The sequence below is a fragment of the Mycolicibacterium stellerae genome (assembly GCF_003719305.1).
GTDB lineage: Bacteria > Actinomycetota > Actinomycetes > Mycobacteriales > Mycobacteriaceae > Mycobacterium > Mycobacterium stellerae.
Map to the genome: position 1 here is coordinate 1 of NZ_RARC01000013.1, position 57,671 is coordinate 57,671.

The 57,671-nt window shown below is 61.9% G+C and carries 57 protein-coding genes and 2 pseudogenes (1 of these 59 running past the window's edge); 43 read left to right on the forward strand and 16 right to left on the reverse strand.

Translation table 11 applies throughout. The features are described 5' to 3' along the window. Positions 1-116 precede the first annotated feature (116 nt). From D6M19_RS17310 to D6M19_RS17370, 12 genes are all read left to right on the forward strand, one after another. Complete coding sequence (locus tag D6M19_RS17310) at positions 117-1,145, forward strand: MCE family protein (RefSeq protein WP_123026478.1); 1,029 nt, start codon at positions 117-119, stop codon at positions 1,143-1,145. Further along, positions 1,142-2,503, forward strand: a complete 1,362-nt coding sequence (locus tag D6M19_RS17315) for an MCE family protein (RefSeq protein WP_123026479.1) — start codon at positions 1,142-1,144, stop codon at positions 2,501-2,503. The genes D6M19_RS17310 and D6M19_RS17315 overlap by 4 nt, the downstream gene beginning before the upstream one ends. Beyond that, positions 2,503-3,846, forward strand: a complete 1,344-nt coding sequence (locus D6M19_RS17320) for an MCE family protein (protein WP_123026480.1) — start codon at positions 2,503-2,505, stop codon at positions 3,844-3,846. The genes D6M19_RS17315 and D6M19_RS17320 overlap by 1 nt, the downstream gene beginning before the upstream one ends. 11 nt (positions 3,847-3,857) lie before the next feature. Next, positions 3,858-5,036 carry an MCE family protein gene (locus tag D6M19_RS17325; protein ID WP_123026607.1) on the forward strand — a complete coding sequence of 393 codons (1,179 nt, stop codon included), beginning with the start codon at positions 3,858-3,860 and terminating at the stop codon, positions 5,034-5,036. A gap of 3 nt (positions 5,037-5,039) precedes the next feature. Continuing rightward, positions 5,040-6,497 carry an MCE family protein gene (locus tag D6M19_RS17330; protein WP_123026481.1) on the forward strand — a complete coding sequence of 486 codons (1,458 nt, stop codon included), beginning with the start codon at positions 5,040-5,042 and terminating at the stop codon, positions 6,495-6,497. 48 nt (positions 6,498-6,545) lie between these two features. Beyond that, complete coding sequence (locus D6M19_RS17335) at positions 6,546-7,157, forward strand: Rv1363c family protein (RefSeq protein ID WP_164478534.1); 612 nt, start codon at positions 6,546-6,548, stop codon at positions 7,155-7,157. After that, positions 7,154-7,939 carry a hypothetical protein gene (locus tag D6M19_RS17340; protein ID WP_123026483.1) on the forward strand — a complete coding sequence of 262 codons (786 nt, stop codon included), beginning with the start codon at positions 7,154-7,156 and terminating at the stop codon, positions 7,937-7,939. The genes D6M19_RS17335 and D6M19_RS17340 overlap by 4 nt, the downstream gene beginning before the upstream one ends. Then, a complete protein-coding gene (locus tag D6M19_RS17345) occupies positions 7,936-8,175 on the forward strand; it encodes a DUF732 domain-containing protein (RefSeq protein ID WP_123026484.1) in 240 nt (79 codons plus the stop codon). Before D6M19_RS17340 ends, D6M19_RS17345 begins: the two co-directional genes overlap by 4 nt. Before the next feature lie 40 nt (positions 8,176-8,215). Further along, a complete protein-coding gene (locus D6M19_RS17350; RefSeq protein ID WP_123026485.1) occupies positions 8,216-8,731 on the forward strand; it encodes a CAP domain-containing protein in 516 nt (171 codons plus the stop codon). A 283-nt stretch (positions 8,732-9,014) separates the two neighbouring features. Beyond that, the gene (locus D6M19_RS17360; protein WP_407665359.1) at positions 9,015-9,869 is read left to right on the forward strand and encodes an esterase family protein; all 855 of its coding nucleotides are present in this window, start codon (positions 9,015-9,017) and stop codon (positions 9,867-9,869) included. 29 nt (positions 9,870-9,898) lie between these two features. After that, entirely contained in the window at positions 9,899-10,777 is an 879-nt protein-coding gene (locus D6M19_RS17365; RefSeq protein WP_123026488.1) for an NAD(P)-dependent oxidoreductase, read from the forward strand. An 83-nt stretch (positions 10,778-10,860) separates the two neighbouring features. Continuing rightward, positions 10,861-11,346: a flavin reductase family protein gene (locus D6M19_RS17370; RefSeq protein ID WP_123026489.1), complete on the forward strand. Its 486-nt coding sequence runs from the start codon at positions 10,861-10,863 to the stop codon at positions 11,344-11,346. Between the two features lie 52 nt (positions 11,347-11,398). On the opposite strand, the gene D6M19_RS17375 is transcribed toward D6M19_RS17370, so the two are convergent. Then, positions 11,399-12,631: a cytochrome P450 gene (locus D6M19_RS17375; RefSeq protein WP_123026490.1), complete on the reverse strand. Its 1,233-nt coding sequence runs from the start codon at positions 12,629-12,631 to the stop codon at positions 11,399-11,401. A 220-nt stretch (positions 12,632-12,851) separates the two neighbouring features. Here D6M19_RS17375 and D6M19_RS17380 point away from each other — a divergent pair, with 220 nt between their 5' ends. Both D6M19_RS17380 and D6M19_RS17385 read left to right on the forward strand, forming a co-directional pair. After that, positions 12,852-13,793, forward strand: coding sequence for an SMP-30/gluconolactonase/LRE family protein (locus tag D6M19_RS17380; protein ID WP_123026491.1), 942 nt, complete (start codon positions 12,852-12,854; stop codon positions 13,791-13,793). 296 nt (positions 13,794-14,089) lie between these two features. Then, positions 14,090-15,709 (forward strand): long-chain fatty acid--CoA ligase, encoded by a 1,620-nt coding sequence (locus D6M19_RS17385; protein WP_268812321.1) that lies wholly within the window; start codon positions 14,090-14,092, stop codon positions 15,707-15,709. A 221-nt stretch (positions 15,710-15,930) separates the two neighbouring features. On the opposite strand, the gene D6M19_RS17390 is transcribed toward D6M19_RS17385, so the two are convergent. Both D6M19_RS17390 and D6M19_RS17395 read right to left on the reverse strand, forming a co-directional pair. Next, a complete protein-coding gene (locus tag D6M19_RS17390; RefSeq protein WP_123026492.1) occupies positions 15,931-17,091 on the reverse strand; it encodes an acyl-CoA dehydrogenase family protein in 1,161 nt (386 codons plus the stop codon). 336 nt (positions 17,092-17,427) lie between these two features. Then, entirely contained in the window at positions 17,428-18,108 is a 681-nt protein-coding gene (locus D6M19_RS17395) for a TetR/AcrR family transcriptional regulator (protein ID WP_164478535.1), read from the reverse strand. Between the two features lie 190 nt (positions 18,109-18,298). Here D6M19_RS17395 and D6M19_RS35280 point away from each other — a divergent pair. The 6 genes and pseudogenes from D6M19_RS35280 to D6M19_RS17420 form a co-directional block, all read left to right on the forward strand. Then, positions 18,299-18,721: pseudogene (locus D6M19_RS35280) on the forward strand (AAA family ATPase); the annotation flags it as partial. Positions 18,722-18,886: 165 nt separating this feature from the next. Then, entirely contained in the window at positions 18,887-20,713 is a 1,827-nt protein-coding gene (locus D6M19_RS17400; RefSeq protein WP_234834905.1) for an ATP-binding protein, read from the forward strand. Positions 20,714-20,998: 285 nt separating this feature from the next. Beyond that, complete coding sequence (locus tag D6M19_RS17405) at positions 20,999-22,555, forward strand: sigma-54-dependent Fis family transcriptional regulator (RefSeq protein WP_234834920.1); 1,557 nt, start codon at positions 20,999-21,001, stop codon at positions 22,553-22,555. A 112-nt stretch (positions 22,556-22,667) separates the two neighbouring features. Further along, entirely contained in the window at positions 22,668-24,305 is a 1,638-nt protein-coding gene (locus tag D6M19_RS17410; protein WP_123026496.1) for a flavin-containing monooxygenase, read from the forward strand. Positions 24,306-24,387: 82 nt separating this feature from the next. Then, complete coding sequence (locus D6M19_RS17415) at positions 24,388-25,686, forward strand: homogentisate 1,2-dioxygenase (RefSeq protein ID WP_164478537.1); 1,299 nt, start codon at positions 24,388-24,390, stop codon at positions 25,684-25,686. Positions 25,687-25,725: 39 nt separating this feature from the next. Next, positions 25,726-26,901, forward strand: a complete 1,176-nt coding sequence (locus tag D6M19_RS17420; RefSeq protein WP_206428552.1) for an alpha/beta hydrolase — start codon at positions 25,726-25,728, stop codon at positions 26,899-26,901. A gap of 13 nt (positions 26,902-26,914) precedes the next feature. Here the strand turns inward: D6M19_RS17420 and D6M19_RS17425 are convergent, their stop codons facing one another. Beyond that, positions 26,915-27,130 carry an aldehyde dehydrogenase family protein gene (locus tag D6M19_RS17425; protein WP_123026610.1) on the reverse strand — a complete coding sequence of 72 codons (216 nt, stop codon included), beginning with the start codon at positions 27,128-27,130 and terminating at the stop codon, positions 26,915-26,917. An 88-nt stretch (positions 27,131-27,218) separates the two neighbouring features. On the opposite strand from D6M19_RS17425, the pseudogene D6M19_RS17430 reads away from it, so the two are divergent. The 8 genes and pseudogenes from D6M19_RS17430 to D6M19_RS17465 all read left to right on the forward strand — a co-directional run. Further along, positions 27,219-27,410: pseudogene (locus D6M19_RS17430) on the forward strand (alpha/beta hydrolase-fold protein); the annotation flags it as partial. A gap of 56 nt (positions 27,411-27,466) precedes the next feature. Then, complete coding sequence (locus tag D6M19_RS17435) at positions 27,467-27,694, forward strand: fibronectin-binding protein (RefSeq protein ID WP_164478538.1); 228 nt, start codon at positions 27,467-27,469, stop codon at positions 27,692-27,694. A 67-nt stretch (positions 27,695-27,761) separates the two neighbouring features. Beyond that, on the forward strand, positions 27,762-28,793 hold the full coding sequence (locus tag D6M19_RS17440; protein ID WP_123026499.1) for an ABC transporter ATP-binding protein: 1,032 nt from the start codon (positions 27,762-27,764) through the stop codon (positions 28,791-28,793). Continuing rightward, positions 28,790-29,134 (forward strand): hypothetical protein, encoded by a 345-nt coding sequence (locus D6M19_RS17445; protein ID WP_123026500.1) that lies wholly within the window; start codon positions 28,790-28,792, stop codon positions 29,132-29,134. Before D6M19_RS17440 ends, D6M19_RS17445 begins: the two co-directional genes overlap by 4 nt. 75 nt (positions 29,135-29,209) lie before the next feature. Continuing rightward, positions 29,210-29,710, forward strand: a complete 501-nt coding sequence (locus tag D6M19_RS17450; protein WP_234834906.1) for a DUF732 domain-containing protein — start codon at positions 29,210-29,212, stop codon at positions 29,708-29,710. Positions 29,711-29,981: 271 nt separating this feature from the next. Further along, a complete protein-coding gene (locus D6M19_RS17455; protein ID WP_123026501.1) occupies positions 29,982-30,320 on the forward strand; it encodes a hypothetical protein in 339 nt (112 codons plus the stop codon). Positions 30,321-30,850: 530 nt separating this feature from the next. Continuing rightward, a complete protein-coding gene (locus D6M19_RS17460; protein ID WP_268812320.1) occupies positions 30,851-31,870 on the forward strand; it encodes an LLM class flavin-dependent oxidoreductase in 1,020 nt (339 codons plus the stop codon). 167 nt (positions 31,871-32,037) lie between these two features. Beyond that, entirely contained in the window at positions 32,038-32,496 is a 459-nt protein-coding gene (locus D6M19_RS17465; protein ID WP_123026503.1) for a nuclear transport factor 2 family protein, read from the forward strand. 50 nt (positions 32,497-32,546) lie between these two features. Here the strand turns inward: D6M19_RS17465 and D6M19_RS17470 are convergent, their stop codons facing one another. The 4 genes from D6M19_RS17470 to D6M19_RS17485 form a co-directional block, all read right to left on the reverse strand. After that, a complete protein-coding gene (locus D6M19_RS17470; RefSeq protein ID WP_206428553.1) occupies positions 32,547-33,377 on the reverse strand; it encodes an AraC family transcriptional regulator in 831 nt (276 codons plus the stop codon). Between the two features lie 23 nt (positions 33,378-33,400). After that, the gene (locus D6M19_RS17475; RefSeq protein WP_164478540.1) at positions 33,401-34,606 is read right to left on the reverse strand and encodes an FAD-dependent monooxygenase; all 1,206 of its coding nucleotides are present in this window, start codon (positions 34,604-34,606) and stop codon (positions 33,401-33,403) included. A 100-nt stretch (positions 34,607-34,706) separates the two neighbouring features. Beyond that, complete coding sequence (locus tag D6M19_RS17480; protein ID WP_123026505.1) at positions 34,707-36,509, reverse strand: acyl-CoA dehydrogenase; 1,803 nt, start codon at positions 36,507-36,509, stop codon at positions 34,707-34,709. 25 nt (positions 36,510-36,534) lie between these two features. Next, on the reverse strand, positions 36,535-37,266 hold the full coding sequence (locus D6M19_RS17485) for an SDR family oxidoreductase (RefSeq protein ID WP_123026506.1): 732 nt from the start codon (positions 37,264-37,266) through the stop codon (positions 36,535-36,537). A gap of 230 nt (positions 37,267-37,496) precedes the next feature. On the opposite strand from D6M19_RS17485, the gene D6M19_RS17490 reads away from it, so the two are divergent. After that, positions 37,497-38,153, forward strand: coding sequence for a TetR/AcrR family transcriptional regulator (locus D6M19_RS17490; RefSeq protein WP_123026507.1), 657 nt, complete (start codon positions 37,497-37,499; stop codon positions 38,151-38,153). Between the two features lie 99 nt (positions 38,154-38,252). Further along, complete coding sequence (locus D6M19_RS17495; RefSeq protein ID WP_123026508.1) at positions 38,253-38,642, forward strand: PPOX class F420-dependent oxidoreductase; 390 nt, start codon at positions 38,253-38,255, stop codon at positions 38,640-38,642. Between the two features lie 240 nt (positions 38,643-38,882). On the opposite strand, the gene D6M19_RS17500 is transcribed toward D6M19_RS17495, so the two are convergent. After that, entirely contained in the window at positions 38,883-39,851 is a 969-nt protein-coding gene (locus D6M19_RS17500; RefSeq protein ID WP_123026509.1) for a hypothetical protein, read from the reverse strand. 403 nt (positions 39,852-40,254) lie between these two features. Here D6M19_RS17500 and D6M19_RS17505 point away from each other — a divergent pair, with 403 nt between their 5' ends. After that, positions 40,255-41,154, forward strand: a complete 900-nt coding sequence (locus D6M19_RS17505) for a LysR family transcriptional regulator ArgP (RefSeq protein WP_123026510.1) — start codon at positions 40,255-40,257, stop codon at positions 41,152-41,154. 249 nt (positions 41,155-41,403) lie between these two features. On the opposite strand, the gene D6M19_RS17510 is transcribed toward D6M19_RS17505, so the two are convergent. Then, positions 41,404-41,769: a ferredoxin reductase domain-containing protein gene (locus D6M19_RS17510; protein ID WP_123026511.1), complete on the reverse strand. Its 366-nt coding sequence runs from the start codon at positions 41,767-41,769 to the stop codon at positions 41,404-41,406. A gap of 193 nt (positions 41,770-41,962) precedes the next feature. Between D6M19_RS17510 and D6M19_RS17515 the strand changes: the two genes are divergently transcribed. From D6M19_RS17515 to D6M19_RS17540, 5 genes are all read left to right on the forward strand, one after another. After that, a complete protein-coding gene (locus tag D6M19_RS17515) occupies positions 41,963-43,159 on the forward strand; it encodes a cytochrome P450 (RefSeq protein ID WP_123026512.1) in 1,197 nt (398 codons plus the stop codon). Positions 43,160-43,287: 128 nt separating this feature from the next. Next, positions 43,288-43,479 (forward strand): ferredoxin, encoded by a 192-nt coding sequence (locus tag D6M19_RS17520; RefSeq protein WP_123026513.1) that lies wholly within the window; start codon positions 43,288-43,290, stop codon positions 43,477-43,479. A gap of 148 nt (positions 43,480-43,627) precedes the next feature. Beyond that, on the forward strand, positions 43,628-44,881 hold the full coding sequence (locus D6M19_RS17525) for a M24 family metallopeptidase (RefSeq protein WP_123026514.1): 1,254 nt from the start codon (positions 43,628-43,630) through the stop codon (positions 44,879-44,881). Between the two features lie 234 nt (positions 44,882-45,115). Further along, positions 45,116-45,856 (forward strand): dienelactone hydrolase family protein, encoded by a 741-nt coding sequence (locus D6M19_RS17535; RefSeq protein WP_206428554.1) that lies wholly within the window; start codon positions 45,116-45,118, stop codon positions 45,854-45,856. Positions 45,857-45,967: 111 nt separating this feature from the next. After that, a complete protein-coding gene (locus D6M19_RS17540) occupies positions 45,968-46,666 on the forward strand; it encodes a GntR family transcriptional regulator (RefSeq protein WP_164478541.1) in 699 nt (232 codons plus the stop codon). A 17-nt stretch (positions 46,667-46,683) separates the two neighbouring features. Here D6M19_RS17540 and D6M19_RS17545 read toward each other — a convergent pair whose 3' ends face one another. The 3 genes from D6M19_RS17545 to D6M19_RS17555 form a co-directional block, all read right to left on the reverse strand. Beyond that, on the reverse strand, positions 46,684-47,043 hold the full coding sequence (locus D6M19_RS17545) for a nuclear transport factor 2 family protein (protein WP_164478542.1): 360 nt from the start codon (positions 47,041-47,043) through the stop codon (positions 46,684-46,686). Between the two features lie 67 nt (positions 47,044-47,110). Then, positions 47,111-48,022, reverse strand: a complete 912-nt coding sequence (locus D6M19_RS17550) for a phosphotransferase family protein (RefSeq protein ID WP_164478543.1) — start codon at positions 48,020-48,022, stop codon at positions 47,111-47,113. A 170-nt stretch (positions 48,023-48,192) separates the two neighbouring features. Next, entirely contained in the window at positions 48,193-49,068 is an 876-nt protein-coding gene (locus D6M19_RS17555) for an SDR family oxidoreductase (RefSeq protein WP_123026520.1), read from the reverse strand. A gap of 139 nt (positions 49,069-49,207) precedes the next feature. Between D6M19_RS17555 and D6M19_RS17560 the strand changes: the two genes are divergently transcribed. Beyond that, positions 49,208-49,642 carry a winged helix-turn-helix transcriptional regulator gene (locus D6M19_RS17560; RefSeq protein WP_123026521.1) on the forward strand — a complete coding sequence of 145 codons (435 nt, stop codon included), beginning with the start codon at positions 49,208-49,210 and terminating at the stop codon, positions 49,640-49,642. A gap of 185 nt (positions 49,643-49,827) precedes the next feature. On the opposite strand, the gene D6M19_RS34270 is transcribed toward D6M19_RS17560, so the two are convergent. Further along, positions 49,828-50,172, reverse strand: coding sequence for a hypothetical protein (locus D6M19_RS34270; protein WP_164478544.1), 345 nt, complete (start codon positions 50,170-50,172; stop codon positions 49,828-49,830). 168 nt (positions 50,173-50,340) lie between these two features. On the opposite strand from D6M19_RS34270, the gene D6M19_RS34275 reads away from it, so the two are divergent. From D6M19_RS34275 to D6M19_RS17590, 6 genes are all read left to right on the forward strand, one after another. After that, the gene (locus D6M19_RS34275) at positions 50,341-51,279 is read left to right on the forward strand and encodes a phosphotransferase family protein (RefSeq protein ID WP_164478545.1); all 939 of its coding nucleotides are present in this window, start codon (positions 50,341-50,343) and stop codon (positions 51,277-51,279) included. A gap of 366 nt (positions 51,280-51,645) precedes the next feature. Next, positions 51,646-51,963: a 2Fe-2S iron-sulfur cluster-binding protein gene (locus D6M19_RS17570; protein WP_123026523.1), complete on the forward strand. Its 318-nt coding sequence runs from the start codon at positions 51,646-51,648 to the stop codon at positions 51,961-51,963. Beyond that, positions 51,960-52,817, forward strand: coding sequence for an NAD(P)/FAD-dependent oxidoreductase (locus D6M19_RS17575; RefSeq protein WP_164478546.1), 858 nt, complete (start codon positions 51,960-51,962; stop codon positions 52,815-52,817). The genes D6M19_RS17570 and D6M19_RS17575 overlap by 4 nt, the downstream gene beginning before the upstream one ends. Next, positions 52,802-53,203: an oxidoreductase C-terminal domain-containing protein gene (locus D6M19_RS17580; RefSeq protein ID WP_164478547.1), complete on the forward strand. Its 402-nt coding sequence runs from the start codon at positions 52,802-52,804 to the stop codon at positions 53,201-53,203. Before D6M19_RS17575 ends, D6M19_RS17580 begins: the two co-directional genes overlap by 16 nt. 207 nt (positions 53,204-53,410) lie before the next feature. Then, positions 53,411-54,607: a cytochrome P450 gene (locus tag D6M19_RS17585; RefSeq protein ID WP_123026526.1), complete on the forward strand. Its 1,197-nt coding sequence runs from the start codon at positions 53,411-53,413 to the stop codon at positions 54,605-54,607. Between the two features lie 215 nt (positions 54,608-54,822). Continuing rightward, on the forward strand, positions 54,823-55,233 hold the full coding sequence (locus D6M19_RS17590) for a cupin domain-containing protein (RefSeq protein WP_164478548.1): 411 nt from the start codon (positions 54,823-54,825) through the stop codon (positions 55,231-55,233). Between the two features lie 487 nt (positions 55,234-55,720). On the opposite strand, the gene D6M19_RS17595 is transcribed toward D6M19_RS17590, so the two are convergent. Continuing rightward, positions 55,721-56,698 (reverse strand): quinone oxidoreductase family protein, encoded by a 978-nt coding sequence (locus tag D6M19_RS17595; RefSeq protein WP_123026613.1) that lies wholly within the window; start codon positions 56,696-56,698, stop codon positions 55,721-55,723. Positions 56,699-56,832: 134 nt separating this feature from the next. Continuing rightward, positions 56,833-57,671 carry the 3' portion of a VOC family protein gene (locus tag D6M19_RS17600; protein ID WP_123026528.1) on the reverse strand. 52 nt of this gene lie beyond the right edge of the window, so only the last 839 of its 891 coding nucleotides appear in the window; its start codon lies off the right edge, out of view; its stop codon occupies positions 56,833-56,835.

Consider the following 57,671-nt stretch of genomic DNA (forward strand, 5'->3'; position numbering starts at 1 on the left):
CCGCCGCCGAGCCAACCCGGAGCCGCACCCCCCGATGCCTCGGCGGCTCCACCGCCGTGACCCGCACACCAACCCACCCATAGTCGACCAGTACTGCAGACAGAAAGGCGATCACGTTGCGCAACAACGCCTTCGGACTCTTTTGGCGCTTTGCGATTTACGCCGGGGTTTGCCTGCTCGGGACGGCGGCGATGTTCGTGATCTTCGGCCAACTGAGGTTCCAAGAGGCGCAAACCTACGACGCCATTTTCAGCAACGTCAGCAACCTGAAGGGTGGAAACTTCGTCCGCATCGCCGGAGTCGAGGTGGGCAAGATCAAGTCGATCAAGATCCAGGATGACGCCACGGCCAGGGTGACGTTCAGCGCCGATGATTCGGTCGTGCTCACCGAGGGCACCAGGGCAGTGATTCGCTACGACGATCTCATCGGCGGGCGATTCCTAGCTCTGGAGGAAGGCGCGGGCGGCACCACCCGGCTAGCGCCAGGTGCGACCATTGCCGTCGACCACACCGCTCCGGCACTGGACCTCGACGCGTTGATCGGAGGCTTCCGCCCTCTTTTTCGTGCCTTGGATCCCGACCAGGTCAACGCGTTGAGCGGCGAACTGATCGCGGCGTTTCAGGGCCAGGGGCCCACCATCGGATCGATCTTGTCTCAGACGGCCGCGTTGACCAGCACCCTGGCAGACCGCGACGAGCTCATCGGCCAGGTGGTTGTCAACCTCAACATTGTGCTGGGGTCCCTGGGTGACAACAGCGACAAGTTCGGCGAGGCCATCGACTCTCTTTCCGAGCTAGTGCACGGGCTGGCGGGTCGCGCGGACGACATCGCCAATTCGGTCGCCTACGCCAACGAGGCAGCGGGCGGGGTCGCCGAACTGCTTGCGCAAGCAAGACCACCTCTGCAGAAGGTTGTCCACGAAACCGACCGGACAGCGGGCAACGTGCTGGCCGATCACGATTACTTCGACAACCTCATCAAGACCCTTCCCGACGCCTACCGGGTCCTCGGCCGTCAAGGGCTGCAGGGCGACTTCTTCAACTTCTACCTGTGCGACATCATCCTCAAGGTCAACGGCAAAGGGGGACAACCGGTGTACGTCAAGATGGCCGGCCAGGACTCGGGTAGGTGCACTCCGCAATGAAGACGTTCCGCGAACGCAATCCGGTCATCATCGCCGTCGTCGTGATCGCACTGCTCGCCGTGGTCGTCGTCGGAACATTCAATTTCGGCCGTCTACCGTTCATCCACGCAGTCAAGACGTACTCCGCGTATTTCGAGGAATCGGGCGGATTGGACACCGGCGCGCCGGTGCAGGTCTCCGGACTCAAAGCCGGGCAGGTGCAGGAAATCACGCTGGATCCGCAGGGAGTGTTGGTGACGTTCACTGTCGCCGACGACATCCGTTTGGGTACCGATACCGAAGCGGCGATTAAGACGCTCACCGTACTAGGGAACAAGGTCTTGGAGGTCACACCGCGCGGCGCAGGGCACCTAAAGGATACGATCCCAATGGCACGCACCGCTTCGCCGTATCAATTGCCGGATGCCATCGGCGATCTCACCGCCACCATCAGCGGTCTGAACACCGACCAACTGTCGACCGCGCTGCAAACGCTGGCCACGACGCTGCAGGACACCCCGCCGCAGCTGAAAGTTGCCGTGGAGGGTGTGTCTCGGTTCTCGCAGACCCTGAGTCAACGCGATGCCCAGTTGCGCGGTCTGCTGTCGAACGCGCGCAAGGCGACGACAGTGCTGGCCGACCGTACCGACAAGATCGTGCTGCTCATCCGTGACACGGATACGCTGCTTGCTGCTCTGCGGGAGCAAAGTTCGGCGCTTGACCAGATCTCGCAACATGTATCGACGCTGGCTCAGCAGATCAAGGGTCTGATCGGGGAAAACCGCGCGACACTCAAACCTGCGCTGGACAAGCTCAACGGTGTATTGGCCACCCTCGACAATCGCAAGGCTGAACTCCAAAAGGCGTTCAAGGGCTTCAACGACTACGCGCTGTCGTTCGGCGAAGCCATCGGGTCGGGCCCGTTCTTCAAGGCCTACGTTTCCAACCTGCTGCCGGGCCAGTGGCTGCAACCGTTTGTCGACGCGGCGTTCTCGGACCTGGGGGTGGATCCGAACACGCTGTTGCCCTCCCAACGCACCGACCCACAGATCGGTCAGCCCGGCACGCCTGCGCTGCCGATTCCGTACCCGCGGACCGGACAAGCCGGTGAACCCCGAACCACGTTGCCGGACGCTATTACCGGCAACCCCGGCGATCAGGCGTGCGGGCCACCGGGCGTGCCGCTGCCCGGACCCGGGTGCTATCCCTATCGTGACCCCGGACCTGCGCCAGCCCCGGGTGGTCCGCCGCCGGGCCCGCCCGCGCTGCCTGCCGGTCAGTCGGAGCCCGTGCAGCCCGTGCCGACCCCGGTGTTCGTACCGGCCCCCGGTGAACCTGGTCCTGCGCCGATCGAGGTCAGTCCGAGTGGGGGTCAGTGATGAGGCGCGCCAATGTGGTCCGTATCGGTCTGGCGGCGGTACTTGTTGCCGTCCTCGTGGCCGGCGTGCTTGTCGCAGTGCGGGCGATGCGTGACAGCAACCGCGTCCACGTCACCGCCTACTTCGACAACAGCAACGGCCTCTTCGCCGGCGACGATATCTGGATTAGGGGCGTCAAGGTCGGCAAGATCGACACCATCGAGCCGCAGCCGAAGCGGGTGAAAGTCAACTTTTGGTTCGACGGGAAGTACAAAGTCCCGGCCGACGCCAATGCGGTCATTCTTTCGCCAACTTTGGTGACCGCCAGGGTAATTCAGTTGACGCCCGCGTACACCGAGGGTCCTGCGATCGCCGATGACGCGGTGATCCCTCAGGATCGGACCGCGGTGCCGATGGAGTGGGACGACTTCCGCCAGCAGTTGCAGCGACTGACCGAGACGCTGCAACCCACCGAGCCGGGCGGGGTCAGCACCCTGGGCGCGCTCATCAACTCGACCGCCGAGAATCTGCGCGGCCAAGGCAGCAACATCCACGATGCGATCGTCAGACTCTCGGAAACGATTTCGGCTCTCGGGGACCACAGCAATGACACGTTCACCACTGTCAAGAATCTGTCGTTGCTGGTGTCGGGTCTCAAAGACAGCACCGACTTGTTACGCGAACTCAACCAGAACCTGGCCTCGGTGACCGGGCTGCTCGCCAACAACCCGAACGAGGTCGGAAACGCCGTCAGGGATCTCGACGATGTAGTAGGGGAGGTGCAAAGCTTCGTCGCCGACAACAAGGAGACGGTCGGCACGACTTCGGACAAAGCGGCCGCAGTCTCGCAGATCTTGACCGATAACCTTGATCAGATCAAGCAGCTTCTGCATGTCCTGCCGACGGTGTCCGCCAACGGTCAAAACATCTACCAACCCGCGCAGGGAACGCTCAGCGGTGTGGCGGCCGTCAACAATTTCGCCAATCCGCTCACATTCCTTTGTGGAGCCATCCAGGCAGCATCACGCCTGGGCGGCGAGGAGTCTGCCAAACTGTGCGTGCAATATCTTGCACCGATCATCAAGAACCGCCAGTACAACTTCCCACCAATCGGTGAGAACCTGTTTGTCGGCACCACCGCGCGGCCCAATGAGGTGACCTACAGCGAAGACTGGCTACGGCCGGATTACGTTCCACCGCAGCCGAATACGGCGACCGCGTCAGCGGATGGGGCGGTTGGGCCGCCGCCCCCGGGGGGCCCTCTGCCAGCTGAGGCGGCCGATCCGGCAATTCCGGCGGCGCGCTCAACCGATCCGGCTGCCGGATTACCCGGACTGATGGTGCCCCCGGGAGAAGGCTCGTGATGAGGTTCGTGATGAGAACGGTGCGGCGACGGGCCGTGGTGATTTGTCTCGCGGTGTTGTTGGTGTCGGTGTCCGGATGTGGCTGGCGTGGCTTGAATTCGCTGCCCCTGCCCGGCACCGAGGGCAAGGGTTTGGGCGCGTTCACCATTCAGGCGCAAATGCCCGACGTCAACAACATTCAACAGAACTCCCGGGTGCGCGTCGGCGATGTCAACGTCGGGACCGTGACCAAGATCGAACGCCAAGGTTGGCACGCGCTGTTGACGATCAGGCTGAACGGTGACGTGAAGCTGCCCGCCAACAGCACAGTCACCTTGGGTCAGACCAGCCTGCTGGGCTCGCTGCACATCGAGCTGGCACCCCCGACCGATGTCGCGCCCCAGGGGCGTTTGCGGGAGGGCTCGCTGATCCCGTTGACTTCTGGGAGGCAATACCCCTCGACCGAGCAGACCCTCGCGGCGGTATCGCTGGTGCTCAACGGTGGAGGTCTCGGCCAGGTGCAAGACATCACCAGGGCGTTGGCTACCGCGTACGGTGGTCGCACAGACGAATTACGAAGCCTGCTCACACAGCTGGACATCGCTGTCGGCCATATCAACGACCAAACCGGCGATATCATCGCGGCTGCCGACAGCCTCAATAGGCTGGTCGGTCAGTTCGCTGCGCAGAAACCCGTCGTCGACAAAGCGCTCGACACCATCCCGGATGCGCTTGCTGTGGTCAACCGTGAACATGACTCGTTGATCGATGCTGTCGACCAACTCGGCAAGTTCAGTGCATTGACTGCCGACTCGGTGCGCCAGACCAGGGATGCGATTGTCGCAGAACTGAAAGACCTTGGTCCGGTACTGGAATCGCTGGCCAATGCGGGGCGGTCACTGACCCGGTCGTTGAGTCTATTCGCCACCTTTCCCTTCCCGAAGGACACCTTGGCGAAATGGTTCCGCGGTGACTACGCCAACGTGTCGTTGGTGGTGGACATGACGCTGAGTCGACTCGACTCGGCACTGTTCACCGGGACACGCTTCGAATGCAACCTGACCGAACTCGAATTGCAATGGGGCCGCACTGTTGGGCAGCTGCCAAGTCCATGCACCGGTGGCGGCCCACCACGTCCAGGGCACCGCCCCAAACCTTTCGTTCCCGGCAACCCGCTTCTGGCGCCTTACCACTTCGACCAGGGGAACTGACCGATGTATCTCAGCCGTCGAGTCCGGCTTCAACTGGCCATCTTCGCGGTGGTCACGCTCCTCGCCGGCAGTGTGATGGCCATCGGTCTGCTCGGCGTTCCGAACCTTTGGTTCGGAGTCGGGCACTATCGGGTGACAATCGATCTGCCGGAGGCCGCCGGGCTGTACAAGAACGCGAACGTCACCTATCGAGGCACCGAGGTCGGACGCGTCGACGATGTCCATCTCACCGACTCCGGTGTGGCCGTTGCGATGTCGTTGGAGTCCGGTATCGACATTCCGGCTGACCTGAAGGCTGAGGTGCACAGCCAGACCGCTGTGGGCGAACAGTTCGTCGGCTTGATCCCCCAGAGCGCCGATGGTCCGGTGCTTCGCGACGGTGACGTGATTCCCGTCGACCGCGCAGTGGTTCCGCCCAACCTCAACGCGCTGCTGTCGGCGGCCAACACCGGCTTGCTGGCCATTCCGCACGACAACCTGCAGACCGTTATCGACGAGGCGTACACCGGTGTCGGTGGGCTGGGTCCCGAAATCTCGCGCTTGGTCAAGGGGACAACAACGTTGACCGCTGATGCGCGCAAGAATCTGGACGCGCTGACCAATGTCGTCGACAACTCCAAGCCCATCCTGGACTCCCAGATCGACACCTCGGACTCGATTCAAGCGTGGGCAGCCAACCTGGACCAGATCAGCGGTGAACTCAGGGATCAGGATCCCGCTGTCCGGGGTGTGCTCCAGAAGGGACCGGGCGCCACCGACGAGGTGCGTGCGCTGCTGGACCGCGTACAACCGACGCTGCCTGTGCTGCTGGCCAACCTGGTGAGTATCGGGCAGGTCGCCCTCACCTATCACGCGAATATTGAACAGGTGCTCGTGCTAACCCCTGCGCAGGTAGCTGGCCTCCAGGGAGCGAATATGGCCAACCGCGATACCAAGGGGCCGTATCCGGGCACGTATCTGTCGTTCAACCTGAACGTGAACGCGCCGCCACCGTGCACCACCGGCTTTTTGCCCGCCAACCAGATTCGCTCACCCAGCGAAGTCGATTACCCCGACCGCCCAGCGGGCGACCTGTATTGCCGGGTGCCGCAGGACTCGCAGCTCAATGTCAGGGGCGCGCGAAATCTGCCTTGTGAGACTCGGCCCGGTAAGCGAGCGCCGACGGTCAAGATGTGTGAGAGCGATGAGCAATACGTTCCGCTCAACGACGGCTACAACTGGAAGGGCGACCCGAACGCCACGTTGTCGGGACAGCCCGTCCCGCAGCTGCCGCCGGGAGAGGCACCCGCTCCCGCGGCGCCTGCGGCGCCTCCACCCCCGCTTGCCGTAGCGAACTATGACCCGGCGACGGGCAGCTACATCGGCCCCGATGGGCGCCAGTACACCCAGTCCGACCTCGCCGCCGGCGCCGCCGAGGACAAGAACTGGCAGGACATGCTGATGCCGCCGAAAGGAAACTGATCTGTGAGCGTGCATACCGCGCAAAGTGACACATCACCCGGTGACACGTTGTCTGACACTGCAATCGATGACGACGTCGCCGACGAGACACTCGAACCGAAAGCGGACACGGCCGAGGCCACCAGCGACACCGACGTCGTTGGCGGTCAACGCCGGCACCGCGGCTCTCGACAGCAGATGTCATCGCGCAGATTGATGCTCGTGGTCGGGTCGCTGATGATCGCGGCCTTGACGGGACTGACGGCGTGGTTGGGATGGAACGTCCATCAGCAACGGCTGATAGCTGACCAACGCGCGGAGTTCCTCCAAGCCGCTCGCCAGGGTGCGTTGAATCTGACCACCATCGACTGGCAGCATGCCGAGCCCGACGTGCAACGGATCGTGAACTCCGCCACCGGGACGTTCTACGACGAATTCTCCAAGCGTTCTCAGCCGTTCATCGACGTCGTCAAGCAATCGCAGACGAAATCGGAGGGCACCATCATCGCCGCGGGACTGGAGTCGGAGTCCGACAGCGACGCGCAGGTCCTGGTGGCGATGAACGTCAAGATCCTTGATGCCGCGGCAGCTGACCAGCCGCTGCGGTCATGGCGGATGCGCATCTCGGTGCACAAGGTGGACGATCAAGTGAAGGTGTCGAACGTGGAGTTTGTGCCATGAGCGCTTCGACGGACTCGGCCAGCGCGGAACTGCCGTACCTCCAGCCAGGGGAGGTTGACGACGAGAAGGCCGATATGCCGGTCGCTGCGGTCACACGAAAGAAGAAGCGAGCGTGGTGGCCTCGGCGACCGCGGCGCAGCGACGGCCCCGTCGAGACAGTGGTTGATGCCTCGGATGACGCAAGCTCGACGGTGGCAGACCCCGATACCGAGAGACCAGCTGTTCACGCAGCGATAGACGACGTGACAACCGGTGAGGCGAGAGGCACCGAATCTGAAAAGCCCACGGGGCGCCGGACATCCATCGCGCAATTGGCGATTTTCGGTGGCATACCCCTTGTGGTTGTGATGTTGGCGCTGGGCGCCGGGTATCTGAAATTCGTGAGCGCCTCGGCGCGGGGCGCCGAAGTCGCGGTCGTCGAATCAGTGCAGGCGGCCAAGGACGGCGCAGTCGCGATGCTGTCTTACACCCCCGACACGGCCGACAAGAGCCTATCGGCGGCCCGCGAGCGAATGACGGGGCCGTTCCGGGATTCGTATGCCTCTCTCATCAAGGACGTGGTCATTCCCGGCGCCCAGCAGAAGAAGGTGACGGCTGTTGCCACGGTGGCGGCTGCCGCGTCCGTCTCGGCCACTACCCCCACCCACGCAGTGGTCCTGTTGTACGTCAACCAAGCCATCACGATGGCAGACGGTGCACCGACACAGACGAACTCGATCGTCGAGGTGACATTGGATAAGTCCGCAGATACCTGGCTGATATCCGGTTTCGATCCAAAATGACCATCCGCCGCAGCGTTTCAGTCGCCTTCGTCGCTGCGTGCTCGGGTGACAAATTGCGCTCAGGTCGCGGCTACGGTCAGCTCATCGGCGACCTCAAGAGCGACTTGAACACCGACGACGAGTATCAAGCGTCGTACCTCATCGCCCAAACTGCCAATGAGCTGTGCCCCGCAATGATTTGGCAACTGCGCAACTTTGCGGCCGGCTACCGGCCCGCACCGCCTTCGCACGGGTGACCAACACGTCCGCACGACCGAATCCGATGGGAGCCAAGCGATGAACGCACAATCACACCGAACGGCGCCGTCGCGGCATTCTGCGGCGGTGGTCGGCTTGGCGGTCATTCTGACTGCCGCTGCGGTTCTCGATGCTGCGCCTGCGCGAGCTGACAACAAACGCCTCAACGCTGGTGTGGTGTCCAACGTCTACACCCTGCAGCGGCAGGCCGGATGTACCGGGGACCTCACCGTCAGCCCGCAGCTACGACTGGCCGCAGAATGGCACACCGACGACGTTCTGAACAACCGTTCATTAGACGGCGACATCGGCACTGACGGCACCAGCCCCCAGGACCGCGCCCGCGCCGCAGGATACCCAGGGCGGGTCGCTGAGACAGTCGCGATCAATCCCGCGTTGGCGATTAGCGGAATTGAGCTGATCAACCAGTGGTACTACAACCCCGACTATCTGGCGATCATGCGCAACTGTGCCTACACCCAAATCGGGGTGTGGTCAGAAAACACCCTGGACCGAACCGTTGTGGTCGCGGTCTACGGATCTAAGGAAGCGTGAGCCTATGGACCCCAACCCAGACTATGACCTCAGTGATGAACTCGAGTACGGCATGAATTGGTTCGCCTGGATTCTGCGTGGTGTCTACCCGCCGCCGGCTTACCCTCCGGTTTAAGGCGCTGGGCCCATGACCAATGATTCTCATCCCAGGCTGCTGACCCCAATGCCTTTGTCCCGCAGCCAGTTCAGCTCAGAACGCGCTGGTTGCGATCACGACGTGCGGCGAAGGCGAGGGTCTTCGTTCCATCGCGGTCGTCTCGCCGTTGCGATCCTGCGCCTGTCACTGCTGATCCTTCTGCTGGTAAGCCTGTGGACGGCCGCGCGGGCCAACGCGCAACCCTCGGTGGAGTACCTGATGGTGCCATCCGCGGCGATGGGTCGCGACATCCCTGTCGCCTTCCAGGGCGGCGGCCCGCACGCGGTGATCTTGCTCGACGCCTTCGATGCAGCGCCGGATGTCAGCAACTGGGTATCTGCGGGCAATGCGATGAATGCCCTTGCCGGCAAGGGCATCTCAGTGGCTGCGCCGGCGGGCGGTGCATGGAGTCTGTACACAGATTGGGAGCAGGACGGCAGTCGTCAATGGGAGACTTTCCTCTCCCAAGAGCTGCCCGACTGGCTGGCCGCCAACAAGGGCTTGGCGCCTGGCGGTCATGCCATTGTCGGCGCAGCGCAGGGAGGCACTGGGGCGCTGATGTTGGCCGAATTCCATCCCGACCGGTACCGCTACGCGGGATCGCTGTCGGGATTCTTGACACCATCAAACACCACGCTCAACGGTGCGATCACCGCGGGCCTTGCGCAGTTCGGGGGAGTGGACACCCGCAACATGTGGGGAGCTGCCCAGCTAGGCCGCTGGAAGTGGCACGACCCCTCTGTCCACGCGCACTTGCTGGTGGACAACGGCACACGATTGTGGATCTTCAGCCCGGGCACTCTGACGTGTAGTAACCCCGCCGCGATGATCGGGTACTGCGATCAGGCCCAAGGTAGCAACAGGACGTTCTATGCCCAGTATCGCGCCGTGGGCGGCCACAACGGTCATTTCGACATCCCGGTTGGTGGCCAACATGACTGGAGTGATTGGGGCCCTCAGCTTGCGTCCATGTCGGCTGACCTGGCGGCCACGATCAGATAGTCGCATCACGCAGCAGTTAGGAGTGGACGTTGACCACACTCGCCGTTGGCTTCATTGGGGGTGGCCCTCTGGGTCCGGCGTTGTCACGCGGCTTGATTGACGGTGGATTTGATCTGATCGCGTTCGACGGGGACCGCTCAGCGAAGCTCACCAGCGAGATGGGCGACGCGCACTGGTGCGCTTGCGCGCGTGACGTGGCGGAATCAGCCGATGTGGTCGTTACATCGACATCTGGCAGCGATTTCCGCGAGGTGTTCCAGGCCGCAGACGGGATCCTGCGAGCGAAGAGGTTGCCGCCGGTCATCGAGACCACAGCCATGCCCCTTTCGATGAAGCAGGTCGTCCGGAAGGACTTCGCGGAGAGGGGATCTCAGTTTCTCGACGCCGCGGTCGATGGCACGCCGTCCATGGTGGCTGCCAGGACGGCGATGATCTATGTCAGCGGCGACCGTGATACGTACCTGCAATATCAATCAGTACTGAAGGCGATGTGCCCCCAGTTGAACTACGTCGGCACTGCCCTGAATGGGTCGAAGGTAAGGTTGGTCGGGCAGTTGCTTGCAACGATTCAGACCACGGCCGCCATCGAGGCCATGTTGTATGCCAAGCGGTCGGGCCTCAGCGTCGAAGACGTCATCGCCCTCATTTCGAATCGGCACAGCGCCGTACGTGGGCTGTTCGGGGATCGCGCGGCCTCGGCCCCTGCCGGTTCTGCCGGGCCAGAATCCGCGACCGTGGATGCGACGTTGAGAGATGCCGACGAGATCATCTCCTACGCAACGGAAATCGGTGCGCCGGTAGAGTTGACCAGTGCTGCTGCTGAGTATTACCAACGGCTCAGCGCCGCGGGATGGGGCGGCGCGGATCCGACCGCCCTCTTCACCGAATTGATCGGTACCGAGGAGTGAACGTGTTCGACATGGTGCCGAATCAGCAGCGCACGCGCTAAAACTCGCGTCGTCACCCACTCAATCTGTGAAGGTAGAACGAATTGGCAACCAGCGATCTGACTCCAGCCACGCTGCGGGCAGCGTTCGGGCATTTCCCCTCTGGTGTCGTCGCGGTCGCCGCGGAGGTAGACGGCACCCTGGTGGGCCTGACGGCCAGCACGTTCGTGCCCGTCTCGCTTGACCCGCCGCTGGTGTCGTTCTGCGTTCAAAACACCTCACAAACATGGCCGAAGCTGAAGGACCTGCCATCCCTGGGGATCAGCCTGCTCGGAGAAGCCCATCATGAGGCTGCCCGCACGCTGGCCGCCAAGACCGGCGACAGATTCGCCGATGTTGAGACTGTCTCGCGGGAATCTGGAGCGGTATTCGTGGTAGGCACATGTGTCTGGCTCGAGACCTCGATCGAACAGCTAGTGGCTGCGGGCGACCACACGATCGTGATTCTGCGGATCAGGGACATCACCGTCCACGACGAGGTACCACCGATCGTCTTCCACCGCAGCAGATTCCGTCACCTAAGCGCCTAACCACAGACCATCGCCGATTTGTCACCCACGGGTCGATGCAGAACTGTTTGGCTCACCAAACGGCGAGAACTTGCTCGGGGCTACGGAAGAAGTAGCTGGCAGCGTAGGTTGGCTGGTAATCGGAGGCCAGCTGAAGCTGAGGCAGGCGGCTGCGCAACACTTGCAGTGCAACGAATACTTCCTGGCGAGCCATCGGGGCACCGGGGCATCGATGGATTCCATCGCCGAACGCCAGATGGTCTCGCACGTTTTCGCGGTTGATGTCGAAGAGGTCGGGATCCGGGAAATGTTGCTCATCACGATTGCCCGACCCGAAGAGCAGCAGAAGGCGCGCTCCCTTCGGCAACTGCTCGCCACCGAGTGTCACCGCACGTGTGGTCACGCGCATGAGACCGCGGTGCGGCGCCTCCGCTCGAAGGGTTTCTTCGATCACGTGCCTGAGCGTGCGGTCGTCGTCCACGGAGGCATCCCACAGCGCCCGGTGTTCCATCAGCTTCAGTACCGCACTAGCAATGGTGTCTCGCGTCGTGTCGAAACCGGCGCTGAGACTGCCACGCAGCAGGTACAGCGCATCCTCGAAACGAAGCGGAGGTAAACCGTGACCGCCATTGATCAGATATGACGCGAGATCATCACGAGGTTCTGCCGCGCGGGAACGCAAGAGCTCGCTCAAGTACTCCTCGTACGGCCGGTAGTGCTTGGCCGCTTCAACCTTTATCTCCACCGGCAGAAGGGGATTCATCACCTTCATGAATTCCTCATTCCACTGATGGACTGAAGCGATATCATCGTCAGGTATTCCGGCCGCCCAGCTCAGTACATGACGTACAAAGGGGGCGGCATATTGCGCCACGACGTCCGCCCGTCCGGCCTCAATGAAGCTGTCAATAAGTCGGTTGGCTTCACGGAGCATCGCGGGCTTCAGCTCGCGGACTCGGCGCCCCGTAAAAGCAGGATTGAAGACCCGCCGCATCGGCGCGTGCACAGGCTCATCGGCATTGATCATGCTGTTGGCTTCAGGAATACAGCCCTGCAGAACCTCCAGCACCTCAGCAGGATTTGCCCACACGCTCGGTAGCGCAGGCGCCGATGAGTACGTGACGGGATCTGACACTATCGCCTTGAGGTCGGCATACCGGGTTACCAGCCACGCCTGCAGCGACTGGCTGTATGCCACCGGTCGCTCTCGCCTGGCCCAGTCGTAGAAAAGATGCGGGTCCTGTCGATGCGGTTCGACCATCGGGTTGAACTCATGATGCAATTCGCCCACCGAATCCAAAGTCATACCAGCCCTCTCTCCATCCCGGCGGCACTGACGCCATCACCGCTACTCACTTACGATCGTGCGGGTATGCCTTCGCCGACACATCGGTAGAAACGCGGCAGTGACTACTTACGCGCCATCGTGCACTCGCTCTGCGAAGGGCTCGACACGTCTGCCGGGTTATCACGCTGGAAACTCGACCTATGCACCGTCGGCTGGCCGCATCCGGTTATGGACCGATATGAGACAGCAACCCGACGACGACCGGGCATACGCTCGCCGCGTGACACGCACTCCAGAGGCATTGGATCGGACATTCGCCGTCGTCGTCGAAGGCTATTCGTATCTGGAGAGCCCACGGTGGCACGGCGGTCGACTCTGGTTTTCAGATTTCTATACCCACCGGGTGGTCTCGACCGATGAAAACGGCGCCGACAGTCGTGTCGAGGCGTGGGTGCCCCATCAACCGTCGGGGCTCGGCTGGCTGCCCGACGGACGACTGCTAATCGTGTCGATGCGTGATCACACCCTGCTTCGCCGAGAATCGGACGGCGAACTGGTCGTCCACGCTGATCTGAGTAGTCTGGCCGCCGGTCCGCTCAACGATCTTGTCGTAGATGACCGCGGGCGGGCCTACGTCGGGAACTTCGGATTCGATCTCATGGGTGGGGCAGAGATGGCTGGTGCGCCGCTAATCTGCGTTGACATGGACGGTGGCGCGTCAGTCGTCAGCGAGCCCCTGCACTTTCCAAACGGTGCCGTGATCGCCGACGGCACTTTGTTTGTCGGCGAGACTTTTGGCAATCGCATCAGCGCGTTTGACATTCACGACAACGGGTCGCTGTCGGAACGCCGCGACTGGGCCAAGTTCGGCCCGTTGCCCGACACCGCCGACGTGACATCTGCGTTAAGCGCGCTCGCCCTGGGTCCGGACGGGATGTGCCGGGACAGCGAAGGCGCGGTGTGGGTGGCAGATGCCCTGTGCCAGCGTGCGGTCCGTGTCGTCGAAAGCGGTGAGATATCCCATGCTATCCACCCTGGCACAGGCGTTTTCGCTGTCGCCCTGGGAGGTAGCGACGGTAGAACGCTATTCATTTGTACCGCACCGTCGTTTGCCGAGCACGAACGACGCAACACCCGTGAATCACAGATCATCACTACGCGGGTGGACATTGCCGCGTGAGGGGCAACGCGATCGGCTGAACGCGACCGCGATTGGTTTCTCAATCGCTGCCGTGCTGTCACGTGGCCTTGAGCCCGCGCCGCAGATCCGCGATCGGCCCGGCGGGTACCGGCAGGCTGGGTCGCCCGGCGATGCCTACAGCCCAAATACATTGTCAGAGTCCTGTTCTCGGACAGCTGGCAGCCTAGGCGCCCTTCTAGTCTCGACACGGTTTCCTTAGATGTCTGATATCACAACACCGGAGGCTCACCGTAGTGGACCGAGATCACGTCACCGAACATCAGATGTACGGAATGATGCAAGACCGCCCACTGACCATTTCGATGCTGTGGCGTCGACTGGAGAAGCAGTTCGGGCATAAGCGGGTCGTCACCGGTCTGGTGGACGGGGAAAGTGAGCTGACATGGTCGGACGTGTCGATCAGGGCACGAAAGTTGGCCTCAGCCTTCGAGTATCTGGGCGTGCCCACTGGCGCATGCGTGGCCACCTTCGCATGGAACAGTCACCGCCACGTGGAGTTGTACCTGGCTGCGCCGAGCACCGGACGAATACTGCACACGGTCAACCACCGATCGTTCCGCGAGCAAATCACCTACATGGTCAACACCGCCAAGGACGACGTCGTGTTCGTCGATCGCTCCTTGCTGCCGACGATTTGGCCGATGGCGGACACGTTCACGACAGTTCGTCACTTCGTCGTCATGGACGACGGGGCAGATACGCCGATTCCGGCCGACCCACGCGTGATCGATTACGAAGACCTACTCGCGAAGTCCGTCCCTGTAGAAGCGATTCCCACGGTCCACAACGAAAACAGTGCAGCAACATTGTGTTTCACGTCTGGCACCACGGGCGACCCGAAAGGGGTCCTCTACAGTCATCATTCGGTCGTATTACATGCGCTGCTGCTGCTCACAGCGGACGTCTTCGGTATCCGCGAGAAAGATGTCGTGATGCCTGTGGTGCCGATGTTTCATGTGAACGCGTGGGGGCTGCCGTATGCCGCGATGCTGGCAGGCGCAGACCTCGTTCTACCCGGGCCAGGGATGCAGCCTGAGCGCATCATCTCCCAATTGCAGCGCCACAAAGTAACATTCTCGGCTGCGGTGGCCACCGTCTGGCGCTCGCTGATTCCGCTGCTTTCTGAGAGCGATCTGTCGGCCCTTCGCATGACGATCTGCGGGGGCGGTCCACTTGACCGAGCTCTGGCAGCCGCGTACGAGGAGATGGCCGATGTAACGCTTACCAACGCGTGGGGAATGACCGAGACGAGTCCGGTAGTCACGGTGGCTCGTACATCGTCAGTCCACTGTCAGTTGGGAACGACTGAACGTCGCGCGGTGCTGGCCACCGCCGGCGTTGCAGCCCCCCTTACCGAAATCCGGATTGTCGACGACGACGCCGCCGAAATCTGTTGGGACGGAGTCACCCCCGGCGAACTTCAGGTGGCCGGGCCGACGATCGCGGCGCGTTACCTGGGCAGGGGGCCCAGCACCGACTCGTTCAGTGCCGACGGTTGGTTGAGAACCGGTGACGTCGCGACGATCGACCGATATGGATACGTCCGAATCGTCGATAGGACAAAGGATCTCATCAAGTCCGGCGGTGAGTGGATCTCGTCGATCGAACTGGAGAATGCGATAATGACGCATCCACACGTTTCGGAGGCCGCCGTCATTGGTAGGCCCGATGCGCGCTGGGGTGAGAGGCCTATCGTCTTCGTCGTGCCTAGCGGCTCCGACCGAGTCGAACTGGATGAGCTTCGTGAGCATCTGGTTTCACAGGTGGCCTCGTGGTGGGTTCCTGATGAAGTCGTCGTCGTCGATTCCATCGCCAAAACTGCGACGGGCAAGTTCGCGAAACAACAGCTACGCAATGAGTACCACGTGATCTCCGAGAAGCGCGGAAGATCCTGAACAAAGGTCAGCCACGCGCGACCGCCCGTCACCGTTCGGCGTCATAACCGCGAGACGAATCTAGCTGCCGCGACCCCGGCGTGTTTGCCGTCGATGTGCACTGGCCATTCCCGCGCCCGACACCATTACGGGGCTGTCGCGCAAAGACGGTCGAGCACTCCGGCTGACATCATCGAACGATCGCGCCATGAGCGCCTTCACTAAAATCCGGGCTGCGGCAATCAGATCGGTGATTCAGGCGGCAGGCCGAAGAGAAGCCTGCCGTAGGTTTCACTCGCATTCTCCAAGTCGAGATACGCGTGAACACGCAACATGCTGATATCGCGGAAGAAGCGCTGCAGGGGGGATTTCGAGCGGAAAGCCTCTGCCCCTGCGGCCTGAACCACCACGTCGATTCCCTCGGCGCAGAAGTCGGTAATCGTGGCGACCCGCGCCTTCAGTCCCGCGCGCGTTACTGGATCACGCAAAATCTCCGACGGTGTCGTCGTGAGCACTCGCAGGTAGTCATCCAACATCGCATCCGCCAAATCGGCGCCCGCTTTCCCACGTCCCACCTTGATCTGTGTCAGCTGCTTGCCCGGCGTCCTCGTGGTGAAGCGAGGGCCCTGGCGCGACTCGACGAACGCTGTGTACTCGTCGACTACCGCCCGATAGGCGCCCACGATGATTGGCAGAACCTCGGCGAGCAGAAGCGGCATGACGGGCATCGAGTACATCGCGTTGCTGTGTAGCCGCGATCCCGGCGAATCACCACTCATCACGCGAGTCGCGTCCGCGGTGCGGTATTCCGGCACGAAGACATTGTCGAGGACCATGTCGTCGCTTGACGTGCCGCGCATCGCGGCGACATCCCAGTTATCGACCGCCTTCGCATCGGATGCCGGCACCAGGAACAGCACGTGGTTACGCGCACCGGCCTCAGTACTGGCGAACCCCCCGGCTAAGTACCATTCAGCCGCGGCCGAACCCGAATTCCAGCTGCTGCGACCCGTGACGAGATAGCCGCCGTCGACGGGTTCCATTTTGAACTGCGGCGCGGCTGTGCCAGGCGACAGCGCGAAGGACCGATCGGCGAACACCTCCTGCTGCGATCGTTCCGGAAACAGTGAGTGCAGGAAATTGTGTCCAATGTAGAAGGCCAAGACCCACGCCGTCGAACTGCAGCTCGGTGCAATGGCGCGCACGATTCGAGACATCGTGTCGACGCCAAGCTCATATCCCCCATAGCATTTCGGGACGAGCACTTTCATGAAGCCGGCGCTGCAAAACTGGTCGATCAGTACGCGAGGAACCTCGCCGAGCTGCTCGGTCTTCTCCGCCTCACTCGCCACCAGAGGTGCGAGTTCGTGCGCTCGTTCGACCAATTTCGTACTCAGGTCCATGTTGTTCGTCGATCTCCATCTTTTTGTGCGCGACGTCTGTGCCTTGTGGTTTGGGTCCCGCCGACCGAAGTTTTTGCAGAATCCATCGCTGTACACCGCAGGCCCCGTTCGTACAGGGGTCGATTGCGGCCGCGACGGACTGGCTTCGGTTCAGCTAAGGCCACCATTGCTATTGGACAATGCGCCCCGGCGCGACCGCTGTCCGAATGTGCGACAAGGCTTGCAGTTTCGTATCGGCGGAAGAACACCACCGCCTGTCGAAGGGCGCCCAGCGCGATCGCGGGCAAACCACCGGCTCGGTTTTTCGACGAGCTCGGCTCCGGCAGTGCTGGTCGGTCAGTCATCTACAGATTCCGATGTTCTGTCGGACAGCAGGATTGCCTCCACGGCGTCACAATCGAGGGTCGGGTCTAGCTGGGCGGCAGCGCGTATTGCCGCCAAAGCGATGTGGGCCAAACTGTCGACTACCGCGTCAACGTCGAAGGGCTGTCCGCTTTCCAGCCAGTGGACTGCGGTGGCATCGATAGCGCCGGCAAACGCACGGCCCATCATGCGCATCGCGTCGCCGGCGGGGTCTATGTCGAGCAGCTGCAGCAGCCACTCCACTGCGTGCCTTCGGCGGTCTTCGAACACTTCCCACGTCTCGGGATCGACCCCGCGTCCTGCCAGTACGAGCCGCAGGGCAAAGCCTCGGTGGGCCGCAAGGTACTCGAAGTGATTCTTCAGCGCCTCACGCACCTGGCGGCCGGGCGGCACGCCAGGACGGAGCGTGAAGTTGGCGCTCATCTGGTCGGCGGCAACACGCATCGCCTCGAGGTAAATGCCGCGCTTACTGCCGAAGTAATGGAACAGCAGTCCGTGAGCTACGCCCACTGATCGTGCAATGTCGGCGGCTGCGACGTCGTCGAAGTTCCGCTCGGAAAACAGCTCTACCGCGGCTTCGAGCAGGCGGCGGCGCGTCTCTGCAGCCTGCTCTGATCGCGCTGTCATACGACCGTTCTCCGGCTCTGCCTTCACCTGTGCTTCTTTCCCCGAACCATCGCCCGAAAGGTCACGATCAATAGTACCCTTATTGATTGTGAGTCATTGACCAATTATCAACAAGAAGCACGCTGCGCACCAGCAACGGCGAACCGGACCGTCGTTTGCGGCCAACCGGACGCTGGCCAGGTTCTCAGTGCTCGGCTTCCACGAGGAACGGTGGGTGATGCGAAGACGCGCCCTGGGTAATCTTCCCGCAGAAGTAAGCAGTTTTGTCGGTCGTCGGGACGCCATTGCCTATGTCAGACGAACGTTGGGTGGCGCTCGCCTAGTAACCCTGACTGGCCCAGGTGGCGTGGGTAAAACCCGCCTCGCGACACAAGTTGCTCGAAGCGTCGCGCGGGCTTACCCGGACGGCGTTTGGCTCGTCGAGTGCGCAGACCTACGCGAACCCGCACTTTTGGGTCACCTGGTCGTATCAGCGCTCGGGATCACGGATCATTCGTCACACAGCTCAGAGCAGGCTATACGTCTTCATTTAGCAAATCGACAACTTCTGCTCGTATTCGACAACTGTGAGCAGGTGATCGACGGGTGCGCGCGCCTAGTTTTCGAGCTTCTCGAGGCAGCGCCGGACGTCCGAGTCATTGCGACAAGCCGCGAGCCATTGTGTGTACCAGGTGAACACCTTTACCGCGTTTCACCGTTCCCGGTGGCGCATCTGTCTGATTCGGCGCTACCGGGTGACCAATTCAGGTGCGGTGCGACAGGAGATCCGGAGGCGGACTCGCCGTCAAGCCACGAAGCGGTCGAGTTGTTCGAACAGCGAGCGGCCGCAGTAGCCGCAGATTTTCGCGTTGATGCCCGTAACGAAAAAGCGGTGGAGGCCCTGTGCGCGCGTCTCGATGGCATCCCGCTGGTGATCGAACTTGCGGCAGCCCGGGTTCGATCGCTGACGCCGCAGAAAATGTTGGAACACCTGAACGACAGCTACAGCGTATTGACTTCACAGACGCGCGGTCCGGCGGTGCGCCACCAGACATTGCGCGCATTGGTGGACTGGAGTTACAACCTCTGTTCTGACTGTCAGCGGGCGCTTTGGGCCCGGGCGGCCGTCTTCCCGGGTTCCTTCGACCTTGGCGCGGCCGCGTCTGTCTGCGGCGGGGATGGTCAGGACCCGAGCCTCGTTATCGAAACGATCCTCGAGCTGGTTGACAAATCGATCGTTGCGCGCGAGACCCGAAGCGGACGGGATCGCTATCGCATGCTCGAGACGTTACGTCAATACGGCACAAGCAAGTTAGGCCCGGCTGAGAACGACCTGGTAAGGCGCCGTCATCGAGACTACTTTGCATCGCTCGTCGAAGGTGCCGAGGCCGGCTTCTCAGCAGCGTCCGACCAGAAGCGTTGGGCCACAGCGCTAAACGATGAACGGACGAATCTGAGAAGCGCGCTCGAGTACAGTGTCGGCACCGAGGGTGAGGCTGCTGCCGGCCTACGGATGGCAAGCGATCTGTGGTTCGTTTGGGTACGCGGCGCGGCGCGGGAGGGCAGCTACTGGCTCGACCGGGCGCTGGCCAGCGAGGCGGGAAGCAAGAAGCAGCGAGTGCAGGCGTTACGGGTTCGAGCCTGGATGGCGGCATTGCAAGGCGACCCTTGCAACGGACGAGCGGCGGTCGAGGAGGCTCAATCGATAGCCGCCGATTTACGGGACGAACACCTTGCGGCCTTGGCCGACCAGGCCGCCGGGGAAGTCGCCTTTGCCGGCGGAGACCTCGCCACCGCGGCGGCGTCCTTCGAAAAAGCGATTGCCTACCATCGGCGCACGCAAGAGTGGTCGGCGGTGGCGCTTTTGAGCCTCGCGCAGCTCGGCTGGATCAAAGGCCTGCAAGGTAATACCGAAAGTGGTGCGAGATTAGGCGATGAGTGCCGGATTCGTAGCGAGCGGTGCGGTAACGTCTGGTCGCTTTCGTGGGCCTACTGGGTCCTTGGCGCGTTGGCTTGGACAAACGGGGATCGCTGCCTTGCCGAGAAGCAAATCCGTGAGTCGCTGACTATCAGGACCCAGATCGAGGACTGGCTCGGAATTCCGTTCGCCATCGAAATTCTGGCATGGATATCGCAGCACGACGACCCTGACCGCAGTGCAAAACTTCTCGGAGTAAACGAATCCCTCTGGGTGCCCATCGGCCTGCCGTTGTTTGGTTTTGCGCCTCTCACAGCGATGCATGAGCAGTGCTCCAGGAAGCTGAGGCAGGCTCTCGGTGACGCGGGGTTTGAAGATGCGTACGGCGCGGGAAAGCGGCTCAGCCCAACCGATTCCGTGAGCTTGGCATTGGGCGAGGCGGCGACGCCGGAGCCGCTGGTCTTGCACGCCGTGTCCGTCCTGACAAGTCGTGAGCGAGAGGTGGCCAACCTCGTGGCCCAGGGCATGTCGAATCGAGAAGTGGCCACAGCACTGATCATCAGCCAGCGAACGGCGGAGTCGCACGTCCAGCGGATACTGACCAAACTCGGCCTTAACTCACGGACGCAGATCGCACGATCAGTCCTCGAAGCAGAAGCCACGCGCACATCGCACACCAGTGACTTCTTGACACCGGTCGCGCGCCGTTGGACCAGGTCGAGTGTCCCAAAATGAGACAGCTGGACATTCCACCTGTGGTGATACTGGTGCTCTGCGCCATAGCGCAGGTGGCGTGTTCGTTAGGAGGGTCACCGGGTGATCGACACTGAGGTCGCGCGCCACCGAGAGCAGTTCTTGCACTCTGGCGAGCCGGCGACAGGGATGCGCGACGAGATCGCGTTGTCGTGGATGCGCTCCACGAGATGTTCGGTTCGCCCCGAGGTGGTCGATCCGCCTTACAGATCCGACTTCACTACCCAGTCCAGGCTGCTGCGGGCCGCAGAGCCGGTCCTCCACGCGATGGAAGACCGACTGGCCGGTCTGGGAATCAGCGTCATCGTCAGCGACGGGACAGGCCTCATCGTCGACCGGCGGGTCACGGACTACGGTTTGCGGTCGCGTCTCGACCAGTTATGCATAAGTCCTGGCCATTTGTTCTCCGAAGACTCGGTCGGCACGAACGGAATCGGCACCGCGATCGAAATCGGGCGTGCGACGCGGGTTGATGGACACGAGCACTATCTGGACAAGTACGTCGACTTCACGTGTGTCGGTGTCCCCATCAGCGATCCGATTCAGCAGCGACCCGTGGGTGTTCTTGACCTCACCACTCCTGCGGATCCGCAGAATGCGGCCATCGAACTTCTCACTGAACAGATCGGGCGGGCCATCGAGCAGCGACTGCTCGAGCAGCATTCGCTTCACGAGCGCTCGTTGCTGGATCACTTCATGCGGGCCAACCGCCGTACTCGCGCTGCGCTAGTGGTACTGAGTGACCGCATTCTGATGGCAAACCCGCAAGCCGCCCGGCTATTCCAAGACATGGATCACCCGCTGTTGTGGGACCATGCGTCACGCGCACTGTCGAGTTCTGATCCGATCGTGGGTGAACTCGTACTTGACGATGGCACTCTCGTCGCCACCCAGACGACGGCTGTCCGAGACGGTGGAGACGCCATCGGTTCGGTGATGGAGATTCGGCGAGTTGTGGATCCAAGCCAGCGGGTACGTCCGAAGGGTTCATCTTCGGCTCACACGATCGGCCACCAGGAACATGAGGAATTCGTCTGCGTCCTCAAGGCGTATGCGACGGGCATGGCGTCCATCGATATCCGACCAGTGGTCGTGTGCGGCGAGCCCGGCGTCGGGAAAACAACGCTCGGCACTGCCTTGCTCCGCGGTGATGGCCTGCTGGGAACAGACAATCCACTGTGTTGTGACGCGGCGCTAGCGGGTGTTGAGGGTGGCAATGAGTGGTTGGCCAGCCTTGGGGAGTTGCTTCGTCGTCAACCTTCGGATCTGATGATCCGCCATGTTGAGCTTCTCGACGATGACGTCGCTCAGCGCTTGGTGCCCCTCCTGCAATCAGCCCAGGCACGGGGTACGCGATCTGTTCTGACGCGAACGTGTGGCGAAATGTCGGACAGTGGACCACTTTTGGCGCTGGGGGCCGAGACAATTCGGCTCCCGCCGCTGCGCGACAGGCCGGCCGAGATGCCGGCCCTCGTCGCTTCCTATCTTGGGGACCGGCGAGTGGCCCCTGAAGTACTGCAGTTATTTCTGCGCTATCAGTGGCCGGGAAACATCACCCAACTGTTCTCCGTACTGCGGGAAATGGCGGCCGCGTCCCCTCGGCAGACCCTCGGTCTCAACGAGGTTCCGGCCGAGCTGAAAAGATCGGCGCCTCGCCGAGCGCTATCGCGCTTCGAGCAGGCAGAGTTGCACGTGATTCTCGACGCGCTCGCCGAGACGGGCGGCAATAAGCAGCAGGCAGCATCGCTCATCGGAATCTCCCGTTCGACGCTGTATCGCAAGCTGCAGAACGCCGGTGTTGATCTGGAGAACACCGTCTACTGACGGCCACCGCAGCCAAACCTACTGTCAGTGACCGACATTCGGACAGCTCGGGCAGATGTGGTGGACATAGGTTGAGATCAGTCCAACCTCTAACTTGTCCAGGAGGATTGCGGTGGTCGTCACCGATTCGAATCGGGGAGTCGGCAGCGATGCCGACCCGTACATTGATGTCCTGGTGGTCGGAGCCGGCTTCGCCGGGCTGTACCAACTCCACAGTTTGCGCGCCCGCGGGTTCTCCGTACGTGTCGTGGAAGCGGGTGCCGAGCTCGGTGGCATCTGGTACTGGAACTGCTATCCGGGAGCCAGAGTGGACACCCTCGGAGCCATATATCAGTATTCGGATCAAGATCTTTGGCAAGGCTGGGACTACACCGAACTGTTTCCGTCGTGGAAGGAAGTACGAGAATACTTCCGATACGTCGATGAAAAGCTGGACCTCAGTCGAGATGTGTCCTTCAATACACGAATCACCGCAGCCGAATTCGACGAAAACAGCCGCCGCTGGATCGTGTCTACCGACGGGGATGCCAAGATCTTCCCCCGCTACTTGGTGATGTGCATTGGCTTCGCATCCAAGCCCTACCTGCCAAGGATCGATGGGCTGGATGACTTCGCGGGCGAGTGCCATCACACCGCGGCGTGGCCCCAGGATGGAGTGGATCTTTCAGGCAAACGGGTCGGCGTGATTGGGACTGGTGCGAGCGGGGTCCAGGTTGTCCAAGAGGCTGCTCGCTGCGCCAAACAACTCACGGTCTTCCAGCGCACGCCCATTCTGGCTCTGCCGATGCGGCAGCAGCAATTGGATGAAGAAGCGCGGCGAGCAGTGAAGGCATCGCTGCCTGACCGGTTCAAGAAGCGCGCAGAGACCTTCGCGGGGTTCGATATCGATTTCCTCGACCGCTCCGCACTCGAGCTGACAGCGGTCGAACGCCGTCAAATATACGAAGAGCTTTGGGAAAAGGGCGGGTTCTATCCCTGGCTCGGCACATTCAACGACATTCTCTTCGACGAAGAAGCCAATGCGACCGCATACGCATTCTGGCGGGACCAGACACATCAGCGCATCAAGGACCCGATGGTGGCGGAGAAGCTTGCCCCCGCGATTGCGCCGCACCCGTTTGGAACCAAGCGACCATCGCTAGAGCAAGACTATTACGAAGCGTTCAACCAAGATAATGTCACCCTGGTCGATATTCGAGAGACGCCGATCGAGCGGATCACTTCCTCTGGCATATCGACGACCCTCGCGCACTATGAACTCGACACGTTGGTGTTGGCCACCGGGTTCGATGCACTGACCGGCGGATACTTCGCGATCGACATTCGCGGCGCGAATGGGATGACGCTGCACCAGAAATGGCACGACGGGGTGCGCACTCATCTGGGGATCGCCACGGAAGGCTTCCCGAATCTCTTGATGGTGTACGGTCCGCAAAGTCCTGCGGGATTCTGCAACGGGCCGACTTGTGCGGAATTGCAGGGCGACAAGATCGTCGAGACGCTCGTCTACCTACGCGATCACGAGTTCACTCGTATCGAGGCCTCGCGTCAGGCGGAGGAGTTGTGGCGCGAGCACGTGCTGGAAGTCGCGGGGCAATCCTTGTTCGACCGGGCAGACTCCTGGTATGTCGGCGCCAATATTCCCGGCAAGCCCAGAGAGATGCTCAATTACCCCGCCGGCGTTCCAACTTATTTGACCAAATGGAGTGAATGTGTTGATGCCGGTTACCTCGGATTCGACATGTGCTGACCAAATCTAATGAACTTTGACACTGTTGATTGATTGGAGTGATGTTGCGATGACACAGCAAGCGGTGGACGCCGGAGGGCGGGTGACGACATCAGTATCATCCGTGGTCGATACCAATACGTATCAATCAGGCCTGGGCAACGAGTTCGAGACAGAGGCGTTGCCAGGCACGTTGCCGATCGGACAGAACAGCCCGCAGAAGGTGGCACACGGTCTCGTAAGTGAGCTGATGTCGGGCACTACGTTCGGTGCACCGCGCGCGCTCAACCGTCGCTCCTACTTGTTCCGCATCCGTCCGTCGGTGCAACACAGCAAGTTCGAGCAGGTGGCGAGCAAGAACTTCCTCACCCCACCGTTCACCCTGCCAGCCGCGCCCCTTGACTACTGTTGGGGTCCGTTCAGGACATCAGAGGCTTCGGTCGACTTCATTGACGGACTCGCCACCATCTGCGGGACGGGCTCACCGCATTCACAATCCGGCGTTGCGTTCCATGCGTACTCAGCTACCGCGTCGATGCGTGACAGGGTCTTCGGGAATGCCGACGGCGAGATGTTGATCGTGCCGCACATCGGTGGTCTGCACCTAGCCACTGAGTACGGAATCCTCGATGTCTACGCCGGGGAGATCGCCGTGATTCCCCGAGGCGTTCGCGTCCGCGTCGAGCTGCTCGACGGATACGCGGCCGGCTTTGTGTGCGAAAACTTTGGGCTGCCACTGCGATTGCCGGAGCTCGGACTCGTCGGATCCAACGGTCTGGCCAACGTCGCAGACTTCAAAATCCCGGTCGCGGCATACGAGGATCACGACGGCGCCGTCCAATGGACCCAGAAGTTCGCCGGCAACATGTGGAACTGCGAAGTGGACCACTCCCCACTCGACGTGGTCGCGTGGCGAGGAAGCCTGTATCCGTACAAGTACGACCTACACAGGTTCGTGGGGATGGGCACATCGACAGTCGATCACCCCGACCCGTCGATTTTCTGCTTGCTCACCTCGCCTTCGGACCCGATTCTCGGGCCCAACTTCGACATCATGGCCATCACTCCGCGCTGGGTTGTCGGCGACCACACGTTCTTGGCTCCAGGTTTTCACCGCAACTGCGTCACGGAGTTCATCATGCTTTTGCAGGGGCAATTCGGTGGACTCGAGCCAGGCTCCACGACCTTGACCAACAGTTACACCCCTCACGGGCCTGACGCCGAGACTCAGGGCACTCTCCGCGACGCGGTACTGGGTCCGATGAAGGTCGAGGATCAGCTGATGCTCTTATTCGAGACGCGGTTTCCCGTGCAGATCACCGACTTCGCAAACTCGGTTCTGCCGGCGGTCGAGGGCTACTCGAAGCAATGGGACGGCATCCCAAAGAGATTCGGACAGTAGCGATCAGCAAGCACACCTGAAATCGAAGGAAGTTCATCAGTGACGTCGCGTCAGAAGTTCGATTTGACCACGGAATGGGTGGGCATCACCCACACGGAGATCACTGGCGGTCAGGAGACCTACGGCTACGTCGAACCGAATCGCATAGCTCTGGAAGGTGTGCGCTTCCTGCCGAAAGACCGTCCGTCGAAAACGCTGATCATGTACATGCACCCCACCGCGACGATCAGCCGGCTGCCCGTCCCGCGTGCCATGGCCGAGGCGGGCATGCACGTCCTGTGCGCCGAAAGCCGCTACACGCGCAATGACACCGCCTTGATCATGGAGAAGGTGTTGCTCGATTACGGAGCGTTCGTGCGGCATGCCAAAGAGGTTTGGGGATACGAGAAGGTAGTTTTGGTGGGCTGGTCCGGTGGCGGAGCACTGACTTCCTACTATCAGTCGCAAGCTGAGCACCCCACCGTCTCCGAAACCCCGGCGGGCGACCCAATAACGCTAGAACGTCTCATCGGCGGGGACGCCCTCGTTTTTCACGCAGCGCACCTCTCGCGCGCGGAGATGCTCGCTGATTTCATCGACCCCTCCGTGCTTGATGAGGCGAACCCCGACATACGTAATCCGGAACTCGACTTGTACGACCCCCGAAACCCGAACCAGCCACCCTATTCGGCCGAATATCTGCAGTACTTCCGGTCCGAACAGCGGGCCCGTATTCGGCGCCGAACCGCCTACGTCAAGGAGCTTTTGGATCAGCTTCGGCTCCACGGAGGCGCCGAGACCGAACGCGTCATTTTGACTCATCGCACAATGGCCGACCCACGATGCCTGGATCCCAGTATCGACCCCAACGACCGTAAACCCGGGACATCGCTGATGGGAGACCCCGAAGCGGCCAACGTCAATCCCGCTGGAATCGCTCGTTATTCCACGCTGCGGTCGTGGCTGTCGCAGTGGTCGCCAGATGACAGCCGGGCGCAGGCAGCGGTCGCCGCAGCCAACATCACCATTCCGGTGTTGGTTATCGAGAACAGTGCCGACCACGTCGTTCCGCAACCACACTCCCAGCGATTCTTTGCAGCATGCGCGAGCACGGATAAGACGTTTTACCTCGCTGAGGGCGCCGATCACTACTACCGCGATGACAGCGGAACGCTCGACTCCGTCGTCGACGAGACGTTGAAATGGATGACTTCTCGTAACCTGTTAATAGGGTGAGGATTCGATGGAATCATTGAATACTGCGGCGAGCTCCGCGCCGGTAGGAAGCCAAATCTTCCAGCCCGAACTCGCGTCCGATTCCGCTTTGCTTGATCGCGCCGAACGGTGCGGTGGGCTCGGGTATGTACCCGTTGATCCCGACCGTTTCGGATTCGACTGCCGACGCGACGGCGAGGGCGCGGTCCTCGTCGCTCGACCACACCGTGCGACCCTCCGATGAGTTCATCAGTGTCGCTGCTGATTCCGATTCCGCCGAAACGGACACCGAGCGAAATGAGCTCGCTGGTGAGATCCTCGATCCCGAGCCGCCCGCAAGTGACCCCGCGGCGATGATCGGCTACTGCGATCAAGCCCAGGGAAGCAACCGATCGTTCCTTGCGCAATACCGGGCGGTGGATGGCAACAACGCCCACTTCGACATTCCCGCGGGCGGGCAGCACGACTGGTCGAGCTGGGGCCCGCAGCTGGCGGCCATGTCCGGAGACTTGGCGGCGACCCTGCGATGACTGTCCAGGGCCGTTGGCGAATTGCCTTGGCGGCGATCACCGTCGGGGGTGCCTTGATGGCTCCGTGCTGGTACGCGCCCGCCACGGCGGTCGCCGACCCTGGCGAGCCATTGTGCCCGCTGTCGATGATTCTGATGTGCAGGCTCCTGCCCGCCGCACCGGATCTCGACGACGACGTCGACCTGACGCAGCCGCTACCCCAGTCTTCGGTCGAGGTGACGCCGCCCCTTCCGCTTCCTGCCGGCGTTCCTGGCGCACCGCTGACGGAGCCGAATCCCGCCTGACGAGCGACGGGGTGAGCGTCTCGGTGTGGGCCGCTCCAACTACGAAGGATGGGAAGGAGTCCCAACGATGGGTATTGGTATTCAGGTTGAGGGACTGACGAAGTCCTTCGGGCCCCAGCGAATTTGGGAGGACGTCACTTTCGACCTCCCGGCCGGTGAGGTCAGCGTTCTGCTGGGCCCGTCCGGTACCGGCAAGTCGGTGTTCTTGAAGTCGCTGATCGGCCTGCTGCGGCCTGAGCGCGGCAAGATCATCGTCGACGGCACCAACATCATCGAGTGCTCCGCCAAGGAGCTCTACGAGATCCGCACGCTGTTCGGGGTGATGTTCCAGGACGGTGCGCTGTTCGGCTCCATGTCGCTCTATGACAACACGGCGTTCCCGCTTCGTGAGCATACGAAGAAGAAGGAATCCGAGATCCGTCAGATCGTGATGGAGAAGCTCGACCTGGTCGGTCTGACCGGTGACGAGACCAAGTTCCCCGGCGAGATCTCCGGTGGTATGCGCAAGCGCGCCGGGCTGGCCCGCTCCCTGGTGCTGGATCCGCAGATCATCCTCTGCGATGAGCCGGACTCCGGTCTGGACCCCGTCCGTACCGCGTACCTCTCGCAGCTGTTGATCGACATCAACGCCCAGATCGACTGCACGATTTTGATCGTGACGCACAACATCAACATCGCCCGCACGGTGCCCGACAACATGGGGATGTTGTTCCGCAAGCATCTGGTGATGTTCGGTCCGCGCGAAGTGTTGCTGACCAGCGATGAGCCGGTGGTCAAGCAGTTCCTCAACGGTCGTCGTATCGGTCCGATCGGTATGTCGGAGGAGAAGGACGAGTCGACGATGGCCGAGGAGCAGGCCCTCATCGATGCCGGTCACCACGACGGTGGTACCGAGGAGATCGAGGGTGTGCCGCCGCAGGTCAATGCGACCCCAGGTATGCCGGAGCGCAAGGCCGTGGGACGTCGCCAGGCCCGGGTGCGCGAGATCATGCACACCCTGCCGCCCGCCGCCCAGGAAGCCATCCGCAAGGACCTCGACGGCCACAACCAAAACTCCGGGTCCAGCATGGCCACCGCTAATGCCGGAGGAGTCCGATGAACCGCGTGGACGAGCGTGCACTGGCGTGGACGCTGGTCGATACAGCGGGGCCCCGCCTGTCAATTGAGGCGCGAGTGCGTCTCAACACGGAGATCGGCGCCGGCGAATTGGACGTCGCCATCACCCATCTGTTGGCTTTCTACGGACGCACTGGCACGGCGATCCCGCGCGACCTGGCCGCCCCGTTGAATGCCTGGATCTTCGGCGATACGGGAACCCCCGCCGAGGCGCACCTTCGTCAACCCATGAGCCGAATACCGCTGCAGTCAGCGGACATTCAACGCCATTCTTTGGCCAAGCGGGCCCTTCGATCAACGCGCGTCGACAGCCGAGTCTCATGACGAGCGGGGGAGAGGTCGAAGCTACACCACATCGCTTCCTCAAACAGACCGGAGAAAGGGAGGTGTGTCAACCTCATGAAGATGAACCCATCATGCACGAATTTCGTTGACCAGCAATACTTTTGTGTGCATCGAAGTGAACTCGAAGAGGTCGGCGATCAACCTAAAGCGTCCCGCTCCTCGCGGCACCGTCATAAGTTGGTGGTCATGCTGCTTCGCAGGCCGATGGCAGTTTCCATCGTTACAGCGTCTGTCATTGGCGCGTTGGCGGTGGCCCCGGCGCCGCGAGCGGTTGCGGTTCCAGGTCCGGAGATCGAGTACACCTACGACGTGATGGTGCGTCGCCACTACGACTTTCCGGGCAATGATGCGATCGGTTACGGTTTTGCGATATGCGACAAGGTCAGTCGCGGCCAGCCATACGCCAGCGTGATGAGTGACGTGAAGGCCGACGTCTTGCCAAATGACGAAGTCGCGGCCAACTATGTGGTGTCGAATGCCGTGGGAATCCTGTGCCCCGCACTGATCTGGAATTTGCGGAACTCAGCAGCGGGTTATCGCCCGCCGGCGGAGTAGCTGATTCCTACTGCTACTCAATGTCGTTGGAGGCGAGGGATCTTGGCGGCGATCCTGCACAGCTCGTTGTTGACGAAGGTGTGCAGGAGCTCAAACGTGATGTGCTCGAAACGATTCCAGTCGTCGCGGGTTCATTGCGTCGTGGAGAGTTCCTTCGTACCCGGATGAACAACGAAAGATACTTGCTTGTCTGCAGACAGGCAAGTGCGTTGCTGACACAAGCCATGCGACACTAGTCCCGACGGCCATCAGTGATCTCACGCCGGCCTGGATGACATCGACGCTGTGGGCAACCAGCGCCATCGCCGCCGATTGCGGCGTGACCAAGGTCGAGCCGCAAGTCATCGCGGAGGGCATCGGATTTCTGTCGAGTCTCTACCGGCTACATCTGACCTTGACCGGGCTCGGCCCCGCGACGTTGATCGCGAAACTCCCCGCCACGACCGACTACCTGAAGTTGGCGACTGCAATCGGAGCCTACGAGCGCGAAGTCGCGTTCTATTCGGCAGTCGGTCCGCAATGCCCAATGCGCACGCCAAGGCCTATGCGGATGACATGGCAACTGAAACAGGGGAATTCATCCTGCTGCTCGAAGATCTCGGGCACCTAGAAAACGGTGATCACCTTGCAGGTCTCGAGTTTGAGCGAGCAGAGGCGGTTATCGACGAATTGGCCCGGCTTCACGCTTGGGCGTGGAACCTGGATGCTGCACCCATGAGCGCGACCGATCGAACTGCGGTGTCATCAAGCTCTTCGGCCGAACAACGTTTGGGTGGGCTCACGGTCGGTCGGCCTCGTCTACCCAGACTGTCCCAATGTCGGTCACTGGAGGTCGCCAGCCCGTATAGGAGGAGCGTGTCACCGGTCTGGTCGATCGAATCAAGATTGTTGAGCACTAGTCATTGACGCGCAGTCAACCAGTGGGCTAGCGTGTGATTCAGCACATATCACGGCAAAGAGAGCCCGGTGCGCCGGTTCAAGTCGAGACGCCATGGAAGCAGTCCAGCGGCGCACCCGACCCATCCCATCGCGGCAACGGGTGAAAACAACACCGATGAATCCGTTTGGCGTCATTGGCATCATTCGAAACGAACCGCTACGAAATAGAAAAGGGGTCAGGTGTCCAAACTCGGTGTGACCATGCCTGGGTTGAATCAACCAATCGATGCATTTCCCAGAATGGCCAAGATGGCCGAAGATGCCGGATTCGATTCGGTATGGGATTACGAGTTCTACCGCAATCCCCTCGTCATCCACGGTATGACCGCACAGGCGACGAGTACCATCCCCCTGGGTACGGGGCTCGTCACCACCGCGGGCCGCAGTCCGTTCGTGATGGCGAACGCCGCAGCAGATGTCGATGAAGCGTCAGGCGGGCGGCTGATCCTGGGCATCAGCACTGGAGCTGCCGCATTCACCGACCTCATGAACGGCGCAGACAGCAATCGTCCGGCCGCACGGACGCGCGAGTATGTCACGCTCCTTCGCAAGATCTGGGACTGGACCGCCGGTGACGGTGTCACTGATGGCGAAACTTTCGGTGGCCAGTTCTACAAGTTCACGGCTCCAGAGATCAATCCCTTCGGCCGACGCCCGCTGGCGCGCAAGAGAATCCCCATCTACACCGCCGCGCTACGGCAGACCATGGCCCGATTGGGAGGTGAAATTTCCGACGGAGTCATCGGCTTCATGCTGCCGACCCGCTATTTGCGAGAGGTATACCTGCCCAGCGTTGCAGAAGGAGCGCACAAGGCAGGCCGCGACCTCGCCGACGTCGACGTCGACGTCGCCAGTGAGACCGTGTGTAGCGTGTCAAACGACCGGGCCGAGGCCTACCGGCGCGCTCGCCTCCAAGTCGGCATCTACATCTCACATCCGGTGTGCGCCCCCCTTGCCGAGTACATGGGCCTCGCCAAGGACCGCGAGGTGTGTCTAGAGGCGATGGCCGCTCGGGGTCCCATGGCCCTCGCGGAGGCCGTCAGCGACGAACTCGTCGACGCCTTCAGCATCACGGGAACACCGGACGAATGTCGCAGGAAACTAGAGGAATACAGTGACTGCCTGCCACACGTGCTACTGCATCCGCCCTACATGCCCGTGCTCACCCAGGAGGAGAGCGAGGACGCCTATGGCAACATCATTTCCACGTTTGGCCGCTAACCTGCCCAGGCGGGGTGAGTCGGGCATGTCCTCGCCACCGACAGGATGGCAGAGAGATCGTCGGCATGCGCGAGCACGGACAAGACGTTTTACCTCGCTGAGGGCGCCGATCACTACTACCGCGATGACAGCGGAACGCTCGACACCGTCGTCGACGGGACGTTGAAATGGATGACGTCCCGGAATCTGTTGATAGGATGAGGAATTCGATGGAATCATTGAATACGGCGGCGAGCTCCGCGCCGGTCGAAAGCAGCCCTCGCTCGACGCACGTCGTCGACAGGTTGCTCAGCGCTATGGAACGTGGCGACGTGGATGCCGTTCGTGCTTGCTATGCGCCCGATGTGTTGATCTGGCACAACTCCAACAATCACGCGGAGCGCATCGAGGAGAATCTTGAGGGCTTGGCTGCGATTCTTGCGCGATGGACCGATCTCTCATACGACGACATCCGCCGGCTCGAGATCCCGGGCGGTTTGGCTCAGCAGCACACACTGCGGGGCCGCGGCCCGGATGGAGCCGAATTCGAAGCGCACATCGCGATGTTCGTGACGCTGGGTGCTGACGGCAGGATTGTCAGGGTGGACGAATATTTGGATTCGTCGCAACTACCGCAATTCCTCTAGTAGGCAAAACTGCTGGAACACTGCGTGATACGCACTTCCAGAATCCGGAGCTATGGGGTCCAACTCGCCACGGGTGCGCCGTTTTCTGAAGAACTGAGCCGTGCGCGTCGTTGCGCAAAGAACCGGGTCGGGGATTGGCCGAGAGCCCCGCGGAACATCGCGATGAAGGCACTGGCCGTCTCGTAGCCCAGATCTCGTGCCACCGACTGAACAGACCTCCCTTGTGACAGGAGTTGAAGCGCCAACATCAGCTGGAACTGTTGGCGCCATCGACCAAAACTCATCCCCGTCTCGCGCTGGACAAGCCGGAACAACGATCGCTCACTCATGGCCACCTGTCTGGCCCACTGCCCAATGGTGCGGCGATCGGCGGGGTGCTGAAGCAGCGCCTGGGCGATGGCGCGCAGCCGCGGATCGTGAGGCATGGGCACCCGCAGATCCTCAACCGGCGCTACCGCAAGCTGATCGAGTGTCGTCCGAATCAACCGTTCCTCGGGACCGTCGGGAAGGTAGAGCGGCGGGAGTCCCGAAGCTGTGAGAATGAGTTCGCGCAGAAGAGGGGACACCGACACCGTGCAGGCAGTGTTCGGCAGCTGCGGCAGTAACTCGGGTTCGACGAAGAGCACGTAGACCTCGATGGCGCCCTCGCCGCGTGCCGAGTGTTCGAGGTCGCAGGGAATCCACAGGCCGCACTGCGGTGGCACGATCCATAGATCTCCACCGACTTCGCAGGTGAGCACGCCGCTGGCGACGAACACCAGTTCCGCCTTACGGTGCCGGTGGGTGGGGTACCGAAAGTCGTCGGAGTCGATGCTCATGCTGACGGCATTGGCATCCCGGGGCACGCGGTGCGGGTAGAGCATCAATTCCTGTGGATCCACGCGTTGAACCTCAAATACCTCGCCTAGTAGTCCTGAAGCACGATGGCGTCGGCGGCAGCTCTCAGCAACGCCCCGCCGGTGCGGTCATCTTCACCGGTCTCCATGATCTTCAAAACCTCGGCATCCCGGCACTCAATGTCCTCCCAACTGGTCGGAATTCTGAATTCCTCGGCACCGAAGACGAGTTTTTGGTTCAGTTCCGCATAGTTCCGCATAGCGCTTTCATACTTCGGAAACGCGACGGAGGGGTCACCCTGAGCGCGTTTGAGTTCCCCCGCCAGCACGTAGGCGCCGACGACGGCGACACTGGTGCCTTGACCCGCGAGCAGGGTGGGCGCGTAGCCGGCGTCACCAAGCAGGCAAACTCGGCCGTTATGCCAGGTCGGCATGTGGATCTGGGCCACCTCATCAAAGTACAGGTCATCGGCGCCGTCGAGGGCGCCCAGCAGTGGTTCGACCGCCCAGTACTCAATGTCGCCCTTCATCGCCTCTTTGATGATGGCCTTCTGTGCTTCACGATCACGCTTATCGAAATTGAACGGCGGTGAGGAGTAAATGAACATCGCTCGGGTGTGCTTGTCGAGGCCGTACTGCATGACACTGACAAGTTTGCCGGGCAGAGTGCAAATGAACCACTGTGAGTCCATGTCGAAGAGGTTCGGGATGGTAAAGATCCCGACGTAATGGCCAACCGGCTTGGTGTATTGATGCTCGGGGCCGAACACCAGCGACCGGACGTTCGAGTGCAAACCGTCCGCGCCGATCACGAGGTCGTAACGGGCGGGCGTGCTGTTGTCGAAAGTGACGTCCACGCCGTCGTCGTCCTGGACGATCGAAGCGATGCTGTCACCGAAACGGTAGGTCAGGCCGTCGACCGATTCACGTGCCGAGTGCAAGAGGCTGGTGAGGTCGTCGCGCAGAATCTCGATGTCGTCTCCTCCGGCGTTCCAGTTGCCGTCGGTCTTGAATAGCTCGTTGCCGTGCGGACCAAGGAAAGCGATCTCCCGTAGTCGGACACGCGCTTCCCGGCACGCGTCCCCGATACCCATGCGATCTGCCACGTCAGTTGCCGGACCGCGCAAATCGGTTGCGAAGCCGCCGATTCGGGGGGCCGGCGCTTGTTCGACAACCGTGGTCTCAAAGCCGTGGCGAGCCAGCCAATAACCCACACATTGACCGGCCGCACCAGCACCGGAGACCAAAACCTTCACCTTGCGTTCGTTTGCCATGAAAGCAAACCTAGGCGCCAACGCCGCTGGCGGCATCAGGCAAAATCGCCATCAAATAATCCATTCCCGCCACTTGGGCGTCGAGCGGCTCGGAATGCGCTCAAAACCATTCCGGGCGCATGTCGAGCGTGGTGGTATCCATGCTGGCGAGCAGATCGAGTTGAGCGGTCACCTTGGGCAGCTCGTGGGTGAAGAAATAGCGCGCCGCGGTGCGTTTACCGTCGTAGAAGTCGCCGCGCTGCTGGCCCACTGCAATCAACTGCTCCAGCCACATCCAGGCGATGACCGTGTGACCAACCGCCTCGAGATAGGCCGAAGAATTGGCCAGAGCCACCGTGCGGTCGTGGTGGCCTGTGAGCCGTGATGTCACCTCCAGCACGTCGTTCCAGGTGCTGTGCAACTGCTTCGCCCAGCGTGCCGTACTTTCCTCGCCGGCCTGAGCGCGTCGAATCGTGGCCAGCATTCGTGACGTCAGTACCTGCAATGCGGCGCCGTCGTCCAAGGACACCTTACGGCCCAACAGATCGATTCCTTGGATGCCATTGGTGCCTTCGTGAATCGGATTGAGGCGGTTGTCGCGGTAGTGTTGCTCCACGTCGTAATCACGGGTGTAGCCGTATCCTCCGTGCACCTGGATGGCCAAATCATTGGCGTGTAAGCACCATTGGGATGGCCAGCTCTTGGCGACGGGCGTCAAGATATCCAACAGCAATCCGGCCTCCCGCACGCCCGTCGGATCCGAACCGCTGGCCTGTTCGTCGACGAGTCGAGAACAGTACAGTCCGAGCGCTAAAGCCCCTTCGACATAGGCCTTCTGCGCCAACAGCATTCGCCGGACGTCGGCATGTTCGATGATCGCGACAGGGGCCGCGTCGCTCCCGCCGTGGTTTGGTGTGCGGCCCTGCAGGCGAGAGTGGGCATATGCGACCGACTTGAGGTAGCCGACGTAGCCCAGGGCGGTGGCCAGGAAGCCGACACCGATACGGGCCTCGTTCATCATGTGGAACATGTAGGTCAGCCCGCAGTTTTCCTCGCCGACCAGATAGCCGACGGCGCCGGGCTCAGGGGCAGGGTTGTAGCTGCCTCCACCGAACGACAACACCGTGTTTGTCGTACCGCGGTTGCCCATCTTGTGGTTGAGACCAACCAGCGCGACGTCGTTGCGCACGCGCGATTCGTCGCAGGCCGGGTCGGCGGGCAGGTACTTGGGCACGATGAACAACGAGATCGACTTGACTCCTCGGCCTCCGCCGGGCGTCTTGGCCAAGACGAGATGGACGATGTTCTCGCTAAGGTCGTGGTCTCCGCCCGAGATCCACATCTTCGTGCCGTTGATGCGATAGCTACCGTCGTCCTGGCGGGCTGCACGGGTGGTGATGTCCGCCAAGGAGGATCCCGCCTGAGGTTCCGACAGGCACATCGTGCCGAAGTGTCTTCCTTGCAGCATGGGTCGCACGTAGGACTCGAGCTGCTCGTCGGTGCCGTACGTGGCGATGAGGTGCGCGTTGGCGATGGTCAAGAACGGGTAATTCGCCGTCCCGGCGTTGGCGGCCTGAAAAAACGCCATCGCTGCGCGGGCGACGGTCGTGGGCAGCTGCATACCCCCGACGGACTCGTCGAACTCGCCGGCCATCAGACCGGAGGCTGCATAGGTGTCCAGTGCGGTCTTGATCTCGGGGATGAGTGCGACCGACCCGCCTTCAAGCATCTGAGGTTCATGGACGTCGCTCTTCTTGTTGTGCGTCGCGAAGCAGCGGGTCGCGATGTCGGTACTGAGGTCGAGCACCGCATCGAAGGTCTCGCGGGAATGTTCGGCGAATCGTTCCCGCTTGGTCAAGGACTCGATGTCAAGCCATTCGTATAAGAGAAAGTCGATGTCTCGGCGCGAAAGAAGCTCGGTCATAGTGTTTTATGTCCTATCGGCGGGATCAGATCGACAGGCCACCGTCGACCGGAAGTACGACTCCAGTGACGTAGCCGGCTTCTTCGGAGGCCAAAAAACATACTGCGGCTGCCATCTCGGCGGGATCGGCGAAACGGGGGATCGGGCCCGTGACGTCGGCAATTTGGTCGGCGGGAATGGACGCGGTCATCCGCGTCGCCGCATTGGGGGAGATGGCGTTGACCGTGACGCCGAAGTGCGCGAGTTCCTTGGCTGCGGTCTTCGTGAAGCCGACGATTCCGGCCTTGGCCGTAGCGTAATTGGCCTGGCCCCGGTTGCCGTGTAATCCGGTGTAGGAGGTGACGTTGACGATCCGGCCGTAGTGCTGCGCACGAAAGTGCGGCACGCAGGCGCGGGTCAACCGAAAGGTGCCCCCGGCGTGGACGGCTAGCACTTGGTCCCAGTCATCGTCGGTGAGCTTCCACAAGACCCTGTCGCGCAATATGCCCGCGTTGTTGATCAGGATGTCGACGCGGCCGCTGTGGTTGACGGCGGTCGAGACCACGGCGTCCGCGTCTGCGCTAAGGGTGATGTCGGCGGCGACGGCGATGGCGCCGATCTCGCTGGCCGCTTCGGTGAGCGCCTGGTGGTCGAGGTCGACCATGAACACCGTGGCACCAGCAGCGTGGAAGTGGCGCGCAATGGCAAGGCCGATGCCTCGGGCCGCGCCGGTGACGATCGCACTGCGACCGGTGAAGTCGAACGACATGTTGGGCATCGCTGTCCTTTCTCCGTCGGAGTCGGTCGCGGCGCGACCATGGGCCCCGTCCCTGGTCGCTGGCACGAAACCATGCCTGCCACCAGTTAATCCGCGGCTCGAGCCGTTGCGGTCGTCGATATCCGCCACACGACTGGAAGCCTCTGGCATATATACGCCCGCATATTTTCTATGCGATCGCATATACTGGATGACGTCGGCCGGTGTGTCAATGGGCGAAGGGGATGGTTATGAGCGAGGCGTACGGCCCGGGTGCCACAATCGAGGTCGGTCCCTCAAAAGCCGCTGCGCGGATTCGGGCGGCCGCCGTCGAGATGTTCGCCGAAAGGGGCTATGGGGCCACCTCTCTGCGCGACATCACCGCTCGTCTCGGACTCAGTCCCGGCGCGGTGTACCCGCATTACAAGACCAAGGAGTCGCTGCTCTACGCGATCAGTTTGGAGGGCCACACCGCGGCGTTGTCCGCAGTGATCACCAGGGACTCGCCCGTTGCGGTCCCCGCCGACCGACTGGAGCGCACGACGGCCGCCTACGTGGAATGGCACGCGGTCAACCACTCGATTGCACGCGTGGTGCAGTACGAATTGCGGTCGCTATCCGTGGCTCACTACCGCAAGATCGCGACAATCCGACGAAAGACCACAGTAGTCTTCACCGACATCCTCCAAAGCGGTGTCGATACAGGCGATTTCGGTATCGCAGACGTCGAAGCCGCAGCGCTGGCCATCTCGTCTTTATGTATCGACGTAAGTCGATGGTTTCCCACCCGTCACCGGCGGAATTCAACGGAGCTTGCCGCAGCCTACGTTGAACTGGTCATGCATATGGTGGCGGCGCGGACACGGCGGCGAGCCCCGAAGGTCGCGTCAAAGCCACCCCGTTGCTGAGGCTAGCTGAGGTGAGACCGGCCTTGCTGTAAGCAGGTCGACGGGGACTCTGCCATCAAGTAGGGACATCTCCAGACTCTCTGCGCCGGAAAGGATCACGTGAACACAATCCCCAAGTCTCATCGGCACCTCATCGAGGCGCCGTATGTCGCCTCGTTGAGCACCGTCAGCGCTGACGGAGCGCCGCACGTATCGGCCGTCTGGTATGTCTGTGACGGCGACACGGTAGCGATGTCGTTGACGACGGATCGGCAGAAATATAAGAACATCTTGGCCCACCCCAAAGTCAGCCTGTTCATCATCGACCCCGAAAATCCCTTTCGGACCTTGGAAATCCGCGCCGCCGCCGCCATCGAAGACGATGCCGACCTGGTGCTGTTCGATCGCATCGTGCGCCGCTATGGCCAAGACCCCGAACGCTTTCCAGCACCCAAGAAGAACCGCGTGGCGGTTCGGCTCAGGTCGATCCGAGTCGTCGCGCAGGGGTGACGGCGGTGGGATTCTTCAGCCTCAGCATGTCCTCGCCCTCGGGTCGCACCACCGGTCTTGAAATTCGAGCAGGCCGGTATTGGCGACGTAACGCGACATTATCGGCGAGCTTGACGGCAACCGATGGGTATCTCGGCGCTGAATCAATTGTGGTTTGGATGCGGCCCAAAGCCGCCCGACCGAGCTCGCAGTTTATGGCGAGCGATGTGGTGTCGCTATTCGGCTGAACGGCATCGGGAATTAGTTCGCCCGCAGGAGAATAGGCGTCCACGGGTGGTTCCCAACTTCCGCCACGCCTTGGGCGTCGACAGCTATGCCACGAAAGGACCGGTGTCCGAGCGCCCACCGGCGCTGCCTGATCTCGGCTAGCGAACGACGCCGCCAACGCGCTCCGTTCCACCCGGGCGGCGGCTCACCCCGAGGCTTTTGGATCCAATCCGGACTTAAGAACACTTCTTCGCCGTAGACCATCAGCTCAGCCACGTGCGCGTCATATTCGAGGCGCTCCGGCTGCAACTTCTCGTCGATCTTGAGCCAGAACCACTTGTAGAATTCCCGTACCGCCCCGGTGTAGCGACTAATGATCGGAAGCAGATCAATCGAATCACCCTGTTCTTCAAGGTATTTGCGAACCTGCGCGTTCAGCTTATCCCACTTCAACAGCGGCTCAACATGTAACCGAAACTGGAATTCCGCCATCGGCATCGTCTGCGAGAACTGCCACGCCGGATTCAAGTAGGGGAGGAACTTGTGCTGGGAGTAGTTGCGAAGCTCCTCAAGCAATTTCGCCTCGTCTGCTTCGAACACGGCTAGACGTTTTTCGGTGTACTCGCCGCGCTCAAACTCGGAGAGCGCCCCTTCAATTTTTGGCCAGACGTCGCGCAATACCGCCCGTTGCCCTGAGACCAGCGATTTCACCGAGGCGAGAAAGTTGGCCAGCAGCCGGGCTAGTTCGATGCCGAAAGGATCGCCCACGTCTGGGTTGAACGGCTGGCTCTGGCCGATCTCGGGGTATCGCCATATGTGGGCCTGAAGTTCCTCTGCGTTCTTGCTGAAGGCGTAGGACGTCAAGTTCAAGTCTCGCGTCATCGCGATGACCTCAAACGGTCGCATCTCCATCAACATCGCCTGGCGCTGCTTGTACTCGGCGATCCACGGGTTCGTCCAGGATGTGGCGGTCTCCTGCTCGTCGTTGGGCAGCTGATCCACGACACCAATATTGCCACCGGTGTCTGACGCCGCCCGTATCGTGGAGGTCTGCCCCCGTTAGCCATATCAATAGGCAATAGCTCAGTTGGTCGAGGGTCGCGGCTGATCCTGTAAGCGTAAGCAAGCGTTTGCCGACGCTGTCCCGTCCAGCGTGTCAGCCAGATATGGCGACGGCGCGAGAATTACCCTGAAATTCTTGTGGCCGGAGGTGAGGCCTGCACAACCGTACGGTTATAGGATCCGCCACGAAGATGAGAAAAGCGCGTCCGCCATTTCGATGAGAATTCTGCGAAACCGCAGCTAGATGGTTCGCCATCCGCCACGGAGAGTGAGAACCTACAGCTACGGCGGTAAGTTCCCAAAGCTCGTTGCGGTTTCTCATACGCGATTGCAGGGTTGGCGGATGCGCTATGAGTATGAGACGAGGCTCGATGCCGATCAGCTCACCGCTTTCGCGGCGGTAATCGAGTTTGGCAGCTTTGACGCGGCTGCCGAACGGCTTCATGTGACGCCATCGGCGGTGAGTCAGCGCATCAAGGCGTTGGAACAGCGCGTTGGCAAGGTCCTGGTTGTGCGGGAAAAGCCCTGCAGAGCGACGGAATCAGGCATTCCACTGCTGAGACTGGCAGTACAAGCGGCGATGTTGGAGTCAGAAGCGCTTGCCGAGACGCGGGGTGGTGTATCGGCTGATAAATCGAGGGTCGCGATCGCGGTCAACGCCGATTCGATGTCGACGTGGTTCACTGGCGTGCTCGGGAAGCTCCCTGAGGTGCTATTCGACATTCGGATTGAAGACCAGGACCACTCCGCACAGCTGTTGCGTGAAGGGGTGGCCATGGGGGCGGTGACTACGGAGCGCGATCCCGTGCCCGGATGCCGGGCGCAGTCGCTGGGTGTCATGCGGTATGTGCCGGTCGCGAGTGCCCACTATGTCGAGCGCTACCTGCCTCATGGGCTTACCGCGGAGGCGGCGGTAGCGCCCTCTTTGGCATGGAATCGTAACGACGCCCTACAGGACATGTTGGTGCGCAAAGCCTTTCGTCGGAATATCGCGAGACCAGTGCACTATGTGCCAACAGCGGATGGCTTCGGTGCGGCCGTTCGAGCGGGGTTGGGATGGGGCATGTATCCGGAACAGTTGGCGGGACCGGCGCTGGCGGATGGGTCGTTCGTGCGGATTTCTGATGCGCATCTTGATGTGCCGTTGTATTGGCAGTGCTGGAAGGTCAACAGTCCGATCGTCAAGACCATCACCGACACCGTGCAGTCGGCTGCCGTCTGCCTGCGTCGGCGGCGGAAGTAGCCGAGGCGTGAACAGCCTTCGCCTCGAAAATCTGTGGCGGCGCCGCTGAAGGAAGAACCACTCGCCTGCGCCGCCTAGCGTCCGCCGGCAAACTACCGGGAAGTTCTCGACCAGACCGCCCCTGAGCATTTCAGCCGCGGTGCGGTATCGGCGGTCGACGCTACCGCAAACACATGCCGATGGAACAGAGCGGCCGCCACGGTGATGACGCCGCGCATCATCGCGTTCAGCCGTCGTTGACTGCGGGCACTACTCGGAGACGGTTGCTGTCGTCGCCGAGGGCGCCCCCGACACGGTGAACTCCTCCTTGGAGATGAACTCCGGGGCGGCGAAGTATTCGACGTCGTAGAGGTCATCGCGGCGTCGACCGCCGTGATACAGGTACAGATCGGGACGAGGCGTTCGGCCAATGCGTGCTGCACGAGTGGACTTCAACAGCGCTAGGCCGGTGCCGCCGCTGGTGAGCAGGGCAGGTTCGTCTTGCTTATTCACCAGGCCGAACTGACCTAGCAGTCCACGCAGGGCGACCCGATCACCGACCTGCATCCGTTGGAAGATCCACCCGTCGGTGGCCAACCCCCCAACGGCGCGCTTGAAGTGGAACTCCAGCCGCACCTGTACACAAGGCTGCCCCGATCCGCCTCGCATCTTCGGATTTCCTGAAAACCGCTTTGATGTTGACAAATCGATTATCTGATGCAAACTTGGACGTGACTCAGATCACGGGACTGGGCGGTGACCCGTTCGCCGAGCTGGGGTCGAGATCCCATGAGCCGTCGCCGCCGCGAAGACGAAGGAAGTAGGACTAATGGACGTGACGCAGATCGACTTGTGGTCGGCAGAGAATCTCGATAACCCTTGGCCTGTCTACAAGCAACTGCGCGACGCGGCCCCGGCGGTCTATTTGGAGAAGTACGACCTATGGGCCATTGCGCGCTATGCCGACGTCCGGGCCGTGCTCAAGGACTGGCAGGGTGCGAGTTCGGAGCATGGCGTGACGGTGTGCAAGGAGCACGACGCAATCACCGTCAAGTCGATTCTGGATGAGGCGCCCCCACGCCACACCGAACTGGTCAAGATCTTCCGCGAGAATCTGTCCCCTGCTAAGTTACGCGCGGTCACGGAGGCCGTCGAGCAACGGGCCGACGCTCTCGTTGCCGAGTGCGTCGCCAAGGGTGAATTCGACGCAGTGCACGAGATCTCACGCATCTTCACCGTCGAGGTCGTTTCGGACATGATCGGAATTCCGGCCGACGAACGGGAGGGGATCCTGCGCCGCGCGTCGGCGACCTTCAACATCTTCGGACCGGACAACGACTTGTGGAAGACGCGGTTCCTGCATGACTATCAGGCGCTGGGGGAGTACATCTTCTCCAGCTTTACGCGAGAGAAGCTGGTCCCCGGCGGTTTCGGGTTCTCCGTCTATGAGGCTCTCGACCAGGGTCGCGTGACGGAGGAACACGCCCTGGGCATGATCGTGACGTATCTGGTGGCTGCTATCGATACCACCGTGAACAGCATCGGCTCGATGATTTGGAAGTTCGCGGAGAACCCCGATCAGTGGCAGCTTCTGAAGGAAAAGCCCGAGTTGGCTCGGAATGCCTTCGACGAGGGGTTGCGCATCGAGGCGGCGGCCTTTGGCATGGCGCGCGTCGTCATCGAGGATTACGACGTCGACGGCGTGACGATTCCAGCGTGGTCGAAGGTCGTGCCGATGCTGCGGTCGGCGAACCGAGACGAGCGGCGCTGGGAGAATCCGGACACATTCGACATCACCCGTGACGCCGCTGCCCACGTCGGGTTCGGCTTCGGCATACACACTTGTATCGGGCGGCCGCTGGCGCAGATGCAGGCGCAGGCGATGCTCAAGGCGATGCTCAAGCACGTCGACTCCATGGAGATGACCGGCCCAATTTCCATTGTGCCGAGCAACGTCATCCGTGGCTTGGACACGCTTCCGTTGAAGGTGGTACCCGCCCGCGTCACGGCAAGCTCGATCGCTTAGGTATCAGTCGCGGGGGCCTCAATTCGCGTCGCGGCCCCGCGACGACGACCGCGGCGGGAGGATCCCCGTGGGGATCGCCGGTCGCGAACTCGCCCGGCCACCCACTCGAAGCGAAGAGGACTGCACAGGTGAATGTTTCAGTCGACCGACAGGTATGCCAGGGCCACGGCCTCTGCGTCATCAATGCCCCCGACTCATTCGAGCTCGATGACGTCGACGGGAAGGCCTCACCGGTGTCCAGCGTGGTGCCCAGCGATCAGGAGGCCGCCGTCGCCGAAGCCGCGGAGTCCTGTCCCGAGCAGGCCATCGTGATCGAATGACCAAGCCAACCAACGGATCCGCTGAGCCGCGGGCGGCTCGCGCGTGCGACCGGGATCGGCCAATGCGACCAGCAGCGTTCGGATCCCTCGAGCACCGTCCGTTCACTGTCTGCGCCCGGTGGGCGCGAACAAAAGAGGAATAGTGGAAATGTCATCTGTAACTGAGAACCTGTCCGCCATCGCGCCGCTGAACCTGTCTTCTGCCGTGGCAGTCAACGAGCACGTCAACACGCCGATCTCGACGGACGAACTCGAGCGGCGGTGGGCGGCGGTGCGAGCGGCCATGGCTGACGCCGACATCGACGTGTTGGTGATGCAGAACAACAACGACAAGGTCGGTGGGTACGGCAAGTACTTCACGGACATCCCCGAGATCGTCGGATATCCGACGACCGTCGTCTTCCCCCGCCTCGAGGCGATGAAGGTGATCATGCATGGTCCGCTGAACTCGGTGCGCGAGCTTCCGCCCGAAGGCGACGGGCTCTTTCGCGGGGTCGACCGGGTCTATACCGATGGCGCGTTCCCGACGGCGAGCTACACCGCGCTGTCGGACCCCCGCAACGTGGTCAAGGCTCTGCAGCCCTGGACCCAAGGCACGATCGGGTTACTCGGAAAGGGGCAGATGTCCTGGGCGATGGGCGAGCACCTGCTGAGCGAGCTGTCCTCAGCGCGGTTCGTCGACGCCAGCGACATCGTCGACCCCATCAAGGCCATCAAGTCGGCGGAGGAGCAGGATCTGGTTCGCCGCTGCGCCGCCATCCAGGACGACGTCATGCGGGCGGTGTTCAAAGCCGTGCGGCCCGGCAGGCGGGGAAGCGACGTGATGGCCGAGGCGCGTTTCGTCTCCGAGGAATTGGGCGCGGAGGCCGGCGTATTCCTCTGCGGCTCGGCCCCCCCTGGAACACCTCCGCCAGTCGCGGCTCGGCATGTCCAGCACCGTGTGATCCAGGAAGGCGACATCGTCTCGGTGCTCGTCGAATGCAATGGACCCGGTGGCATGTACGCAGAGCTCGGGCGAACGTGCGTATTGGGAGACATCCCCGCTCAGCTCGAGGATGAGCTGGCATTCCTGATCTCCGCCCAGGCGTTCACCGTGGACCTGCTCCGGCCCGGCACGGCCCCGGCCGACGTATGGGAGCAGTACAACGCCTACATGCGCGAGCATGGGCGTCCTGAGGAGGATCGCCTGCACAGCCACAACCAGGGCTACGACCTCGTCGAACGGCCTCTCATCCGCCACGACGAGACGATGCCGATTGCGGCGGGCATGAACTTCGCCGCCCATCCCTGCTACATCCACGATGAGTATCTGTCATGGATCTGCGACAACTGGCTGATCGGGCCGGACGGCCCGGGCGAGCGACTGCATCGTTTCCCGCAGGAGATCACCGTGCTCCGGTGACCTTGAGCCGGGATGATAGATAATCGATTACGCATTGACACATCGATTCTCGTTGAATAGCCTGGTCCAAGTCGAGGCACGCATTGCGCGGGTTGCCTCCATCGAGGTGCGCGACGCACGACGCCTACGGTGCGACCAGGTGTTCTACGAGTGTGGTACCGAATTTCGCGCGTGCGCCGAGCAGACCGTCGGCGTCGTGCCGAGGCGCAAGAACAGCCAGCGAAAGGAATGACTATGGGCGGGAAGATGATCGAGGTGAGGACGGCCGACGGCGTCGCCGACTGCTACCTGGCGGGCCTGGAGGAGGGCGAACGCCGACCTGGTGTCTTGTTCGTCATGGATCTCTTCGGTCTGCGGCCCCACATCAAGCACATGGTCGACCGGATCGCCGACCGCGGCTTCGTCGTGCTCGCGCCGAACGTCTTCTACCGAGCTGGTCGTGCGCCAATCGTCCCGACCGATGGCTTGCAGGATCTCGCCAACTTGCAGGAGGCCTTCGACAAATTGGCGCCGGTGATGAGCGAGTTGACGACCGACCGGATGGTCGCCGACGCGGATGCCTATTTGAGCCACCTCGAAGGTATAGCGGGAAGTCCGGTGGCCATCACCGGGTATTGCATGGGCGGACGCCTGGGCTGGGAGATCGCCGCCGCCCATCCCAACCGGGTGGCCGCGCTCGGCTCCTTCCATGCCGGCGGTTTGGCCACCGACGGCGAGGACAGCCCCCACCTCTGCGCGGGCGCCCTGAAGGCCGAAATCTATTTGGGGTTCGCCGACGGCGACGAGCACATGACTCCCGAGCAGATCGCGACGGTCGAATCGGCTCTGCAAGATGCCGGAGTCAACTATCACGCCGAGGTATATGCCGGCGCTCCACACGGCTTCACCATGGCGGACATTCCCTCCTACGACGAAGATGCAGCAGAACGCCATTTCACTGAGTTGTTCGCGCTGCTCGATCGGACGGTCCGTTGACCGAGCAGCTGTGCGCAAGCGGTGGGATGAGCTGGATCGTGAGTCTGGAATCGGCGGACCATCCGCGGCCCGACGTCCTTCGCGCGTGATGAGACGTCGAATCGGGTGGCCATGAGTGTAGGCGCGAAAGACGCGGGCACGTCTCGCAGCAAAGGGACGTCTCTCGGCGAGACTGCTTACCAGGCTTTACGGCACGACATCGTGCACGGCATCCTTCTCCCGGGCACGCGCTTGCACCTCAGTGAGCGGGCGAAGGCTGAAGGGGTAAGTCTCACCATCATCCGCGAGGCGGCGGCGCGGGTTGCGTCCGAGGGCCTTCTCGACGCGACCCCTCAGCGCGGCTTCGCGGTACCGGAGCTTTCGATCGATGACCTCAGTGATCTCACTTGGATGCGCGTACACATCGAGACACTGGCTTTGCGTGAAGCGATCGTCCATGGGGATCTCACCTGGGAGTCCAACCTAGTCGCAGCACACCATGCCCTTGGGGCGACCACGATCGTCGACGACGACGGTTCCTACAGCCGCGACTGGATGAAGGTTCATGGTGAATTTCACGCCGCGCTGGCGGCCGGCTGCCCTCATCCACGCCTCTTGAACATCCGCCGCCAACTCTACGATGCCTCTGAGCTCTACCGATACTGGTCGGGTCCAGGCGATGCCAGTTCATCCCTGATCGTCCGGGAGCACAAGGACATCATGGATGCTGCCCTTGCACGCGACGCCGATACGGCTGTCGCTCGATTGGCCCAGCACTTCGAGGGTACTGCGCAGCGTCTCGCGAAGCGCGCTGCTCAGTTCGCGAAGTAGCAGGGCAGCGTGCGGCGTCAGACCCACGGCTCGGTCGAGTAGGGGCTATTCCACACGTCCGTGATCCGTCCATCCCGAACTCTGAATACTTCGATTCCGCTGATGACTCGCTGGCCGCCACCGGCACGCACGATGTTCCACACCGCCGTCACATGGGTGTCGTCCCCGTGGAGGACGCTCAGCTCGATGTGCGGCTCGTCCTTGTTCATCAATTCCACGATTCGCGCGATCTGCTCGGCATGCGACAGGGTGCGATTGTTGCCAGGATCATGCCGAGTGATTGGGTTTGCGCAGATCTCGGTGACCAACTCCACGGAGCGGCCATTCCACATGTCCCTGAAGTACAGGCTAACGGTCTCCAAGGCCGTTCTCGCCACCATGCCTCCCAAGTGGTTGCGGTGTAACAATTCTCAGTCGCGGGCTAGCTTGACGGGCAGGAGCCGCCTAGCCGGCAGCCATTGCTCTGCGCACGACGAGGTCAGTGAAAATCGGAAGAACCTCGACGAACTTCGCGAACCGCGCGTCGCTGGTTCTGCAACTGGTGTAGAGATGAGCACCCTTGGCAATGATCGCTCCGGCCTTCGCATTTCCGAGCGCCGTGTAACGAGCGACGTCGACCGCCGTCCGGCCAGTGCCGGCCTCCCACTCCGCCACCATTCGTTCAGCCGACCACCAGCCCGGAAGTTCGTGGCCCGAATTGGCCATCGACGCCTCGCCCTGGTCGTGGAACATGAGTAGATAACCGAGATCGAGCATCGGCTCGGAGACGTGCGCCATCTCCCAATCGAGGAGCGCGGTGAGTTTCCCTTCGTGCCATAAACAATTGCCTTGCTTTGGATCGCCGTGCACGGGGGTCGGTGGACCCGATGTGGCCGGTGGGCGCGCGGCGAGATCCGACAGAACGTCGATCAAGGCCTCCGGTCCCTCGGCCGACTGCGCCACCTCGAGCCAGTGTTGCGCTTCCTGCTGCAAGCTGCGATGAACCGCCGGCATCTGCGTGGCCGGCATGTTGTGCAGACCGATGAGGGCGTCGAACCACTGCCTACACAACTTGTCGGGTAGTTCGACCGGGTCGGTGGCTAGCCATTCCGGCACCGCATACTCGAACGACTCACCCGGCAGCCTCTCCATGAGGAAGAAGGGATCGCCGAGCACTTCCGGATCGGTGCATACTTCGAATACTTCGGGAACCGGCACGCTGGTCGTGTTCGCTTTCACTGCTGCGAGCACTGAATGTTGTGCCGCCATGTCGTACGGCGGCAGCATCCCCTCCACTGAAGGTGGCATGCGGAGAATCTCGTCCAGGCCCTCGACCAAGTAGGTCTCGTTCGAGTGGCCCGCCGAGATGGCCTTCACACCGGTGATGCGGTCACCCCGCTCGAGGTACCCGCGCAGTCCCCGCGCAAGTTGCTCAGTGCCGCGTCCCATGTGCTGCCTCCGTCGCACGAATTAGCTTGTCGCAAAGGGCATCTGGGCCAGCCATCTCGGCGCTAGTCCCCGGGCTTGGGCCTCAAACCGTTGGGCGATCAGCCAGCGAGCGCCTCGCCGATGGTCGTCGCGTATGGCGTCGTCGCGCGGCCAATCAGCTTGCTGAGCTGGCGGCCGTCATCGAAGAGCGCACCTCGTGACGCGGCGGCGTCGGATTGTGCATAGATGTGGGCAGCGCCGTTCGGAATGCCAGCCCCGACGAGCGCGACCTTGTACTCGTCTTGGGACAGATCCTGGTAGACCACTGGCTTTCCCGATTGCTTGGCCACCTCGGCGGTGAATTCCTCCAATGTGTAGGTGGCGTCGCCGGCGAGTTCGTATGTCCGGCCGGCCTGGTCGTCTGCGGCCGTCAGAACGGCTGATGCGGCGGCGGCGAAGTCCCCGCGGCTAGCGGACGAGATCTTGCCCTCGTTGGCGCAGCCGATGAAGGCGCCATGGGCGAGGGCCGGCGGGATCGATGCGGTGTGGTTCTCGGTGTACCAGCCGTTGCGGAGCAGCACGTAGGGGACGCCCGCCTCAGCGAGGGCCTGCTCCGTCTCGCGATGCTCGATCGCAAGGTCGAGCGTGGAGGTATCCGCGTGCAGCACACTGGTGTAGGCGATCAGTGAAACGCCGGCAGCCTTGGCCGCGTTGATGGCGTTGAGATGTTGCGGCCCCCGCTGGCCAATTTCGCTGGAGGAGATGAGGAGTAGCTTGTCGACGCCCTTGAAGGCGGCGTCCATCGTGTCCGGCTTTGAAAAATCTGCCTGCCGCACCTCGACGCCTCGGGCCTCGAGGTCAGCGAGCGCATCGACGTTCCGGGCCGTGGCCACGAGCTGACTCTGAGGGACGGTCTTCAGCAATTCTTCGACGACGAGTCGACCAAGCTGGCCGCTCGCACCGGTAACGAGGATGACGGGTTTTGATGGGGACATTGAATTCCTGGTCTCTAATTGGTGGTTGGTCTCCAACTGGATGCTGGTCTCCAACCGGACACGGGTTTACGATAGAGACCGGTAGAAGCTTGCGGAAGAAGGCATTCTTTCAATACCAGGTTACTGAGAAGGAACCGCCATGAATGGCAGCGAGATCTTGGCGCAACGCTTCACCACTTGGCAGGCAATGGAATTCAATGAGTCCGACTGCCTCATTCGAAACGTCCTCGATCGCCTCGGCGACAAGTGGACAATGCTCATCGTGATCGCATTGAACGCCTCACCGGCCCGTTTCAGCAAGCTCCAGCGGGAGATACCCGACATCTCCAAACGTATGTTGTCGCAGACTTTGCGGGGGCTGGAACGCGATGGCTTGATTACCCGCCACGTGTTCGCCACGGCGCCACCCCAGGTGGAGTATCGGTTGGCGCCGCTCGGCCGCTCCATCCTCGATCCGCTCGCTCAACTAGTCCTGTGGGCTGAAATCCAGCAAGACGAGATCCGGCGGGCCAGGGAGAGCTACGATGACTCGGTCAACGAGATCGACAGCGCCGCAACCAAAGCGCCGCGCTGAGGACTGACCCGTAGCGAAGACACCTGTCAACGTGGAAGCTGCGGTCGGTGACGTGGCCCATGCGACGATCGCGTGACACCCCGAAGATGTCGCCGCAGCCTCATTCCCTAGCGAGCCTCGCGACGAAGAACCTCTGACGATCGTCAGAAGGAAGGATGGACGCCATGCTGAACCAGCTTGCGGCGCTACTGCGTGGCGCTAGCGACGACATTCTCCGGAACATAGCTCCGGCCGTGCCAGACGGGGCAGCCCCCGAGCGGCTCGAGTACGTTCGCCAGCTCTTGGACCTGGCGGCCGCGGAGATCGACCTCGTCGATATTGTCGATACCGAAATGCATTCTGATGCAACGAAGATCAGTGTTGCAGCCGCGCATCTTCTGGATGGAATCCACGGGGAGGTGAGTGACGCCGCGGCGACCGACGGAATCCGTCAGGTGCGTGCCAGACTCGCCCAGATCATTCATCCGTTGAGCACTGTGAGTCAGAACCAGACCGCGCAGAGCGCAGAGGCCGCCGATCTCCTCAAGCAAGTGTTTGACGCTGATGCTCGGTGGCGAACCAGCGTCGAGGCAGCACGCGTCGCTGCACAGACCAGAACGGCAATCGAAAGATCGCCAAGTCGACCGATTTCACCTCCAGAACTTGCGGCGCTACTCAACACTCGGTTGTCACCGCGCAATCCGATCGAGGTGACCGAAGTGCGACTGTTGCCCGGCGGACGTTCGAAGCAGACCTACGTCATCTCCGTCGCACCCCATGACGAAGTGCCCAGTCGGATGGTGCTACGCCAGGATGCATCGGCATTCGCCGTCGACACGGTCCGAGGACCCACCACGATCGGAGAGGAACTACCGATACTGAGCGTTCTCTCCGAACGCGGCTATCCGGTTCCCCGGCCCATACTGTTCGAGACCGCGGCCAACGACCTCGGTCAACCGTTCATCCTGCTGGAACACTGTGAGGGCAGCATGGGCGGGGACCGCTTCAGCGGCTTCTACGAGCCGTCGCGACCTGCCTTCGAGGATCTCGCGGCATGGCTCGCGCGGGTCCACGCGATTCCGCTCCACGAGCTGGATTTCGGCGAGGATGCCCTCCACAGTGCCGAGGAACTGATGAATCGCGAGGTCACTTTTCGCTGGCAGAGATGGCGGCGCGACGCCGTCGAAGCCTCGCCGATCATCGAGTGCGCCTTCGCCTGGCTCCTGCACGCGTGCAGTTTCGGGCTCGGCAAGCCATCGGTCGTCCACGGTGACGCCGGTCCGCACAACCTCCTGATCGACCAGGGTCGCATCAGCGCGATCCTCGATTGGGAGTTGATCCATGTCGGTGACCCCGCCGAAGATCTTGCCTACGTGCGTTCTGCGATCGAGAAGCAGTTCCCCTGGCCTGAGTTCCTCGACATCTATTACCGCAGCGGCGGCCAGCCGATCGACGAGCGCCGGTTGAAGATCTTCTCGGTCTACGTGCTGGTCCGGAACGCGAGCCTTTCGGCCTGCGCCGCAAGGACTTTCATCGAGGGTGGGAGCGACGACTTCATGATCGGTGCGATCGGGGTCGTGCCGATCCCCTTCATCGAGAACCAGCTCATCGCCCTGATTGGCGACGAAGTCGCCTCGGCTCCGGGCAGTGTTTCGTGACGAGGTCGCTGGCGGACCGAGCAGGCTGATGTAGGGATCACCAGAAGTCGCCGTTCCCATTCTGCCTACAGTTTATGCAGATGGAACTCTCGGCCGTTTTGCGTGTCCTGCGCCCATCGGTGCGGCGAATGCGCGACATCTGCGTCACGGGAGTTCAATCGCCGACGCCGACCCAGCATCAGGTCTTGTGGCCGACCGCTGAATCTGCTTACATTTTGACCGAAGTGTTTCATGCGACACAGTGCTGTCTGAAGTAGAGATGCCTTGCAAGCGCGCAGCCGCCCACGATGACGTACGCGTTCGGACGTCGTGCTAGGTCGCAGACTCCCATTGCAACCGGCCACCGAACACCATGAAGGAGCACCCGTGTACGAGATTCGATTCCGGACTGCCACAGGCGACGTGCACGCGGTCGAGGCGACTCCGGGCCAGACCGTGATGGAGATTGCCGTGCAGGAAGGCATTCCCGGGATTCTCGCCGAATGCGGTGGAGCGGCTACGTGCGCCACCTGTCACGTCTACGTCGATGACGGATTCGCCGAACGCGTCGGCCCCCCCGGGGACTTGGAGGATGACATGCTCGATGAAGTGGACGAGCGTCGTTCGACGAGCCGCCTCGCCTGTCAGATCGATTTCAGTGAATCGCTCGACGGCCTTCTCGTCGAAGTCGCAGGGCAGTCGTGACCGGTACCGTCATCGTCGGTGCCGGACAGGCCGGCGCCCAAACAGCGTTCTCGCTCCGCGAATTCGGCTATACCGCGCCCATCACCATCGTGGGCGCCGAAGCCCACCATCCGTACCAACGGCCGCCGCTGTCGAAGGCGTTTCTCGCTGGGACCGCGGACCCTCAGTCCCTGCTGCTGAGGAAGCAGGCGTTCTACGACAAGCTCGAGATCGACGTGCGGAGTAGATGCACCGTGCGCGACGTCGAGTTCGCCGGCGACCGCGGGACGGCCTACCTCGACACGGGTGAGATCGCGCCGTTCGATCGTCTCGTCCTGGCCGTCGGAGGTCGGCCCCGCCGGCTCGACGTTCCGGGATCAGATCTCGACGGCGTGACGTATCTGCGCACTATCGATGACGCGATGTCCATCTGCGCACTGTTGGGTCGAAGCAACTCCGTGGTCGTCATCGGAGGAGGGTTCATCGGCCTGGAGGTTGCCGCCGCTGCCCGCGGCCGAGACGCCGCGGTCACCGTGGTCGAGGCCGCGCCGCGCCTGTTGTCGCGGTCGCTGGCCCCGGACATGTCGGAGTTCCTGCGCGATGCACATGAAACGGCCGGTGTGACATTTCATTTCGGTGCCGCGGTCACGGCGATTGAGGGTGATGGTGAGCATGTCCGACGGGTGATCCTGACCGACGGAAGTCAGATCGCGGCCGACGCGGTCATCGTGGGTATCGGCCTGGAGCCACGCCTCGAACTCGCCGAACGACTCGGCCTGGAGACCGATGGGGAATCGTCGTCGACCTCCATTCCAAGACGAGTGATCACCGGGTGCTGGCCGCCGGTGACTGCACCGTCATGCCGAATCCGGTGACCGGTTCCGGCCTCGTCAGACTGGAATCGGTGCAGAACGCCGTCGAGCAGGCGAAGGCCGCCGCGGCCACCATCGCGGGCACGTCGGCGCCGTACGTGGCAGTTCCGTGGTTCTGGTCCAATCAGGGAAGTCTGAAGATTCAAATGGCAGGTCTGACAACTGAATTCGACCGGGTCGAGATCCGCGATCACGTTCGCGGTCAGGAGATGTCGGCCTTCTACTTTCGTGCTGGACGGCTGTGTGCGGCCCACGCAGTCAACCGGCCCAAGGACTTCATGCAGGGCCGTAAGGCGCTCACCCAGAATCTGACCGCCCGGCCAGACCCCGAGTCGAACGAAGCAGTCTCGCTGACCTCGGTACCGGCCGGCACTCAACACAGCCGCTAGCGCCCCTCTGTGGAATCGCGGTGCCGCATGCTGCGCGGCGCCCTCTGAGCAGCGATCGAGATACAGTCGACCACAAAAACGTTTTGGGATTGACAAATCGATTATTCATCACCAAGGTAGAGGGTGAGCTAGATCACTAGATCCCGCTGACGAGGCGGGGACGGTGGACTTGTCTTCGCTGAGGCGGTGGACGAAGAAAGAGGACCAATGGAAGCGACGCAGGTCGACCTGTGGGCGGAAGAGAACCTCCAAGATCCGTGGCAGGCATTCAAGGAGCTGCGAGACGCGGCCCCGGCGGTTCATCTGGAGAAGTACGGTCTCTGGGCGGTTGGGCGCTATGCCGATGTTCGGACCGTGCTCAAGGATTGGCGGGGTGCCAGCTCGGAGCATGGTGTGACGGCCTGCAAGGAGCACGACGAAGTCATCGCCAAGACGATTCTCGACGAGGCGCCGCCACGTCACACTGAACTGATCAAGGTGTTCCGCGACAAGTTGGCGCCCGCGGCGCTGCGCGACGTCACGGCGGGCATCGAGCAACGAGCCGACGCCATCGTCGCCGAATGCGTGGAGAAGGGGCAGTTCGATGCGGTAACCGAGATTGCGCACAGGGGCCCCGTCGAGGTGGTTGCCGATCTGATCGGACTACCAAAGGATGAGCGCGACGGGTTGTTGCGCCGAGCGTCGGCGACGTTCAACATCTTCGGACCCGACAACGAGTTGTACAAGACGCAGTTCCAGGCGGACTACGAGTCTCTGCCGGTGTACGCGATGGAGGTATGCACGCGTGAGAAGCTCACCCCGGGTGGGTTCGGTATGGCCGTCTACGATGCCTTCGACCAGGGGCGGCTGGCCGAGGACCACGTGCTGGGCATGATTTTGACCTACCTGGTCGCCGCCGTCGACACCACCGTGAACAGCATCGGCTCGATGATGTGGAAGCTGGCCGAGAACCCCGACCAGTGGCGGCTGCTGAAAGAGAATCCCGACCTCGCCAGGAACGCCTACGACGAGGCGCTTCGCGTGGAGACTCCGGCATTTGGCATGACGCGCACGGCCATTGAGGACTACGACGTGGGTGGCGTGACGGTACCTGCAGGGTCGAAGATCTCGCCGATGCTCCGCTCGGCGAATCGGGACGAGCGCCGCTGGGAGAACCCCGGCACCTTCGACATCACCCGGGATGCGACTGGCCATGTCGCGTTCGGCCATGGTCTGCACACCTGCATCGGGCGTCCCCTTGCCTACATTCAGGGCGAGGCGGTGGCCAAGGCTCTGGTTGCTCGAGTCGACTCAATGGAGATCGCCGGGCCGGTGTCCATTGCGCCGCACAACGTCATCCGTGGTCTGAGCTCACTACCCCTCGAGGTCGTCCCCGCCCGCGTCAAGGCAGGTACGGTTGCTTAGCCCTCCAAGCTCGTCACATTCGTACCGCGTCCTCTGCAGACTCATCTGGGTGCGCTGAAGGGGATTTCGGTCATTGGCGATCGAATGCCGATGTCGGCAGCAGCGATGCACGCCGGATGGAGTTCGAGCGATCGACCGGGTCCGACGATGACGCGGGCTCATATGACGACCAGCGTTCCAATGTCGACCCAATATCTCCGACGGAAGAAGTCACCATGCCGCAACAGCCTTTTCACTCAGCGCTAAGCGACCTTCCCACCGAAACGCTTCTCGACGGCGCCTTCAGGCGAACGGCTGTCGTGGGGGACCACGTCTTAGTGCAAGCCACGTGGCTAAAACCCGGTCACCCCACGGTGCCCGTCGACCAACATCCGTACGACCAGACCATCTACGTCATCCGTGGAACGCTCGAACTCGTTTTGAACGGTGACCAACGATTCGAGGTCAACGGCGGCGAAATGTTCTACATCCCAGGCGGTGTGCCACATCAGGCTGCGGCCATCGGTGAAGATGAACTGCATGCGCTGGACATCTTCGCACCCATCCCGCCAGCCAAGCTGAGTATGGCGGCCCACCAGATCGAGAGGGTGGCGGATCGCCCGAATGACCAAGTCAAGGGATCTTGAGAATGGACCCTTCCCAGGTTCAGGGTCGTGACCCATCCCGTGATCTCGACGTCGCGTGGGCTGGACTGCTCGTCGGTCGCACCGACTCCGGCAGCGGGTACGGACACCGCCAATTCGGCACGCGCGCAGCCTTATAGGATCTCGCGATCCCCAAGCTGCGGCAGAGTTACTACTTCCTGGACGGCGTTCTGGAACGGCGCAACGCGCTCTACGAACCTTGACCACGGTGGTAGCCACCTGATACCTGCTGGGGATGTCTACCCGGCGGATAGGCGAGCTCGTGGAGCCCTTGGGCATCATCAGCCTGCCGAATGTCCAAGTCAGCGTCATCGCCGAGTAAGGCGACACCGCGGCCGATCCCTGTGTTGGACCGGTACCGCCTGTCACAGGCAATGTTGCGTGGCCCGGGCGCCGTCAGCACCGAACCAGCGGTGTCGCAGACGGATTCGGGGACAACAAGTATCCAGAAGCGGTGCCGAGAAGCGGGTTAAATCGGCACCCCGCCTGGAAAGATGACGATCTTTCCGATCCGCGACCGGTCCTCCAACATGTGGTGTGCGAGACCAGCTTCGTCAAGGGAGAACCGGCCCGCGATCGATACGGAGATAACGCCGTTGGCCGCTAGGTCGAAGAGCGCTTTGCCACGCGCCAGCAGTGCGTCTCGGTTCTCGATGTAGTCGAGCAACGTCGGTCGTGACACATATGGTGACCCGTACTGGGACAAGCGTCGAAGGTCGAACGGAGGGATGGGCCCACTGGGAGCTCCGTAGAGGAGGATGTTGCCGCGGCGGGCGATGGCCACGAGGTCTTGCTCGAAGGTCCTGGCTCCCACTCCGTCGTAGATCACCTCGACGCCCTTTCCGGCGGTGAGTTCGTCTATCTGAGTGGCGAAGTCGTCGTAGCCGATGATCTCGTCGGCACCTGCGGCGCGGGCTATCTCGCCTTTGGCGGGGTCTGAGGTGGTGGCGAGCACTCGGGCTCCGCGATGCTTGGCCATCTGCACGATCAGATTGCCCACACCGCCTGCTGCGGCATGGACGAGCACGTCGTCGCCGGGCTGTACCGGGTAGGCGTCGGAGGTGAGGTAGTCAGCGGTCAGCCCCTGAGCGATCAGTGCCGCAGCGGACTCGAGCGTCACGGAATCGGGCACCGGGAGGGCCGAGGAGACGGGGATGACTGCGAGTTCGGCGTAGCTGCCGCTGATGAGGGGCCATGCCACGCGTTGACCCACCATGACGCCTTCCACGCCTCCTCCCAGTGCTACCACCGTGCCGGCGCCCTCGACGCCGATGGTGAAGGGCGGGTGCGAGTCCAGTACCCCGCGGCGGGTCATCGAGTCGTGATAGTTCACTCCGACGGCACCAACCGCGACGAGGATCTCACCGGGAGATGGCTCCGGCTCGGGTATATCGCGCACCTCCAAGACTTCGGGGCCACCGTGACGGGTCACAATGACAGCGCGCATGAGATTCCTCCTTTGTTCGACGTAGGGGGTTGAACTGGCACCCGGATGCCTGTTCGGCGCGATCGAGTCATGAATGACGTTGTTCAGCAACTACTTTGGGCGTGACCCGGGTGTGGGTCGGTGTCGATTGACGCCTATGACCACTTGGTGAAGAAGGTGTCCGGTACCCACGGCGACCAAGAGTTCATCAGGAGCTCGGGTGAACTCCACTCGGTGCCTTGGTCGGCCGGGATCTTTGGCATCTCTGCGGCGAACTCGATCCGATTCCCCGAGGGGTCGAATGCGTAGAGGAAGAGGTTGACTTCGGGGTGTCGACCCGGTCCGTACTCGACGACGCGCTGCACCTCCGCGAGTGAGTCGCAGATTAGCTTCATATGTTCGATTCCGTCGACGAGGAACGCTAGATGATGAAGCCCGCCTCGAGTATTGGGCGCTTCGACACAGGCGATGTCGTGGTGATAGTCCGACGACGTGCGTGCCCAGAAGATGCTCCACCCGTCTTCGTCGCCCGACGCGAGCATGACCTGACTGGTCCGGAAGTCGAGCGTGGTGGTCAGAAACGACAGCAGGCTCTTGGTGTCATCAGATACCAGGTTGATGTGATCCAGCCCCAAGGAGGTTCGCGAACTGTGATCCCACGAAGCGGCATTCGGGAGTCCAGCAGTGCGACCGCCGGATCCGGTCTGCAACTCAATGCAATGACCTGACGGAAGTTCGGTCCGCAGGATCTGCCCGGCACCGATCCGGCTCACGTCGTGACGGCGGTCGGTCGTGTTGCCGGCGTCGTGCAGTCGCGCCGCGTAGGTGTCGAGATCATCGTCGGAGTCGACCCCAAGCGCAAATGAGACCAGGCCTTTGCCGCCTTCGACCAGAGTTAGTGCGGTGTGGTCGTCGCCAACGCCTAGGTGCGCGGTGTCCGAGGATTTGTCCAACACCTTCAGCCCGAGTCCCTGCACATACCACTCGAGAGACC

What these genes read in the sequence shown, in the direction of transcription:
- D6M19_RS17315 (WP_123026479.1), top strand. Translation starts at nt 1,142, where the DNA reads ATGAAGACGTTCCGCGAACGCAATCCGGTCATCATCGCCGTCGTCGTG.
- D6M19_RS17320 (WP_123026480.1), top strand. Translation starts at nt 2,503, where the DNA reads ATGAGGCGCGCCAATGTGGTCCGTATCGGTCTGGCGGCGGTACTTGTT.
- D6M19_RS17325 (WP_123026607.1), top strand. Translation starts at nt 3,858, where the DNA reads ATGAGAACGGTGCGGCGACGGGCCGTGGTGATTTGTCTCGCGGTGTTG.
- D6M19_RS17330 (WP_123026481.1), top strand. Translation starts at nt 5,040, where the DNA reads ATGTATCTCAGCCGTCGAGTCCGGCTTCAACTGGCCATCTTCGCGGTG.
- D6M19_RS17340 (WP_123026483.1), top strand. Translation starts at nt 7,154, where the DNA reads ATGAGCGCTTCGACGGACTCGGCCAGCGCGGAACTGCCGTACCTCCAG.
- D6M19_RS17345 (WP_123026484.1), top strand. Translation starts at nt 7,936, where the DNA reads ATGACCATCCGCCGCAGCGTTTCAGTCGCCTTCGTCGCTGCGTGCTCG.
- D6M19_RS17350 (WP_123026485.1), top strand. Translation starts at nt 8,216, where the DNA reads ATGAACGCACAATCACACCGAACGGCGCCGTCGCGGCATTCTGCGGCG.
- D6M19_RS17375 (WP_123026490.1), bottom strand. Translation starts at nt 12,631, where the DNA reads ATGACTTTGGATTCGGTGGGCGAATTGCATCATGAGTTCAACCCGATG.
- D6M19_RS17380 (WP_123026491.1), top strand. Translation starts at nt 12,852, where the DNA reads ATGAGACAGCAACCCGACGACGACCGGGCATACGCTCGCCGCGTGACA.
- D6M19_RS17385 (WP_268812321.1), top strand. Translation starts at nt 14,090, where the DNA reads ATGCAAGACCGCCCACTGACCATTTCGATGCTGTGGCGTCGACTGGAG.
- D6M19_RS17390 (WP_123026492.1), bottom strand. Translation starts at nt 17,091, where the DNA reads ATGGACCTGAGTACGAAATTGGTCGAACGAGCGCACGAACTCGCACCT.
- D6M19_RS17405 (WP_234834920.1), top strand. Translation starts at nt 20,999, where the DNA reads ATGGAAGACCGACTGGCCGGTCTGGGAATCAGCGTCATCGTCAGCGAC.
- D6M19_RS17425 (WP_123026610.1), bottom strand. Translation starts at nt 27,130, where the DNA reads ATGAACTCATCGGAGGGTCGCACGGTGTGGTCGAGCGACGAGGACCGC.
- D6M19_RS17435 (WP_164478538.1), top strand. Translation starts at nt 27,467, where the DNA reads ATGGCTCCGTGCTGGTACGCGCCCGCCACGGCGGTCGCCGACCCTGGC.
- D6M19_RS17440 (WP_123026499.1), top strand. Translation starts at nt 27,762, where the DNA reads ATGGGTATTGGTATTCAGGTTGAGGGACTGACGAAGTCCTTCGGGCCC.
- D6M19_RS17445 (WP_123026500.1), top strand. Translation starts at nt 28,790, where the DNA reads ATGAACCGCGTGGACGAGCGTGCACTGGCGTGGACGCTGGTCGATACA.
- D6M19_RS17450 (WP_234834906.1), top strand. Translation starts at nt 29,210, where the DNA reads ATGAAGATGAACCCATCATGCACGAATTTCGTTGACCAGCAATACTTT.
- D6M19_RS17455 (WP_123026501.1), top strand. Translation starts at nt 29,982, where the DNA reads ATGACATCGACGCTGTGGGCAACCAGCGCCATCGCCGCCGATTGCGGC.
- D6M19_RS17460 (WP_268812320.1), top strand. Translation starts at nt 30,851, where the DNA reads ATGCCTGGGTTGAATCAACCAATCGATGCATTTCCCAGAATGGCCAAG.
- D6M19_RS17465 (WP_123026503.1), top strand. Translation starts at nt 32,038, where the DNA reads ATGGATGACGTCCCGGAATCTGTTGATAGGATGAGGAATTCGATGGAA.
- D6M19_RS17475 (WP_164478540.1), bottom strand. Translation starts at nt 34,606, where the DNA reads ATGGCAAACGAACGCAAGGTGAAGGTTTTGGTCTCCGGTGCTGGTGCG.
- D6M19_RS17480 (WP_123026505.1), bottom strand. Translation starts at nt 36,509, where the DNA reads ATGACCGAGCTTCTTTCGCGCCGAGACATCGACTTTCTCTTATACGAA.
- D6M19_RS17485 (WP_123026506.1), bottom strand. Translation starts at nt 37,266, where the DNA reads ATGCCCAACATGTCGTTCGACTTCACCGGTCGCAGTGCGATCGTCACC.
- D6M19_RS17490 (WP_123026507.1), top strand. Translation starts at nt 37,497, where the DNA reads ATGAGCGAGGCGTACGGCCCGGGTGCCACAATCGAGGTCGGTCCCTCA.
- D6M19_RS17505 (WP_123026510.1), top strand. Translation starts at nt 40,255, where the DNA reads ATGCGCTATGAGTATGAGACGAGGCTCGATGCCGATCAGCTCACCGCT.
- D6M19_RS17515 (WP_123026512.1), top strand. Translation starts at nt 41,963, where the DNA reads ATGGACGTGACGCAGATCGACTTGTGGTCGGCAGAGAATCTCGATAAC.
- D6M19_RS17525 (WP_123026514.1), top strand. Translation starts at nt 43,628, where the DNA reads ATGTCATCTGTAACTGAGAACCTGTCCGCCATCGCGCCGCTGAACCTG.
- D6M19_RS17535 (WP_206428554.1), top strand. Translation starts at nt 45,116, where the DNA reads ATGGGCGGGAAGATGATCGAGGTGAGGACGGCCGACGGCGTCGCCGAC.
- D6M19_RS17540 (WP_164478541.1), top strand. Translation starts at nt 45,968, where the DNA reads ATGAGTGTAGGCGCGAAAGACGCGGGCACGTCTCGCAGCAAAGGGACG.
- D6M19_RS17555 (WP_123026520.1), bottom strand. Translation starts at nt 49,068, where the DNA reads ATGTCCCCATCAAAACCCGTCATCCTCGTTACCGGTGCGAGCGGCCAG.
- D6M19_RS17560 (WP_123026521.1), top strand. Translation starts at nt 49,208, where the DNA reads ATGAATGGCAGCGAGATCTTGGCGCAACGCTTCACCACTTGGCAGGCA.
- D6M19_RS17580 (WP_164478547.1), top strand. Translation starts at nt 52,802, where the DNA reads ATGCCGAATCCGGTGACCGGTTCCGGCCTCGTCAGACTGGAATCGGTG.
- D6M19_RS17585 (WP_123026526.1), top strand. Translation starts at nt 53,411, where the DNA reads ATGGAAGCGACGCAGGTCGACCTGTGGGCGGAAGAGAACCTCCAAGAT.
- D6M19_RS17590 (WP_164478548.1), top strand. Translation starts at nt 54,823, where the DNA reads ATGCCGCAACAGCCTTTTCACTCAGCGCTAAGCGACCTTCCCACCGAA.
- D6M19_RS17595 (WP_123026613.1), bottom strand. Translation starts at nt 56,698, where the DNA reads ATGCGCGCTGTCATTGTGACCCGTCACGGTGGCCCCGAAGTCTTGGAG.